This window comes from Dactylosporangium sp. NPDC000244, from assembly GCF_040300725.1.
GTDB lineage: Bacteria > Actinomycetota > Actinomycetes > Mycobacteriales > Micromonosporaceae > Dactylosporangium.
On the sequence record NZ_JBEPEH010000020.1, the window covers coordinates 171300 to 222316 of the forward strand.

General features: G+C 70.8%; 71 protein-coding genes and 1 tRNA gene (1 of these 72 only partly in view). 53 read left to right on the forward strand and 19 right to left on the reverse strand.

What is annotated here, in order from left to right; genetic code table 11:
* The 6 genes in view from ABT369_RS28055 to ABT369_RS28080 are tightly spaced (at most 1 nt apart) and all read right to left on the reverse strand, a layout consistent with a single transcriptional unit that may run on beyond the window.
* On the reverse strand, positions 1 to 90 hold the 5' portion of the coding sequence (locus tag ABT369_RS28055; RefSeq protein WP_350616318.1) for an urease accessory protein UreD. The gene continues 633 nt to the left of window position 1, outside the view; 90 of the gene's 723 nt are visible here — the first part of the coding sequence; it begins with the start codon at positions 88 to 90; the stop codon falls past the left edge of the window.
* On the reverse strand, positions 87 to 758 hold the full coding sequence (gene ureG, locus ABT369_RS28060; RefSeq protein ID WP_350616320.1) for an urease accessory protein UreG: 672 nt from the start codon (positions 756 to 758) through the stop codon (positions 87 to 89). The genes ABT369_RS28055 and ureG overlap by 4 nt, the downstream gene beginning before the upstream one ends.
* Positions 748 to 1401, reverse strand: a complete 654-nt coding sequence (locus tag ABT369_RS28065) for an urease accessory protein UreF (RefSeq protein WP_350616322.1) — start codon at positions 1399 to 1401, stop codon at positions 748 to 750. Before ABT369_RS28065 ends, ureG begins: the two co-directional genes overlap by 11 nt.
* A 1-nt stretch (position 1402) precedes the next feature.
* A complete protein-coding gene (locus tag ABT369_RS28070; RefSeq protein ID WP_350616323.1) occupies positions 1403 to 3109 on the reverse strand; it encodes an urease subunit alpha in 1707 nt (568 codons plus the stop codon).
* Complete coding sequence (locus ABT369_RS28075; RefSeq protein WP_350616324.1) at positions 3106 to 3402, reverse strand: urease subunit beta; 297 nt, start codon at positions 3400 to 3402, stop codon at positions 3106 to 3108. The genes ABT369_RS28070 and ABT369_RS28075 overlap by 4 nt, the downstream gene beginning before the upstream one ends.
* Positions 3399 to 3701 carry an urease subunit gamma gene (locus tag ABT369_RS28080; RefSeq protein ID WP_350616325.1) on the reverse strand — a complete coding sequence of 101 codons (303 nt, stop codon included), beginning with the start codon at positions 3699 to 3701 and terminating at the stop codon, positions 3399 to 3401. The genes ABT369_RS28075 and ABT369_RS28080 overlap by 4 nt, the downstream gene beginning before the upstream one ends.
* 186 nt (positions 3702 to 3887) lie before the next feature.
* Between ABT369_RS28080 and ABT369_RS28085 the strand changes: the two genes are divergently transcribed.
* Positions 3888 to 4838: an AAA family ATPase gene (locus tag ABT369_RS28085; RefSeq protein WP_350616326.1), complete on the forward strand. Its 951-nt coding sequence runs from the start codon at positions 3888 to 3890 to the stop codon at positions 4836 to 4838.
* 88 nt (positions 4839 to 4926) lie between these two features.
* Here the strand turns inward: ABT369_RS28085 and ABT369_RS28090 are convergent, their stop codons facing one another.
* The 3 genes from ABT369_RS28090 to ABT369_RS28100 are packed head-to-tail and all read right to left on the reverse strand — an operon-like array spanning position 4927 to position 8155.
* Positions 4927 to 5379 carry a response regulator gene (locus ABT369_RS28090; RefSeq protein ID WP_350616328.1) on the reverse strand — a complete coding sequence of 151 codons (453 nt, stop codon included), beginning with the start codon at positions 5377 to 5379 and terminating at the stop codon, positions 4927 to 4929.
* Entirely contained in the window at positions 5376 to 6938 is a 1563-nt protein-coding gene (locus tag ABT369_RS28095; RefSeq protein WP_350616330.1) for a sensor histidine kinase, read from the reverse strand. The genes ABT369_RS28090 and ABT369_RS28095 overlap by 4 nt, the downstream gene beginning before the upstream one ends.
* Positions 6935 to 8155, reverse strand: coding sequence for a PP2C family protein-serine/threonine phosphatase (locus tag ABT369_RS28100; protein ID WP_350616332.1), 1221 nt, complete (start codon positions 8153 to 8155; stop codon positions 6935 to 6937). The genes ABT369_RS28095 and ABT369_RS28100 overlap by 4 nt, the downstream gene beginning before the upstream one ends.
* 212 nt (positions 8156 to 8367) lie before the next feature.
* Between ABT369_RS28100 and ABT369_RS28105 the strand changes: the two genes are divergently transcribed.
* The 3 genes from ABT369_RS28105 (at position 8368) to ABT369_RS28115 (ending at position 11430) form a co-directional block, all read left to right on the forward strand.
* Entirely contained in the window at positions 8368 to 9939 is a 1572-nt protein-coding gene (locus ABT369_RS28105) for a Na+/H+ antiporter (RefSeq protein ID WP_350616334.1), read from the forward strand.
* Complete coding sequence (locus ABT369_RS28110) at positions 9936 to 10193, forward strand: UBP-type zinc finger domain-containing protein (protein ID WP_497978680.1); 258 nt, start codon at positions 9936 to 9938, stop codon at positions 10191 to 10193. The genes ABT369_RS28105 and ABT369_RS28110 overlap by 4 nt, the downstream gene beginning before the upstream one ends.
* A 205-nt stretch (positions 10194 to 10398) precedes the next feature.
* The gene (locus tag ABT369_RS28115; protein WP_350616337.1) at positions 10399 to 11430 is read left to right on the forward strand and encodes a DedA family protein; all 1032 of its coding nucleotides are present in this window, start codon (positions 10399 to 10401) and stop codon (positions 11428 to 11430) included.
* Positions 11431 to 11830: 400 nt separating this feature from the next.
* Here ABT369_RS28115 and ABT369_RS28120 read toward each other — a convergent pair whose 3' ends face one another.
* The 4 genes from ABT369_RS28120 to ABT369_RS28135 form a co-directional block, all read right to left on the reverse strand.
* Positions 11831 to 13186 (reverse strand): dipeptidase, encoded by a 1356-nt coding sequence (locus tag ABT369_RS28120; RefSeq protein ID WP_350616339.1) that lies wholly within the window; start codon positions 13184 to 13186, stop codon positions 11831 to 11833.
* Positions 13187 to 13636: 450 nt separating this feature from the next.
* Entirely contained in the window at positions 13637 to 14722 is a 1086-nt protein-coding gene (locus ABT369_RS28125; RefSeq protein WP_350616341.1) for a M48 family metallopeptidase, read from the reverse strand.
* Positions 14719 to 15495, reverse strand: a complete 777-nt coding sequence (locus ABT369_RS28130) for a uridine kinase family protein (protein ID WP_350616343.1) — start codon at positions 15493 to 15495, stop codon at positions 14719 to 14721. Before ABT369_RS28130 ends, ABT369_RS28125 begins: the two co-directional genes overlap by 4 nt.
* Positions 15492 to 17030 carry a cobyric acid synthase gene (locus ABT369_RS28135; RefSeq protein ID WP_350616345.1) on the reverse strand — a complete coding sequence of 513 codons (1539 nt, stop codon included), beginning with the start codon at positions 17028 to 17030 and terminating at the stop codon, positions 15492 to 15494. The genes ABT369_RS28130 and ABT369_RS28135 overlap by 4 nt, the downstream gene beginning before the upstream one ends.
* Positions 17031 to 17160: 130 nt before the next feature.
* Here ABT369_RS28135 and ABT369_RS28140 point away from each other — a divergent pair, with 130 nt between their 5' ends.
* From ABT369_RS28140 to ABT369_RS28155, 4 genes are all read left to right on the forward strand, one after another.
* Complete coding sequence (locus tag ABT369_RS28140; RefSeq protein ID WP_350616347.1) at positions 17161 to 18147, forward strand: cobalamin biosynthesis protein; 987 nt, start codon at positions 17161 to 17163, stop codon at positions 18145 to 18147.
* 289 nt (positions 18148 to 18436) lie between these two features.
* Complete coding sequence (locus ABT369_RS28145; protein ID WP_350616349.1) at positions 18437 to 19003, forward strand: DUF1444 domain-containing protein; 567 nt, start codon at positions 18437 to 18439, stop codon at positions 19001 to 19003.
* 245 nt (positions 19004 to 19248) lie between these two features.
* On the forward strand, positions 19249 to 20475 hold the full coding sequence (locus ABT369_RS28150) for a sensor histidine kinase (RefSeq protein WP_350616351.1): 1227 nt from the start codon (positions 19249 to 19251) through the stop codon (positions 20473 to 20475).
* The gene (locus ABT369_RS28155) at positions 20472 to 21125 is read left to right on the forward strand and encodes a response regulator transcription factor (RefSeq protein ID WP_350616353.1); all 654 of its coding nucleotides are present in this window, start codon (positions 20472 to 20474) and stop codon (positions 21123 to 21125) included. Before ABT369_RS28150 ends, ABT369_RS28155 begins: the two co-directional genes overlap by 4 nt.
* Before the next feature lie 107 nt (positions 21126 to 21232).
* Here ABT369_RS28155 and ABT369_RS28160 read toward each other — a convergent pair whose 3' ends face one another.
* On the reverse strand, positions 21233 to 21493 hold the full coding sequence (locus tag ABT369_RS28160) for a hypothetical protein (RefSeq protein WP_350616355.1): 261 nt from the start codon (positions 21491 to 21493) through the stop codon (positions 21233 to 21235).
* A 110-nt stretch (positions 21494 to 21603) separates the two neighbouring features.
* Here ABT369_RS28160 and ABT369_RS28165 point away from each other — a divergent pair, with 110 nt between their 5' ends.
* A complete protein-coding gene (locus ABT369_RS28165; protein ID WP_350616357.1) occupies positions 21604 to 21891 on the forward strand; it encodes a DUF4287 domain-containing protein in 288 nt (95 codons plus the stop codon).
* 187 nt (positions 21892 to 22078) lie between these two features.
* On the opposite strand, the gene ABT369_RS28170 is transcribed toward ABT369_RS28165, so the two are convergent.
* Positions 22079 to 24133: a cellulose binding domain-containing protein gene (locus tag ABT369_RS28170; protein WP_350616359.1), complete on the reverse strand. Its 2055-nt coding sequence runs from the start codon at positions 24131 to 24133 to the stop codon at positions 22079 to 22081.
* A 124-nt stretch (positions 24134 to 24257) separates the two neighbouring features.
* Here ABT369_RS28170 and ABT369_RS28175 point away from each other — a divergent pair, with 124 nt between their 5' ends.
* Both ABT369_RS28175 and ABT369_RS28180 read left to right on the forward strand, forming a co-directional pair.
* The gene (locus tag ABT369_RS28175; RefSeq protein WP_350616361.1) at positions 24258 to 24812 is read left to right on the forward strand and encodes a hypothetical protein; all 555 of its coding nucleotides are present in this window, start codon (positions 24258 to 24260) and stop codon (positions 24810 to 24812) included.
* Between the two features lie 75 nt (positions 24813 to 24887).
* Positions 24888 to 25775 (forward strand): hypothetical protein, encoded by an 888-nt coding sequence (locus ABT369_RS28180; RefSeq protein WP_350616362.1) that lies wholly within the window; start codon positions 24888 to 24890, stop codon positions 25773 to 25775.
* A 99-nt stretch (positions 25776 to 25874) separates the two neighbouring features.
* On the opposite strand, the gene ABT369_RS28185 is transcribed toward ABT369_RS28180, so the two are convergent.
* Positions 25875 to 26534, reverse strand: a complete 660-nt coding sequence (locus ABT369_RS28185; protein ID WP_350616363.1) for a DUF6882 domain-containing protein — start codon at positions 26532 to 26534, stop codon at positions 25875 to 25877.
* Positions 26535 to 26729: 195 nt separating this feature from the next.
* Between ABT369_RS28185 and ABT369_RS28190 the strand changes: the two genes are divergently transcribed.
* From ABT369_RS28190 to ABT369_RS28205, 4 genes are all read left to right on the forward strand, one after another.
* Positions 26730 to 28346 carry a methyl-accepting chemotaxis protein gene (locus tag ABT369_RS28190; protein ID WP_350616365.1) on the forward strand — a complete coding sequence of 539 codons (1617 nt, stop codon included), beginning with the start codon at positions 26730 to 26732 and terminating at the stop codon, positions 28344 to 28346.
* A 142-nt stretch (positions 28347 to 28488) separates the two neighbouring features.
* Positions 28489 to 29235, forward strand: coding sequence for a single-stranded DNA-binding protein (locus ABT369_RS28195; RefSeq protein ID WP_350616367.1), 747 nt, complete (start codon positions 28489 to 28491; stop codon positions 29233 to 29235).
* Positions 29236 to 29384: 149 nt separating this feature from the next.
* Positions 29385 to 29460 (forward strand) — tRNA-Arg (locus tag ABT369_RS28200).
* A 99-nt stretch (positions 29461 to 29559) separates the two neighbouring features.
* The gene (locus ABT369_RS28205; RefSeq protein WP_350616369.1) at positions 29560 to 30501 is read left to right on the forward strand and encodes a tyrosine-type recombinase/integrase; all 942 of its coding nucleotides are present in this window, start codon (positions 29560 to 29562) and stop codon (positions 30499 to 30501) included.
* 11 nt (positions 30502 to 30512) lie between these two features.
* On the opposite strand, the gene ABT369_RS28210 is transcribed toward ABT369_RS28205, so the two are convergent.
* Together ABT369_RS28210 and ABT369_RS28215 are read right to left on the reverse strand one after the other, a co-directional pair.
* On the reverse strand, positions 30513 to 30899 hold the full coding sequence (locus ABT369_RS28210; protein ID WP_350616371.1) for a hypothetical protein: 387 nt from the start codon (positions 30897 to 30899) through the stop codon (positions 30513 to 30515).
* Between the two features lie 171 nt (positions 30900 to 31070).
* Positions 31071 to 31469: a helix-turn-helix domain-containing protein gene (locus ABT369_RS28215; RefSeq protein WP_350616435.1), complete on the reverse strand. Its 399-nt coding sequence runs from the start codon at positions 31467 to 31469 to the stop codon at positions 31071 to 31073.
* A gap of 216 nt (positions 31470 to 31685) precedes the next feature.
* Here ABT369_RS28215 and ABT369_RS28220 point away from each other — a divergent pair, with 216 nt between their 5' ends.
* From ABT369_RS28220 to ABT369_RS28360, 29 genes are all read left to right on the forward strand, one after another.
* Entirely contained in the window at positions 31686 to 31979 is a 294-nt protein-coding gene (locus ABT369_RS28220; RefSeq protein WP_350616372.1) for a helix-turn-helix transcriptional regulator, read from the forward strand.
* A gap of 2 nt (positions 31980 to 31981) precedes the next feature.
* Positions 31982 to 32245 (forward strand): hypothetical protein, encoded by a 264-nt coding sequence (locus tag ABT369_RS28225; protein WP_350616374.1) that lies wholly within the window; start codon positions 31982 to 31984, stop codon positions 32243 to 32245.
* Positions 32245 to 32922 carry a hypothetical protein gene (locus ABT369_RS28230; RefSeq protein WP_350616375.1) on the forward strand — a complete coding sequence of 226 codons (678 nt, stop codon included), beginning with the start codon at positions 32245 to 32247 and terminating at the stop codon, positions 32920 to 32922. Before ABT369_RS28225 ends, ABT369_RS28230 begins: the two co-directional genes overlap by 1 nt.
* Positions 32922 to 33137 (forward strand): helix-turn-helix transcriptional regulator, encoded by a 216-nt coding sequence (locus ABT369_RS28235; protein WP_350616377.1) that lies wholly within the window; start codon positions 32922 to 32924, stop codon positions 33135 to 33137. Before ABT369_RS28230 ends, ABT369_RS28235 begins: the two co-directional genes overlap by 1 nt.
* Positions 33138 to 33212: 75 nt before the next feature.
* Positions 33213 to 33374 carry a hypothetical protein gene (locus ABT369_RS28240; protein ID WP_350616379.1) on the forward strand — a complete coding sequence of 54 codons (162 nt, stop codon included), beginning with the start codon at positions 33213 to 33215 and terminating at the stop codon, positions 33372 to 33374.
* Positions 33371 to 34159, forward strand: a complete 789-nt coding sequence (locus ABT369_RS28245) for a phage antirepressor N-terminal domain-containing protein (RefSeq protein WP_350616380.1) — start codon at positions 33371 to 33373, stop codon at positions 34157 to 34159. The genes ABT369_RS28240 and ABT369_RS28245 overlap by 4 nt, the downstream gene beginning before the upstream one ends.
* Positions 34156 to 34452 (forward strand): helix-turn-helix domain-containing protein, encoded by a 297-nt coding sequence (locus ABT369_RS28250; RefSeq protein ID WP_350616382.1) that lies wholly within the window; start codon positions 34156 to 34158, stop codon positions 34450 to 34452. The genes ABT369_RS28245 and ABT369_RS28250 overlap by 4 nt, the downstream gene beginning before the upstream one ends.
* On the forward strand, positions 34449 to 34799 hold the full coding sequence (locus ABT369_RS28255) for a hypothetical protein (RefSeq protein WP_350616384.1): 351 nt from the start codon (positions 34449 to 34451) through the stop codon (positions 34797 to 34799). The genes ABT369_RS28250 and ABT369_RS28255 overlap by 4 nt, the downstream gene beginning before the upstream one ends.
* Positions 34796 to 35164: an SsgA family sporulation/cell division regulator gene (locus ABT369_RS28260; protein ID WP_350616386.1), complete on the forward strand. Its 369-nt coding sequence runs from the start codon at positions 34796 to 34798 to the stop codon at positions 35162 to 35164. The genes ABT369_RS28255 and ABT369_RS28260 overlap by 4 nt, the downstream gene beginning before the upstream one ends.
* Positions 35161 to 35457: a hypothetical protein gene (locus ABT369_RS28265; RefSeq protein ID WP_350616387.1), complete on the forward strand. Its 297-nt coding sequence runs from the start codon at positions 35161 to 35163 to the stop codon at positions 35455 to 35457. Before ABT369_RS28260 ends, ABT369_RS28265 begins: the two co-directional genes overlap by 4 nt.
* A complete protein-coding gene (locus ABT369_RS28270; protein WP_350616388.1) occupies positions 35454 to 35840 on the forward strand; it encodes a hypothetical protein in 387 nt (128 codons plus the stop codon). Before ABT369_RS28265 ends, ABT369_RS28270 begins: the two co-directional genes overlap by 4 nt.
* Positions 35837 to 36142, forward strand: coding sequence for a hypothetical protein (locus tag ABT369_RS28275; RefSeq protein ID WP_350616389.1), 306 nt, complete (start codon positions 35837 to 35839; stop codon positions 36140 to 36142). Before ABT369_RS28270 ends, ABT369_RS28275 begins: the two co-directional genes overlap by 4 nt.
* Positions 36139 to 36405 carry a hypothetical protein gene (locus ABT369_RS28280; RefSeq protein WP_350616390.1) on the forward strand — a complete coding sequence of 89 codons (267 nt, stop codon included), beginning with the start codon at positions 36139 to 36141 and terminating at the stop codon, positions 36403 to 36405. Before ABT369_RS28275 ends, ABT369_RS28280 begins: the two co-directional genes overlap by 4 nt.
* Entirely contained in the window at positions 36405 to 36659 is a 255-nt protein-coding gene (locus tag ABT369_RS28285; RefSeq protein WP_350616391.1) for a hypothetical protein, read from the forward strand. The genes ABT369_RS28280 and ABT369_RS28285 overlap by 1 nt, the downstream gene beginning before the upstream one ends.
* The gene (locus tag ABT369_RS28290; protein WP_350616392.1) at positions 36656 to 36949 is read left to right on the forward strand and encodes a hypothetical protein; all 294 of its coding nucleotides are present in this window, start codon (positions 36656 to 36658) and stop codon (positions 36947 to 36949) included. Before ABT369_RS28285 ends, ABT369_RS28290 begins: the two co-directional genes overlap by 4 nt.
* A gap of 11 nt (positions 36950 to 36960) precedes the next feature.
* The gene (locus ABT369_RS28295; protein ID WP_350616394.1) at positions 36961 to 37266 is read left to right on the forward strand and encodes a hypothetical protein; all 306 of its coding nucleotides are present in this window, start codon (positions 36961 to 36963) and stop codon (positions 37264 to 37266) included.
* Positions 37263 to 37493, forward strand: a complete 231-nt coding sequence (locus ABT369_RS28300; protein ID WP_350616396.1) for a hypothetical protein — start codon at positions 37263 to 37265, stop codon at positions 37491 to 37493. Before ABT369_RS28295 ends, ABT369_RS28300 begins: the two co-directional genes overlap by 4 nt.
* The gene (locus ABT369_RS28305) at positions 37490 to 38359 is read left to right on the forward strand and encodes a PD-(D/E)XK nuclease-like domain-containing protein (RefSeq protein ID WP_350616398.1); all 870 of its coding nucleotides are present in this window, start codon (positions 37490 to 37492) and stop codon (positions 38357 to 38359) included. The genes ABT369_RS28300 and ABT369_RS28305 overlap by 4 nt, the downstream gene beginning before the upstream one ends.
* A 25-nt stretch (positions 38360 to 38384) precedes the next feature.
* Positions 38385 to 39362 (forward strand): hypothetical protein, encoded by a 978-nt coding sequence (locus ABT369_RS28310; RefSeq protein ID WP_350616400.1) that lies wholly within the window; start codon positions 38385 to 38387, stop codon positions 39360 to 39362.
* Entirely contained in the window at positions 39359 to 39805 is a 447-nt protein-coding gene (locus tag ABT369_RS28315; protein ID WP_350616401.1) for a hypothetical protein, read from the forward strand. The genes ABT369_RS28310 and ABT369_RS28315 overlap by 4 nt, the downstream gene beginning before the upstream one ends.
* The gene (locus ABT369_RS28320; RefSeq protein ID WP_350616402.1) at positions 39805 to 40326 is read left to right on the forward strand and encodes a hypothetical protein; all 522 of its coding nucleotides are present in this window, start codon (positions 39805 to 39807) and stop codon (positions 40324 to 40326) included. The genes ABT369_RS28315 and ABT369_RS28320 overlap by 1 nt, the downstream gene beginning before the upstream one ends.
* Positions 40323 to 41216 (forward strand): exonuclease domain-containing protein, encoded by an 894-nt coding sequence (locus tag ABT369_RS28325; protein ID WP_350616403.1) that lies wholly within the window; start codon positions 40323 to 40325, stop codon positions 41214 to 41216. Before ABT369_RS28320 ends, ABT369_RS28325 begins: the two co-directional genes overlap by 4 nt.
* A complete protein-coding gene (locus ABT369_RS28330) occupies positions 41213 to 41407 on the forward strand; it encodes a hypothetical protein (RefSeq protein WP_350616404.1) in 195 nt (64 codons plus the stop codon). The genes ABT369_RS28325 and ABT369_RS28330 overlap by 4 nt, the downstream gene beginning before the upstream one ends.
* A gap of 266 nt (positions 41408 to 41673) precedes the next feature.
* On the forward strand, positions 41674 to 42315 hold the full coding sequence (locus ABT369_RS28335) for an HNH endonuclease signature motif containing protein (protein ID WP_350616405.1): 642 nt from the start codon (positions 41674 to 41676) through the stop codon (positions 42313 to 42315).
* Complete coding sequence (locus ABT369_RS28340) at positions 42312 to 42518, forward strand: hypothetical protein (RefSeq protein WP_350616406.1); 207 nt, start codon at positions 42312 to 42314, stop codon at positions 42516 to 42518. The genes ABT369_RS28335 and ABT369_RS28340 overlap by 4 nt, the downstream gene beginning before the upstream one ends.
* Positions 42515 to 43132, forward strand: coding sequence for a hypothetical protein (locus tag ABT369_RS28345; RefSeq protein WP_350616407.1), 618 nt, complete (start codon positions 42515 to 42517; stop codon positions 43130 to 43132). The genes ABT369_RS28340 and ABT369_RS28345 overlap by 4 nt, the downstream gene beginning before the upstream one ends.
* Positions 43129 to 43611 carry a protein-tyrosine phosphatase family protein gene (locus tag ABT369_RS28350; RefSeq protein WP_350616409.1) on the forward strand — a complete coding sequence of 161 codons (483 nt, stop codon included), beginning with the start codon at positions 43129 to 43131 and terminating at the stop codon, positions 43609 to 43611. The genes ABT369_RS28345 and ABT369_RS28350 overlap by 4 nt, the downstream gene beginning before the upstream one ends.
* Positions 43608 to 43940 carry a helix-turn-helix domain-containing protein gene (locus ABT369_RS28355; RefSeq protein WP_350616411.1) on the forward strand — a complete coding sequence of 111 codons (333 nt, stop codon included), beginning with the start codon at positions 43608 to 43610 and terminating at the stop codon, positions 43938 to 43940. Before ABT369_RS28350 ends, ABT369_RS28355 begins: the two co-directional genes overlap by 4 nt.
* Complete coding sequence (locus ABT369_RS28360; protein WP_350616413.1) at positions 43937 to 44146, forward strand: BldC family transcriptional regulator; 210 nt, start codon at positions 43937 to 43939, stop codon at positions 44144 to 44146. Before ABT369_RS28355 ends, ABT369_RS28360 begins: the two co-directional genes overlap by 4 nt.
* Before the next feature lie 6 nt (positions 44147 to 44152).
* Here ABT369_RS28360 and ABT369_RS28365 read toward each other — a convergent pair whose 3' ends face one another.
* Positions 44153 to 44392, reverse strand: a complete 240-nt coding sequence (locus tag ABT369_RS28365) for a hypothetical protein (protein ID WP_350616415.1) — start codon at positions 44390 to 44392, stop codon at positions 44153 to 44155.
* Positions 44393 to 44535: 143 nt separating this feature from the next.
* Between ABT369_RS28365 and ABT369_RS28370 the strand changes: the two genes are divergently transcribed.
* The 9 genes from ABT369_RS28370 to ABT369_RS28410 form a co-directional block, all read left to right on the forward strand.
* Complete coding sequence (locus ABT369_RS28370) at positions 44536 to 46350, forward strand: DNA cytosine methyltransferase (protein ID WP_350616417.1); 1815 nt, start codon at positions 44536 to 44538, stop codon at positions 46348 to 46350.
* Positions 46350 to 46808, forward strand: a complete 459-nt coding sequence (locus ABT369_RS28375) for a hypothetical protein (RefSeq protein WP_350616419.1) — start codon at positions 46350 to 46352, stop codon at positions 46806 to 46808. The genes ABT369_RS28370 and ABT369_RS28375 overlap by 1 nt, the downstream gene beginning before the upstream one ends.
* Positions 46805 to 47443 (forward strand): hypothetical protein, encoded by a 639-nt coding sequence (locus tag ABT369_RS28380; protein ID WP_350616420.1) that lies wholly within the window; start codon positions 46805 to 46807, stop codon positions 47441 to 47443. Before ABT369_RS28375 ends, ABT369_RS28380 begins: the two co-directional genes overlap by 4 nt.
* Entirely contained in the window at positions 47440 to 48543 is a 1104-nt protein-coding gene (gene dnaN / locus ABT369_RS28385; RefSeq protein WP_350616422.1) for a DNA polymerase III subunit beta, read from the forward strand. The genes ABT369_RS28380 and dnaN overlap by 4 nt, the downstream gene beginning before the upstream one ends.
* The gene (locus tag ABT369_RS28390; protein ID WP_350616424.1) at positions 48540 to 48965 is read left to right on the forward strand and encodes a hypothetical protein; all 426 of its coding nucleotides are present in this window, start codon (positions 48540 to 48542) and stop codon (positions 48963 to 48965) included. Before dnaN ends, ABT369_RS28390 begins: the two co-directional genes overlap by 4 nt.
* Positions 48962 to 49450 (forward strand): single-stranded DNA-binding protein, encoded by a 489-nt coding sequence (ssb, locus tag ABT369_RS28395; RefSeq protein WP_350616425.1) that lies wholly within the window; start codon positions 48962 to 48964, stop codon positions 49448 to 49450. Before ABT369_RS28390 ends, ssb begins: the two co-directional genes overlap by 4 nt.
* Before the next feature lie 70 nt (positions 49451 to 49520).
* Entirely contained in the window at positions 49521 to 50072 is a 552-nt protein-coding gene (locus ABT369_RS28400; protein WP_350616426.1) for a WhiB family transcriptional regulator, read from the forward strand.
* A 92-nt stretch (positions 50073 to 50164) separates the two neighbouring features.
* Positions 50165 to 50851, forward strand: a complete 687-nt coding sequence (gene thyX / locus ABT369_RS28405; RefSeq protein ID WP_502891833.1) for an FAD-dependent thymidylate synthase — start codon at positions 50165 to 50167, stop codon at positions 50849 to 50851.
* Positions 50851 to 51017 (forward strand): dCTP deaminase (locus tag ABT369_RS28410; protein ID WP_502891834.1); only part of this gene is annotated, 167 nt, incomplete at its 3' end. The genes thyX and ABT369_RS28410, both read left to right, overlap by 1 nt.

Here is a 51017-nt window from a genome sequence, read left to right on the forward strand (position 1 = left end):
CCGGGGCAGCAGTGGCGCCTCGCCCTTGAGCACGCGCAGCACCGTGCGCTCGCCCTCGCGCTCGGCGACGATCCGGGCCGCGGCCCTCATACGGTCGCGATCAGGCCGCGGATCCACTCCTGCACCGGCCCGGCCGCCCGGTCCTGCACCAGCGACAGGAACACGGTCGGCAGCTCGCCGCGGCGGGCGGCCGCGTCGCGCTCCATCACGCCGAGGTCCGCGCCGACGAGCGGGGCCAGGTCCGTCTTGTTGATCACGAGCAGGTCGGCCGAGGTCACGCCCGGGCCGCCCTTGCGCGGCACCTTGTCGCCGCCGGCCACGTCGACGACGAAGATCTGCCGGTCGATGAGGCCCTTGCTGAACGTGGCGGTGAGGTTGTCGCCGCCGCTCTCGACCAGGATCACGTCGAGCGGGCCGAGGCTCTCCTCCAGTTCCTCGATCGCGTCGAGGTTGGCCGAGATGTCGTCGCGGATCGCGGTGTGCGGGCAGCAGCCGGTCTCGACCGCGCGGATGCGCTCGGCCGGCAACACGCCGTTGCGCAGCAGGAAGTCGGCGTCCTCGGTCGTGTAGATGTCGTTGGTCACCACCGCGACCTGCAGATCGCCCGACAGGCTGCGGCAGAGCGCGGCGACGAGGGCCGTCTTGCCGGAGCCGACCGGTCCCCCGATGCCGATGCGCACGGCGCGCTTCGTGTGTGGCAGCGGGTGATGCGGGTCGTCGTGCGGGTGCGGATGCGTGTGCTCGTGTTCAGCTGGCAAAGAGTCGAACCTCCCATGCGGCGTGGTCCTCGGCGGAGACGTCCAGCAGCGGCGCCGATGCCGCCGGCAGGTCCCCGATCGGGCCACGGGCGTGTGTCGCGGCCTCCCTGGCCACGTCGTCGCACGCGTCGCCGAGCTCGGCGAGCACGGCGTGGACGCGGTACGGGTCCAGCCCGAGCAGGCGCACCGCCGCGCTCGCCGGGCCGGAGATCGCGTGGTACGCGGCCATCAGCGCCGCCGCCTCGGGGCCGAGCCCGGCCGCGTGCGCGGCGACCCCGAGCGCGATCGGCTGCGCGACCCGCGCGGCCGCGGCCCGGGTCACGTGCTCGCCGGGCCAGACCACGAGCGCGGCCCGGCACAGCGAGCGGCCCTGCCGGCGCGCGGCCAGGCGCAGCGCCGGCGACGGGGTCCGCGCGGCCAGCTCGTCCTCGAGCTCCTCCATCGCCTCCGGGCGCGCGCACGCGGCCGCCGCGAAGGCCGCCGCGACCAGGCCCGCCGTGCGCAGCCGGCCGAGCAGGAACGCGCGGAGGTCGTCGAGGTCCGTCACGCGTCCGCGCGCCACCGCCGTCTCGAGGCCGCCGGAGTGCGCGTGGCCGCCCGAGGGGAAGCGCCCGTCGGCGAGCAGGAGCAGGTCGGTGTTCATGTCAGAACAGGAAGTACCGCTGCGCCATTGGCAGTTCCTCGACCGGGTCCGGGTCGACCACCTCGCCGTCGATGCGCACGGTGAAGGTGTCGGGCTCGACCTCGATGCGCGGCAGGGCGTTGTTGCGCGGAAGGTCCGCCTTGCCGACCGAGCGCGTGTCCGCGACCGGGGCGAGCCTTCTGCGCAGGCCCAGGCGCTCGGCCAGCCCGTCCTCGATCGCGGCCGGCGCGACGAACGCGAGGCTGGTCGCGGGCGCGGCGGCCCCGTAGGCGCCGAACATCGGGCGGGACAGGATCGGCTGCGGGGTCGGGATCGAGGCGTTCGCGTCGCCCATCGCGCCCCACGCGATCGCGCCGCCCTTGACCACCACGTGCGGGCGGACCCCGAAGAACGCCGGGTCCCACAGCACCAGGTCGGCGAGCTTGCCGACCTCCACGGAGCCGACCTCGTGGGCGATGCCGGAGGCGACGGCGGGGCAGATGGTGTACTTCGCGACGTACCGCTTCGCCCGCTCGTTGTCCGCCGCCCCGTCCCCCTCCAGGGCTCCCCGCCGCCGCTTCATCACGTGCGCGGTCTGCCAGGTGCGCAGGACCACCTCGCCGACCCGCCCCATCGCCTGGGAGTCCGAGCCGATGATCGAGATCGCGCCGAGGTCGTGCAGCAGGTCCTCGGCGGCCATCGTGGACGGCCGGATGCGGCTCTCCGCGAAGGCCAGGTCCTCGGGCACGCTCGGGTTCAGGTGGTGGCAGACGATGAGCATGTCGAGGTGCTCGCTGAGCGTGTTGCGGGTGTAGGGGCGGGTCGGGTTCGTCGAGGACGGCAGCACGTTCGGGTGCCCCGCGACGGTGATGATGTCGGGGGCGTGCCCGCCGCCGGCGCCTTCCGTGTGGTACGCGTGGATGCTCCGCCCGGCGATGGCGCGCAGGGTCTCCTCGACGAAACCGGCCTCGTTGAGCGTGTCCGTGTGGATGTTCACCTGCACGCCCGAGGCGTCGGCGACCCGCAGGCAGGCGTCGATCGCGGCCGGGGTGGTGCCCCAGTCCTCGTGCAGTTTGAAGCCCCCGGCGCCGCCCCGCAGCTGCTCCCACATCGCCTCCTCGGAGACGGTGTTGCCCTTGCCGAGCAGCAGGACGTTGATCGGCCACGGGTCGAGCGCCTCGAGCATCCGGGCGAGGTGCCAGGAGCCCGGCGTGACCGTCGTCGCCTTGCTGCCCTCGGCCGGCCCGGTGCCGCCGCCGACGATCGTGGTGATGCCGCTGGCCAGGGCCTCCTCCAGGATCAGCGGGGCGATGAGGTGCACGTGGCAGTCGATCGCGCCGGCGGTCAGGATGCGCCCGTTGCCGGCGATGATCTCCGTCGACGGGCCGATCACCAGCGCCGGGTCGACGCCGTCCATGATGTCGGGGTTGCCGGCCCGCCCGATGCCCACGATCCGCCCGTCGCGGAGGCCGACGTCGGCCTTCACGATCCCCCAGTGGTCGAGGATGATCGCGCCGGTGATCACCGTGTCCGGGGTGCCCTCGGCGCGGGTGGCCCGGGACTGGCCCATCGACTCGCGGATGACCTTGCCGCCGCCGAAGACGGCCTCGTCGCCGCCGGCGCAGTGGTCGGCCTCCACCTGGATGAACAGGCCGGTGTCGGCGAGGCGCACCCGGTCGCCCGTGGTGGGGCCGTAGAGGTTCTGGTACCTGGTCCGGTCGATTCTCATTGCGCCCTTTTCCTCAGCCCCGGCACGGCCTTGTGTCCCGCCAGCGGCACCAGCACCACCTCGCGGGCCACGCCCGGCTCGAAGCGCACCGAGGTGCCCGCCGGGACGCCGAGCCGGTGCCCCCGCGCCGCCTCCCGGTCGAACTCGAGGGCGTCGTTGGCCTCGGCGAAGTGGTAGTGGGAGCCGACCTGCACCGGCCGGTCCCCCGTGTTGCGCACGGTCAGCGCCAGCTCGGGTCGCCCGGCGTTGATCTCGATCGGCCCCTCGCCGGGGACGATCTCGCCGGGGATCACGGGATCGGGTGGTGAACGGTCACGAGCTTGGTGCCGTCCGGGAACGTCGCCTCCACCTGCACCTCCGCCAGCATCTCGGGGACGCCCTCGAGGACGTCGGCGCGGCCGAGCACGTGGCGCCCGGCCTCCATCAGGTCGACCACGGTCCGCCCGTCGCGCGCGCCCTCGAGCAGGAAGGCGGTGATGATCGCGACGGCCTCCGGGTGGTTCAGCTTGAGCCCGCGGTCCTTGCGTCGTTGCGCCACGTCGGCGGCGACGTGGATCAGCAGGCGTTCCTGCTCGTGGCGGGTCAGGAACAAAGTCGCGACCTCCGTCTCGCAGCGGTGGGGTGGCCGGATGCTGTCAGTCCGATGTTTCCTCCGGATTACCGACCAGCGCAGCCCGTTCGGGCGAATTCCTTCGGTACCGCCTGGGTAGCACGACGAAAAGGCCTGCACCAGGAGCGTGTTAGGCTCGCGACGCCTCACTACCTGGAGAGTTTGCGCATGAGCAATCACCGGTCGGTCGTCATCAACGGAGACCTCGGCAGCGGCAAGTCCACCGTCTCCGTCGAACTCGCGAGCCGGCTCGGTCTGCGCCGCATCAGCGTCGGCGACATGTACCGGGAGATGGCCCAGCGCCGCGGCATGACCGCGCTACAGCTCAACCTCCACGCCGAGCTGGACGACGCGATCGACAGCGCCGTGGACAGCCTGCAGACCGAGATCGCGCAGTCCGGCGAGCAGCTCATCGTCGACAGCCGGCTGGCCTGGTTCTTCTTCCACGAGGCGTTCAAGGTCCACCTCATCACCGAGCCGAACGAGGCCGCCCGGCGCGTGCTGGCCCGCCCGCACTCCGAGGTGGAGAACTACGCGTCGCTGGACGAGGCCAAGCGCAACCTGCACAGCCGCAGCGAGAGCGAGCGGATGCGGTTCCTGACGCGGTACGGCGCGGACAAGTACCGCCTGCGCAACTACGACCTCGTCGCCGACAGCACCCGCGCCACCCCCGACCAGGTCGTCTCGGCCGTGCAGGCCGCCTTCGAGGGCCGCCTGGGCACCGACATCCTGCGCGAGCGGCCGCCGCTGCTGCTGCTCGACCCCATGCGCATCTACCCCACGCGCGAGATCGACTTCGCGGACGAAACCCTCGCGCAGGAGCTGGCCGACGCCGCCCCCGAGGACCTCGAGCCGCTGACGATCGGCCACAGCGGCCAGGACTACTACGTGATCGACGGCCACCGGCGCCTGAGCGCCGCCGTGCAGAACGGCGTGCACCTCGTGACGGGCAGCCTGCTCGCGGAGAGCGAGGAGCCGGTGACGAACCGCCTCAGCGCGAACGACTACTTCCGCACGCATGTGACGTCCTCGGTGATCGAGGCTTGGGAGCGGGTGCATCGGATCGAGCTTCCGGTGCCGGCGCACAACCCGGCTGAGGTGCACGCGGCCAACCAGTAACGCTTTGGCTGAACGCGACGGCCCGGGTCCTTGGGGACACGGGCCGTTCGTCTTTGCTACCCGACATTTCGCGCCAAACGCCACGAACTCAGCTCCGCGGCGGCAGCTTGACCACGCTGACGAAGAACTCGTCGATCTGCCGGACCACCGCGATGAAACTGTCGAAGTCGACAGGCTTGGTGACGTACGCATTGGCGTGCAGTGAATAACTGCGCAGAATGTCCTCATCCGCCTGCGAGGTCGTCAGCACCACGACCGGGATGCGCCGCAGGTCCTGGTCCTCCTTGATGACCTGGAGCACCTCCCGCCCGTCCACGCGCGGCAGGTTCAGGTCGAGCAGGATGAGATCGGGCCGGGTCGCGTCGGCGAACTTGCCCTCGCGGCGGAGGTACGCCAGCGCCTCCTCCCCGTCCTGCACCACGTTGAGCTTGTTGCGGACCTTGTGCTCCTCGAACGCCTCCTGCGTCATGAGCACGTCGCCCGGGTCGTCCTCGACCAGCAGCACCTCGATCGGCAGGGACGCTTCCACGGGCGCGGTCATGCGGGAGACTCCTCAAGAGCGGGAACGGCTGCGGGCAGCGTGAACCGGAACAGCGTACCTTCGCGCGGCGAGGGATCGATCCAGATCCTTCCGCCGTGGTACTCGACGATCTTCTTGGCGATCGCCAGGCCGATGCCGGTGCCGGGGTACGTCTCCTTGGCGTGCAGCCGCTGGAAGATCACGAAGACCTTGTCGGCGAACTCGGGCTCGATGCCGATGCCGTTGTCCTCGACGCTGATCTCGAACTCCCCGTCGCCGGCAGTGGTGTCGATCACGATCCGCGGCGGCACGTCGGGGCGGCGGAACTTGATCGCGTTGCCGATGAGGTTGCTGAACAGCGCGCCGAGCAGCGGCTCCTCGCCGCGCACGACGGGCAGGTCGGTGAAGATGATCTCGGCGTTGGTCGCCTCGCGCTGCGCGTCGAACTGCGCGGCCGAGTCGAGCACCACCTTGTTCAGGTCGACCTCGGTGAACCCGCTGGTCAGCCGGCCGATGCGGGAGAACGCGAGCAGGTCGTTGATGAGCCGCTGCATGCGCTGGGCCCCGTCGACGGCGAATCCGATGTACTGGTCCGCGCGGTCGTCGAGCTGCCCGGAGTACCGCCGCTGCAGCAACTGGCAGAAGCTCGCCACCTTGCGGAGGGGCTCCTGGAGGTCGTGGCTGGCCACGTACGCGAACTGCTCGAGGTCCCGGTTGGACCGGGTGAGCTCGGCCGCCTGCTGCTCCAGCATGCGGTTGGCCTCCTCGACGAGCCGCCGCGCCTCCTGCACGTCCGTGAGGTCGGCGTTGATCCGCCGCCGCATGGTGTCAACGTCGTCGGCCAGCGCCGTCAGCTCCGGAGGACCAAAACTGCGGATTTGGTACTCGTAGTCGCCGCCCGCCACCCGCCGCACCTCGCCGGCCAGGTCGGTGACGGGGCGCGTCACGAGCCGGCGCAGGAGCAGCGCCAGCGCCACGCCGGCCAGGACGACCACGACGGCGGCGAAGATGAGCAGCAGCACGAGCACGTTGCCGGTGGTGCGCACCTGCCCGGCGACCTCGTCGCGCCGCGTGGCGATCTGCCCCGCGAGCGTGTTGATGCGTCCGGCGGCGTCGTTGTAGACGGCCCGCGACTGTTCGGTCGGGGCGGCCGTGTCCGGGTTCACGCCATTCGCCCGCGTCTGGGCGATCAACGGCTCCGTGATCTCGCGGCGGTACCGCGCCGTCGCCTCCGCGATCCCGTCCACGGTGTTCAGCAGCTGAGGCTCGTCCGCCACCAACTGCCGGGTGTCGGCGAGAATCGCGGCCTCCTGGCCCTGCGCGTCGCGGTAGTTGTCGAGATCGGAGTCCTTGCCGGTGAGCAGGAACGTGCGGACGGCGGACTGCTGGCGCAGCAACTGGGAGTACAACCGCTCGGCATTGACGAGAGCGGGCGTGAGGCGGTCCAACACCTGCTCGGTCTCGCTGCGGTTGGCCGCCGCCGTCACGGTGGCGCTGACCGCGATCACGACGAGGAGGCCGGCGACGACGGCGCACAGTGCGGTGATGCGCCGCCACAGCGACCAGCTGGAGGGGTTCATGAAGTCCTCGAGGGGGTCAGCACGAGCACGGCGATGTCATCCTGCACCGGCCCGCCGTTGTGGGCCTCGGCCTGCAGCGTGAGCCAGCCGGGCAGGTCACGGGGCTCGGCGCGCATCGGGCCGGCCAGCACGCGGCACAGCCCCTCGACGCCGAGACGGTCGCCGGGCGCCGCGTCCGGGCCGGCCGAGCCCTCGATCAGGCCGTCGGTGTACAGCAGCAGCGACCACTGCCCGTCCGTCCCCAGCGCAATCTCGGCGGGCGGCCTCGGCATTCCCGGGATGACGCCCAGGACCAGGCCCGGGTCGACCTCGCACGGGACCGCGCGGTCCCCGGAGATCAGGATCGGCGGCGGGTGGCCGGCCAGGCGGATGCGGGCGGTCCCGGCGCGCAGGTCGACGGTCGCGACCGCCACGGTCGCGAACAGCTCGTCGGTGCGGCGCTCGGCGACGAGAACCTGCTCCAGCGAGTCGAGGACCTGGTCCTCGGGCACGCCGGCCAGCACCAGGGCGCGCCAGGCGACCCGCAGCGCCACGCCGAGCGGCGCCTCGTCGACCCCGTGGCCGCAGACGTCGCCGATGAGCAGGTGCAGGCGGCTGCCGTCGTCGACCCCGATCGCGTCGAAGAAGTCGCCGCCGAGCAGGGCCCGGTCGCGGCCGGGACGGTAGATGCTGAACAGGTCGGCGGGCACGTCGCGCATCAGCGGCTGCGGGAGCAGGCCGCGCTCGAGCCGGGCCGACTCGGCCTGGCGCAGCTCGGACTCGCGCAGGAGCCGGGCCTGCTCGTCGGCGCGCTTGCGCTCGACCGCGTAGCGCACCGCGCGGGCCAGGCCGGCGCCGTCGACCGACCCCTTGACCAGGTAGTCCTGGGCGCCCTCGGCGACGGCGGCGGTGCCGAGGTGCTCGTCCTCCAGCCCGGTGAGCACGCAGACCGCGGCGCCCGACACGTGCTGCAGCACCTGGCGCAGCCCGTCCAGGCCGCTCGCGTCGGGCAGCCCGAGGTCGAGCAGGATGCAGTGCACGTCGCGGAAGCGGGGCCGCGCCTCGCGCATGGTCTGCGCGATCTCGACGTCGAACGGCGCGTCGGCCTCGGCGAGCAGCTCGCGGACCAGGAACGCGTCGCCGGGGTCGTCCTCGACCAGCAGCACGCGGATCCGCTCGCCGGCGATCGGTCCGATGCGCCGGTGACGAAGATCCACGGTCGTGCTGACGTCGGGCATGCTCACACCGGCCCGGAGGGCAGGAGTATTTGCCGTGTGGCACACATGAGGACGATCCTCCCCTAGGTCACGGCTTGCTGCATGTGCGGGTGCAGTGTCTCAGGCCCGGACGCGCTCGCGCACGCGCCGGTCACCCGTGCTGTTCGGCGACCCGCCGTGTGGCGCCCGTCACTCGTAACAGTGGCGGGCGGCGGCGTGGATAAGCTTCGCCCGTGCACGGGCTCGGGAACATCGTCGGACTCATCGCGGTCGTGGTCGCGACCTCCGTCCTCGCGCGCCGTATCGGCGTGCTGTCGCCGATCCTGCTGGTCGTCGTCGGCATCGTGATCTCGTTCGTCCCCGGGGTGCTCGAGATCGAGCTCGACCCCGAGGTCGTGCTGATCGGCATCCTCCCGCCGATCCTCTACGTGGCGGCGCTGGAGACCTCGGTGCCGGCGTTCAAGTTCAACCTGCGGCCGATCCTGCTGCTCGCGGTCGGGCTCGTGCTGTTCACCACGGCCGCCGTGGGGTTCACGCTCAAGATGCTGCTGCCGGGGGTACCGCTGGCCGCCTGCTTCGCCCTGGGCGCCGTCGTCGCGCCGCCCGACGCGGTCGCGGCCACGGCCGTGGCGAGGCGCATCGGGCTGCCCCGGCGCGTGGTCACCGTCCTGGAGGGCGAGAGCCTCATCAACGACGCGAGCGCCCTGGTCACGCTCCGGGTCGCGGTGGCCGCGGCGGTCGGCGAGGCGGTCGACGGCTGGTCGATCACCGAGCAGGCCTCCATCGCGGTCATCGGCGGCGTCGCGTTCGGCGTGGCCGGCGGGCTGCTCATCGGCATCGTGCACAAGCGGGTCAGCAACCCGCTCATCGACAACGCGGTCTCGCTGCTCACGCCCTGGGTGGTGTTCCTGCCGGCCGAGTCCGTGCACGCCTCCGGGGTCGTCGCGGTCGTGGTCTGCGGCCTGTCCCTGGGCCACCGCATGCCGACCCTGATGTCGGCGGCCTCCCGGCTGCAGATGGACGCCTTCTGGCGGATGGTGAAGTTCCTGCTCGAGGGGGCCGTGTTCCTCCTCGTGGGCCTCCAGCTGCGCGCCCTCATCGCCGACGTGGAGCGCTCGTTCGCGTTCACCGCCGGCGCCCTGGCCGCCGTGGTCGGCGTGGTGATCGTGGCGCGGATCGTGTGGCTCTTTCCGACGACGTACATCGCCCGCCTCATCCCCCGCGTCCGCCGCCGCGACCCGTCGCCCTCGCTGGCCGGCCCGGCCGTCATCTCCTGGGCGGGCATGCGCGGGGCGGTCACCCTCGCCGCGGCGCTCTCGCTGCCGACGACGCTTGCGGACGGGATGCCGTACCCTCGCGGCCTCTTCGTCATCCTGGCCTTCGGCGTCATCGTGGCCACGCTGGTCCTGCAGGGCGCGACCCTGCCGACGGTCGCGCGCTGGCTCAAGGTGCTCGGCGACGATCGGACCGAGGATGCCCTGGCCGAGGCATCGGTACAGCACGAGGCCACCCGAGCCGGCAAGACCCGCCTCGAGGAGATCGCGGGCGACGCGCCCGAGGGTGTCGTGGAGCGGCTGCGGCAGATGGCCCTGTCCCGCTCCAACATGGCCTGGGAGCGTCTGGGCCGCTCGGACCGGGAAACGCCGTCCGCCGCCTACGCCCGCCTGCGCCGCGAGATGCTGAGCGCGGAGCGGGAGGTTTTCCGCAAGGCCCGCGACTCGGGGAGAATCCCGGAGGAGACGTTGCGCCAGGCGCAGCGCGACATGGACCTGGAAGAGTCACTGCTCGAGCGGGGGGACCTGTGACCTGCGTGCATCTGGAAGCGGCCGAGAAGGTGGAGCCGCCGGTGGTGGACGGCTGCCCGGAGTGCAAGGAGGGCGGGTTCACCGACTGGGTGCACCTGCGCCAATGCCTCGCCTGCGGCCACGTGGCCTGCTGCGACTCCTCGCCGCGCCGCCACGCGACCCAGCACTTCCTCGTCAACCACCACCCGGTGATGCAGTCGATCGAGCCCGGCGAGTACTGGCGCTGGTGCTTCGTCCACGAAACCCTCGGATAGGGGGATCCCCCGGCCGGCTGACGGCTTTCGTGCGCACCTTCCCACCTGCGGGTATGCGTGTTCTCAGGCATTTCAAAGGAGATGCGGGACACAATCGTGGTCAGTTGGGCATGCAGTGGGGTGCAGCCGTGTTGCCATGGTCAACGGGGGATCTGTTACGCGGGGTAAAGGGGCGGGCCATGGCGAGTCCGGAATGGTAAGCGCGGTGCTGGACCTGGTGTCCGCACCGGGCGTGCTCTACGCCACGGTTCTCGTCCTGCTAACGATCGACGCCTTCGTTCCGGTCGTCCCCGCCCAGGCCCTCATGATCGGCGGCGGCATCCTCTCCGCCTCCGGCCACGTGCAACTGCTGCTCCTGGTCCTCTCCGGCGCCGCCGGAGTCATCGCCGGCGACCTGCTGGCCTTCGCCGTCGGCCGCCGCCTGGCTCGCCGCGGCGAGCGCCGCCGCCGCGAACTGCCCCGCCGCGCCGCCAAGCTCACCGCAAGGCTGAACGAGGCGATGCAGCGCCACATCTTCCTGGCCGTCCTCTTCTGCCGCTTCGTGCCCGCCGGCCGCATGGTCACCGCCCTCTACGCCGGCCGCAACGGCGTCTCGACCCGCCGCTTCGCGACATACGACGTGGTGGCCGCGACCCTCTGGGCGACGTACGGCGCCCTGCTGGGCCACTTCGGCGGCGAGGCCATGGCCGACTCGTCCTGGCTGCCACTGCTGCTGATCGCCGCCGCGGCACTGCTGTTCGTGGCCGGCGCCCCGCTCCTGGGCCTGGCCGGTCGCCTGAACAAGCGCAAGGCCACCACGGACCCCGCCGCCGCTGCTCTCACCACGCTTGGCGAGCCCACCACCGCTGCTCCCACGACGCTCACCCCGGCCACAGCCGCTGGCGCCACCCTCGACGAGCCCGCCGCTCTCACCGCCCTCGGCGCGTCCGCCACCGCGCGGGCCACGCTCGACGAGCCCGCCGTCGAGGTGCCCGCCCAGGTCACGCGGGGCACACGGCGCCCGGCCGGTCAGACGCTGGGCCTGGTGAACCGCCTACGCCGCCGCAACCCGTCCACCACCGAGCCCGACGCCGCGACTCCCCGCCGCCAGCGCGTCTGCCGCCGCCGTTCGGCGATGGAGACACTGGCCGCGGTCGAGCCCTTGGCCGCCATCGAGGTCATGGCAGCGGCCGAGGCCGTGGCCGCCGCCGAGTCGGTGGTGGTCCAGGTCAACGGCCTGGAGTCAGCGGCCCAGTAGCACGCCGCTCCGACTCCTGGCTCACCCGCTTTTGGACAGCGCGCCCTTGGTCAGCGACTCCTGGCTCCGGCTGAGAAGAGCGCCAGTTCGCGCGGACCCACGAGGCGAATCCGGAGGGGCACCTCGGCAACCCGCCTCCGAAACAAGCACCAACTCGAGCGACGCCTCAGCCACGAACACCCCGCACCCACGCAACTCATGCGGACGCCTTGAGACGAATCCCGCCCCACAGCCCGCCCTCGGCACTCCGCCGCACCCGAGCCCTTTGCACTCCCACCGCCCCGCGAAAAGTCCGACACTTCGTGATCGGACTTTTCGGATTTATACCCTGACGGGGTACATGCGCTATTGAAACAAAATGCCCGACTCGATGCCGAGCCGGGCATTTCGCAACGCAGGTTTAGGCGGCCAGCCGGGCAACCTTCGACAGCAGCAGCGCCTCGGCGATGCACACGCGCTCGAACTCGGCGAGGTGCAGGCTCTCGTTCGGCCCGTGCGCGGTCGTGTCCGGGTCCTCGACGCCGGTCACGAGGATCGCGGCCTTCGGGAACAGCTCCTGGAACGTGGCGATGAAGGGAATCGAGCCGCCGATCCCCATGTCGACCGGCTCCGCCCCGTCCCACGCGGCCGCGAACGCCTCGCGCGCCGCGTCGTACGCGGGCCCGGTCGCATCGATCGAGCACGGCTCGCCGAGCTGCTCGAGCTCGATGGTCACGCGGGCACCCCAGGGCGCGTGCCGGCGGAGGTGGTCGGTGACGGCGTCGTACACCCGCTGCGCCGAATCCCCGGGCGCGATCCGCACGCTGAACTTCGCCTTCGCCCGCGGGATCAACGCGTTCGGCGCGCCCGACGTGGCCGGCGCGTCGATGCCGAGAATCGAGATCGCCGGGCGCGTCCAGAGCCGTTCGACGAGGCGGCCGGTACCGATGAACTGCACCCCTTCAAGCAGGCCCGCCTCCTCGCGGAAGCGCTCCTCGGGGTAGTCGAGCGGCGCGGAGGGCGTGCGCAGCAGTCCTTCGACGGCCACGTCCCCGGCGTCGTCGTGCAGGCTGGCGATGAGGCGCGACAGCGAGATCAGCGCGTCGGGCACCGCACCGCCGAACATCCCACTGTGCACAGCATTTTCCAGCACTTGTACTTCCACGAAGCCGTTGACGATCCCGCGCAACCCCGTCGTGAGTGCCGGCTGGCCGACGGCCCAGTTGCCGGAGTCCGCGATCACGATGACGTCGGCGGCGATATCGTCGCGATACTCGCGGAGCAGGTCCTCGAGCGACTCGGACCCGTACTCCTCCTCGCCCTCGATGAACACCACCACCCCGACGGGCAGGTCGTCCCCGAACGCGCGCAGCGCCGCGACGTGCGCCATGACCCCGGCCTTGTCGTCGGCGACCCCCCGCGCGTAGAGCCGTCCGTCCCGCTCCACCGGCTCGAACGGGTCGCTCTTCCACTGCCCGAGATCCCCGACGGGCTGCACGTCGTGGTGCGCGTACAACAGCACGGTAGGCGCCCCGGCCGGCGCCGGCTTGCGCCCGATGACCGCCGGCTGCCCACCCTTGCGCACGATCCGCACATCGGGCAGCCCGACCCCACGCAGCAACTCCGCAACGGCCTCGGCCGAGCGCTCGACGTGGCTGTGGTCGAATCCGGCAAACGCAATGCCGGGAATCCGGACGAGCGCCTCCAGATCGGCGCGCACACCCGGCATCTCCCGCCGGATCGCGGCGCGAAGCTCTTCCTCGGTTCGCACTGTCATACGGAGAACTTACTGCCCACCGCCTGCGCCCGCCCTCGCCGCCCTGCTTCCCGACCCCCTCGCTGCCACCCACGAACCGGCGCCCAAAGACCCGAGACTCACCCCAGCAACCACCCACACCCGGGAGCCCCCATCAGAAGCTCCGCGCCGGGTCCGACTTACCAGTGAGCCCGCACCCCAACGCCGTTCTCCGCGCGCGAGGCCCGACCGTTGTGCTCGTGCACCGGAGACGCCCCGCCGGGCGCCGTTCTCCGCGCGAGACCGACAGGCGCCACCATCGGCAGGCGAAGGCCCGCTGGCGCGCCCACGGCCACCTGGCGCGTCACAGCACCGCTGAACCCACGGCACCGATCCCGCCAGCGCGAAGCACGGGCCACTCGGCGCATCACGGCATCGCGGAACCTACGGCCCGATCCCGCCGGATGCGCCCGACCGACGCCTCGGAGACGCCTACGACTCGGCCGTCCTGGTGTCCCCTCCGTCCGAACCGTCGCCCCGCATCCAGCCCCGCATCCGCCCGGCCCCGGCGCCGACCCACCCGCCGACGTCCGCCGCCCCGTCCCCGAGCTTGCGCAGCAGCGACACGAGCGGGTCCTGCGACCGGCTGAACGCCTGCCGATACGAGGCCGCCGCCGCCTTGATCTCCTCGCTCACCGACGCGTTCCCGTCGTCCTCGCGCCGCGGGTAGTCGCCGGACAGAATCCGCTGGTACTCCCCGCTGTCGATCCAGGCCCGCACCTCGGCCGCCCGCGCGACGGGCATCGGGTGCGACCGCGCGGTCACCATCCGGATCTTGATCAGGCTGTCGCGCAGGTCCCCGGCCCGGTCGAACTCGGCCGCCTGCTCCAGGAACGCCGTCGTGTCGACCTCGGACAGGTCCCCGCCGCCGGCGAGCTTCATCGCCAGCCGCAACGAGGCGGCCGGGTCCTGGCATGCGAGCAGCCCCGCGCGGTCGGCGGAGAGCTCGGCCTTGCGCCACCACTCCATCAGCGCCGCGACGATCGCCCGCAGCACCATCGACCCGACCGGCAGCCAGGCCAGCCGGACCGCCCAGTCCGTCAGGATCATGACCATCGTCCGGTACACCGCGTGCCCGCTCACCAGATGCCCGAGCTCGTGCCCGAGCATGCAGCGCAGCTCGTCGTCGTCGAGCAGCTCCACGGAGCCCGAGTTCACCACGATGAACGGCTTCGACATGCCGATACACATGCCGTTGATGGACCGGTCCTGCTGCACGAACAGCTCCGGCAGCTCGGCCAGGTCCAGCGAGGCCGCCGCCTCGGCGAGCAGCCGATGGACCCGCGGATACTGCCGGTGGTCGACCCGGATCGCGTTGCCGAGGAACTGCAGCCGCCACGCCCGCTCGTTCCACAGTGCGTGCAGCGACTTGAGCACGTCGTCGAATCCGCGCAGCTCACGCAGTGCCACCAACGCGCCTCGGTCCGCCGGATGCTCCCAGGCCCGGGAGCTGATTCCGGTCAGCACCACCCGTCGCCGCGCCGGAGGATTCCCGCTCTGCGCCTCGTCAGTGCTCATTCGCTCCACTCCTCCCCGTCCGGCCTGCTCTCCGGATCGTCCTCCAGTGTTGCGCGGGCCGTCCACCCGCTCGGGACAGCGATGTACTCATTTTCGGGATCGTGCCCCTCCCCCGACGCCCCGTCGACCAGCACATCCATGGCCATTTCGGTCGGATCCGCGGCGAAGTGCTCGTCCTCGGCGGCCATCCAGCGCTCCCATTCGGCCCGCAACGCCTCACCGTCGCGCTCCAGCCCGCGCTGCAGCCGAAGCCCCCGCGGCGCCGTGACCAGCACTCCCAGCGTCAGATACGGCCGCATCGCCATCGACCCGCTGCCGACCCCCTCGACCACGAGCACATCCGGCGGCTCGACCGGCGTCCATTCGTCCACGAGCCGTTCCAGCCCCCAGTCGTACCGCCGATAAGCCCCCGCCTCCCCCCGCCCCAGCGGTTCGAGGACCCATTCCCGCATCCGCGGCTGCCAGGCGAGCAGCTTCGCCCACCCGTCCAGGAAGTCGTCGGTGTGCAGCACCGTCACCCGCCGCGCCGTGCGCTCGATCCCGTCGCCCGTCCCGCGGCCCTGTCCGAGCGCCCGAGCCAGCCGCCCGGCGAACGTGGTCTTCCCGGACCCTGCCCGCCCGTCCACCCCCACGACGCGGACGGCACCCAGCTGAGCCGGCCGGCTCAGCACCGAATCGGCCAACGCCCGATACGTCCTCGGCATCACTCCCCCGTCCTCGACCACGTCGCCCACCACCAACGCCGGAAACCGCTGTTCCACCGCTCGGCTCATCGCAGCCCCACCGAGATCGTCGGCAGCCCCTTGGGCGCCCCGCCCTCGATCAACCGCCACAGCGCATCGGTGTCGAGATGCTCCTCCACGAGATCCCCCAGCACGTCCACGGTCCGCTCCCGCAGCGCCGCGAACGACGTGTCCGGCGCCGCCTCGAACCCATGCCGCCCGGCCAGCCGAGCCGCCTCCGCCAGAAACGCCCGCCGGAACCCGTCCGACTCGAACGCCCCGTGCCAGTGCGTCCCGAACACGTTCCCGGCCACGCCCCCTTCCCCGGTCCCGTCCGGCAGCCGGATCAGCGGCGGCCCGTCGTTGCGGGTGACCTGCCCGTGATGGATCTCGTACCCCCGCACCGGCACCCCCTCGAACGCCGTCCCGCTCGGCAGCGCCAGGGTCTTGCGCTCGGCGAACGCGATGTCGACCGGCAGCAGCCCGAGCCCCGCGACACTGCCCCGCCGGCTCTCCACCTCGTCGTCGATGCGCTCGGCCAGCATCTGGAACCCGCCGCAGATCCCCAGCACAGGCCGCCCCGCCTTGGCGTGCCGGACGATCGCGTCGGCCAGCCCCCGCTCCCGCAGCCAGTCCAGATCGTCCACAGTGGACTTGCTGCCGGGCACGACCACCAGGTCGACATCGGCCAGATCGGCCGCCTCCACCGTCAGCCGCACCTGCACCCCGGGCTCGCAGGCCAGCGCCTCGGCATCCGTCGCGTTCGACAGGCGCGGCAGCCGTATCACCGCCACCCGTAACCACTGCGTCCCGCGCGCCGGGGCGGGCCGGCCCAGCACCCGCCCGTCGTACGCCAGCGAGTCCTCGGCATCCAGCCACAGGTCGTAGGACCACGGCACCACCCCGAGCGTCGGCCGTCCGGTGAGCTCGGTCAGCGACTCCACACCCGGCCGCAGGAGCCCCGCGTCGCCCCGGAACTTGTTGATGACGAACCCGCTCACCAGCGCCTGGTCTTCGGCGTCGAGCAGCGCGACCGTCCCGAACAGCGCCGCGAACACCCCGCCCCGATCGATGTCCCCGACGACGATCACCGGCAGGTCCGCGGCCCTCGCGAGCCCCATGTTCGCCAGGTCCATCGCCCGCAGGTTGATCTCCGCCGGGCTGCCCGCCCCCTCGCAGATCACCACGTCGTGACGCCGGCGCAGGTCGTCGAGCGTCTCCAGCACCGTCGAGCGGAGCCGGTCCTTGATCTCCGCGTAGTTCGCGGCGCCGATGTGCCCGACCGCCTGCCCCAGCACGATGACCTGACTGCGCCGGTCCGAGCCGGGCTTGAGCAGCACCGGGTTGAACCGCACGCTCGGCGCCAGCCCGCACGCGACCGCTTGTAATGCCTGCGCGCGCCCGATCTCACCGCCGGTGCCGTCCGGCTCGATCGCCACCGCCGAGTTGTTCGACATGTTCTGCGCCTTGAACGGCGCGACGTTGACCCCTTGCCGATGCAGCCACCGACAGATCCCGGCCGTCAGCAGACTCTTGCCCGCATCCGACGTCGTTCCCGCGACGAGCAGACCACCCTTGCCTTCCACGTCGCCCATTCTCACCCGCGGGTACGACACAAAAATCGGCCGACCACATTCAGTAGTCGAGAAACTTCGCCGTGCAACCTTCGCGTGGCCACTCCGAAAATGTGTCAGAGCCCCCCGGTACGGTCGCGGCATGAAACTGTTGGCAGGCGCAAGGGCCGACGCGGCCGGGATCGCGCTCGGCGCCGCACTCGACGCGGCCTTCGGCGACCCACGCCGCTGGCACCCGGTGGCCGGCTTCGGCCGCTTCGCCGGCGCCCTCGAGCGGCGGCTCTACGCCCGCGACCGCTGGGCGGGCGCACGGTTCACGGCCGTCGCGGTCGGCGTGCCGGTCCTGGCCGCGGCCGCCGCCGCCCGCCTGACCCGGAACCGCCCGCTGGCCCGCACCGCCCTCGTCGCCGCCGCCACCTGGTCCGCGCTCGGCGGCACCAGTCTCGCCCGCGAGGGCCGGGTCATGGCCGCCAAGCTGGCCACCGGCGACCTGCCCGCGGCCCGGGACCAACTGCCCAACCTGTGCGGCCGCGACCCCGCCGGCCTCGGCGCGCCGGAACTGGCCCGGGCCACCGTCGAGTCCCTGGCCGAGAACACGTCCGACGCCGTCGTCGCCCCGCTCTTCTGGGCCGCGATCGCCGGAGTGCCCGGCATCGTCGGATACCGGGCCGTGAACACGCTCGACGCCATGGTGGGTCACCGTTCAGCGCGATACGCCAGATTCGGTACGGCCAGTGCCCGCCTCGACGACGCCGCGAACCTCCTTCCCTCTCGCCTGACCGCCGCTCTCACGGTCGCGGCCGCCCCCCTCGTCGGCGGCAGCCCGTCCCGCGCCCTGCGCACCTGGCTGCGCGACGGCTCCCACCACCCGAGCCCCAACTCGGGCCAGTGCGAGTCGGCCGCGGCCGGCGCCCTGGGCGTGCGGCTGGGCGGCCGCAACGTCTACGGCTCGCGCGTCGAGGAGCGGCCCCACCTGGGCGACGGCGAGCCCCCGACCTCGTCCGACGTACGCCGGGCCACAACCCTCACCGTCGCCGTCGGCACCGCCGCGGTCGCCCTGGCCGCGGTCACGCGCCTGGCCCTCGCCCGCCGCCACCGCCGAAAACCCGCCCGCCACCCGGCGCCCTGATCCCAGCCCAGCGCCGCACCTCCTAATCGCCCCGCGCCGCAACACGGCAACACGGCGCAGTCCGACCGGCGCCGCGCCTCGCCGGGGAGCGGCACGTCGCGGCAACTCGAGCCTGAGCGTGAGCCGGCGATCCCGAACCGTTATCGAACTCGACAGCAGCTACGGAGGTAAATATTGACACATATGAGTGGGACTGCCTGGGAGTCGGTGCTGGCGGCGCGCAGCTAGCAAGCAGATGGCGCAAAAACAAGAGCTTGTCTCACTTCCGTCACGGTCTTACCTTGCACTCGTGCAGCTCGCGCTCCTCCCCGTACTCGCACCGCTTCGTGACTTCCGTCGCGACGATGTGCATGCGCCTGTGCTCGATGAGTTCATGGGCGGTCTGGGAGTCGGCTACAGCTACGGCCCACCATTCGGCCAGCGTCTCGTCACGTGGGCCGATCTGCAACGCATGGAGCTTCCCCGCCGCATGCTGCGCCGCCAGGCCGCCCACAACCTCGACGCACGACTCGGTGCCGTTGGCGTCCACGGACAGCCACCGGCGCTCATGCTCACCTTCGAGGGCATCGCCTCCAGCCTCCTGCTCGCCGAGGGGTTGTGGGCGAGTCTCGAGCGCTCGGTGCCCGGCGAGCTGGTCGTCGGCGTACCCGCGCGGGACGTGGTCATCGTGACCGGCTCCCACTCGCCACCCGGCCTCGCCAAGGTCCAGCGGGCCGTCGACCGCATCTTCTTCGCCGGCGATCGCCACCTGCTCTCGCGCAAGATGCTGGTCCGGCGGCGAGGGATCTGGGAGCCGTTCGTGCCCAATCAGACGCGCGCGCCCGAGGCCGCATTCTCCGAGACCGCCGGATTCTAGGGACCACCGCGAAGGTCCCGGGGGCGGCGGCGAACGCTGCCGGGCGCGACCGTGGTGCTCCGGCCGGGCGGATTCGGCGACCGGCGTGACAGTGCTGCGGCCGAGGTGCGGTGGGCGCGCTCGGAGACGACAGGCGTTGACGTTCTCCGCTGGCCGGTTGGTGATCGATACGACGGGTCCGCGGTGAGAGTCGCGGTGGATGTGACGAGCGGGGGTGGGTGCTCAACAGCGACTAGGATTTCCGCGTGCGGCGGGATTGGCTGCTCGCGGCCCTCTTCGCGGCCGTGGTCGCGGTCGGGGGGTGGCGCGCGGGGCTCGGGCAGGACGCGCCGCGGGCGCTGGACGCTGCCGGGTTCGGGCTCATCCTCGTGGCCGCGCTCTCGTTGGGGTTCCGGCGTAGCCAGCCGCTGGTGCCGCTGGGAGTCGCGGTCGGCGTCAGCTCCGTCTACCTCCTGATCGGATATCCCTTCGGGCCGATTCTGCTGACCGTTGTGTGGGCGATGTTCGAGTGCGCGCGGCGGCGGCCGTTGCGGGAATCGTCCATCGCGTTGGCGGTGGCGGCCCTCGTCTCCGTGCTCGCCGTTCTGCCGCGGATGGCCCACCATCTCGATCTGCTCGCCGTCGGGCTGGTGCTCTGGGGGGCCTGCTGGCTGGCGGTTCCGTGGTCGCTCGGGGCGATCGTGCACATGCGGCGGCTGGTAGTCGAGCGGGAGCGGGCCGAGCTCGTGCGGCGGGTGGTGCTCGAGGAGCGGGTACGGGTCTCGCGGGAGGTGCACGACGTGGCGGGGCACGGGTTCGCCGTCGTCGCGATGCAGGCCGGTGTCGCGCTCGTGGTGCTCGACGAGGAGCCGGGGCAGGTCCGGGAGGCGCTGCGGGCGATTCGGGACACCAGCCGGGGCGCCCTGGAGGAGCTTCGGGCGGTGATCGAGAACATCGACTCGCCGGCCGATGTCGCGGGGCTGGTAGAGCAGGTTCGGGCCGGTGGGGTTCGGGTGGAGCTCGAGTACGACGGGCTTGCCGGGGTCAGTGAGCGGCAGCGGCGGATCGCGTATGAGGTGGTTCGGGAGTCGCTCACGAATGTGGTCAAGCATTCGCCGCGGGTGGGGGCCGCGGTGTCGGTGCGGGTGGAGAGGGACGCGGTGGCGGTCGTTGTCAGCAATCCGGGAGCAGCCCGGGACGGTGGGTGTGGCGGGCCGGAGCAGGGCCGGAGCGCGGTGGCGGTCGTCCAGAAGCCGGCCGGCGGCGGCACCCCGAGCCCGATCGTCGTCAGCGGAGCGGCCGGGGACAGCGGGGTCGGGCCGGGGGTCGGGCCTGAAGTCGGGCCGGGGGTCGAGGCGGGGGTCGAGGCGGGGGTCGAGGCGGGGGTCGGGCGCGGCATCGGCGGTATGCGGGAGCGAGTCGAGGGCGTTGGTGGGACGTTCGAGGTGCTGGTGGGTGACGGGTTCGCCGTGCGGGCTTGGATTCCGCGATGAGTGCGCGCATCCGGGTCGTCGTGGTCGACGACGAGGCGCTCATCCGTGGTGGGCTTCGGCTGCTCATCGACCGTGAGGACGACCTCGAGCTGGTCGGGGAGGCCGGCGACGGGGCCGCGGGTGTCGAGCTGATCCGGCGGTGCCGGCCCGATGTGGCGTTGCTCGACATCCGGATGCCGGGGGTCGACGGGCTGGCGGCGCTCCGGGCGATTGCCGGGGATCCCGAGCTGAGGCGCACGCGGGTCGTTGTGGTCACCACGTTCGAGAGCGATGAGAACGTGTTCGCGGCGCTGGCGGCGGGGGCTGCCGGATTTCTGCTCAAGGATGCCGAGCCGGCCGAGCTCGTGCGGGCGATCCGGGTGGTGGCCGGTGGGGAGGCGCTGCTGTCGCCGTCGGTCACGCGGCGGGTCATCGCCCGGTTCGGAGGGATGGGCGGGCCGCCGGTGGCGCTCGATCAGCTCACCGAGCGGGAGCGGGAGGTGGCGGCCTGGGTTGCCACCGGGCGGTCCAACGACGAGATCGCGGCCGAGCTGGCGGTCAGCCCGGCCACCGTCCGGACGCACGTGGGGCGGGCCATGGTCAAGGTGAACGCGCGGGATCGGGCGCAGCTCGCGGTCATGGCGATCCGCGCCGGGCTCGCCGTCAGGTAGGAGCCGGATCCGCGCGGCTCGCCGTCAGGTAGGAGCCGGATCCGCGCGGCTCGCCCCAGAAAAGGAGCCGGACAGATAAGAGCCGGACAGGTAGGAGCCGGATCCGGTCAGGTGGCGGCCAGGTCTGTGGCGATGCGGCGCAGGACGTCGGTCGCCGGCTCGCCGGTTCGGCGCGCGTGGTCCAGCAGGATCAGGGCGGCCAGGTTGGTCATCCCGGTGAAGGCCCGGCCCACGTCCGCGACCGCGTCCTCGTCGCCGATCATCTGCTGCAGGTAGCCGCTTCTCGTCTGGCTGTCCTGTGGGGCCTGGAAGAGCAGGGTCAGGACACCGATCGCGTTGCGGGTGTCGTCCAGGCGGCGCTCGTCCATGCGGACACAGTACGGGCGCGTCGGAAAGAAGTTCGGCGCGGCTGTCGAAAGGGGCCGGGTGAGTTCGACGCGTGGTTGAAGGCAGGAGCCAACGCTAGGGAGCAGAGATCATGTCGTTCCAGGCCTACATCGACGCGCTGGAGACCAAGACCGGGATGACGCCGCGGGAACTGCTCGCCGTCGCCGCTGGGAAGGGGTTCGACGGGCCGCAGGTCAAGGCGGGGGCCGTCATCGAGTGGCTCAAGGAGGACTACGGGGTCGGGCGGGGGCACGCGATGGCGCTCGTGCACGTGATCAAGCATGGGGCGGGGATCTCGGACAAGCACGTGGGGACCGGCGGCTCGCACGGCGACGCCTCCAACATGCTGCTGCTGGACGGTGTGGCCGCCCGGCGCTAGAGACGATCAACCGGCACTCGGTCCGGCGGTCGCCCAACTGGTGGCGGCGACCGCCGGACCGAACGCTTCAACGAATCGTGAACGCGCCGCCAGGTTGACCGCTATCACCCGCGGAGGGTGAGGCCACGGGAGTAACGGTCAGGGGCCCGGCGGACATCGCGGTAGCTCTGAATTGCTTGAAAAAACGCTATCCGACCGAGCAGACGTTGCCGTTCAGCGTGAACGCCGCCGGTGGGATGTTCGGGCCGCTGTAGGCGCCGACGAAGCCCACGCTCGTCGATGCGCCGGGGGCGAGGTCCTTGTTGAAGTCGGCCGGGGTCACGCGGACCGTCGCGCCGGTCTGGGTCCAGGTGCCGTTCCAGCCGCTGCTCAGGCTCTGCCAGCCGGTCGGCCACGTGAAGGTCAGCGTCCAGTTGTTGATCGCGGCGGTACCGGTGTTGGTGATGTCGATGTTCCCGACGTACCCGTTGCCCCAGTCGTTGGTGTCCGCGAACCGGATGCCGCAGGTGCTCGTCGCCGGGGCGCCCGTCAGGAACGTCAGCGGCGGCGAGGACCAGCTCGCGCGGCCCGAGCCGTCGCGGGCCACGATGTTCACGGTGTACCGCGTGCCCGGCGTCAGGTTGCCCGCGGTGAACGTCGTCGAGGTCGTCTCGCCGAGCTGCTCGGAGCGCGCGCCGACCTGGCGGTACACCTCGTACTTCACGCCCGCCTGCGAGGCCGGCCAGGTGAGCGTCGCCGTGCGGTCGGTGATCGCGCTCGCCGACGGGCGGGCCGGCGCCTTCGGGGCGTTGGCCTGGGACGTCGCCGGGTGCAGGGTGAGCACGGTCAGCGAGTACGGCGCCAGGGTCTGCGCGGCCGCGGTGCCGGACTGCGCGCTGGCGATGCCGCCGGCGCCGTTGAGCAGCGACTCGACCGTCGGCGCCGCCGAGGAGGGGGTGTACCCGTCGTAGGCGATCTTCACCGCGTGGCTGTTCGCCGGGTCCATGTTCACCAGCAGCACCGTGAGGTCGCCGTTGGCCCGGCGCGCGGCGTGCGCGGCGACGAGCGGGTTGTCGGTGCCGGCCCGGATGAGCTGGTCGCCGGGGTGCGCGAAGGAGTGCATGAGCTTCAGCGCGTGGTACGGCGCGAACGGGGTGTTCTTCGCGGGCTCGCACACGGTGTTGTCGGCGTTGCAGTTGCCGCTCGACAGCATGCCGAAGTCGCCGTAGTCGGTCTGGCCGGCGACGGTCGAGACGGTGCCGATGCCGTTGTGCACGTCCCACCAGTCGACGGTGAAGACGCCGTTCTCGAGCATGCCGCTGTAGGTCTGGGCCAGGAACAGCGCGCCGGGCTGGGTGTTCTGGCCGACGCCGACGTTGGTCTCGGTGAGGCTGATCCCGATCCGGCCCGGGTTCGCGCCCGCGTACCGGGTGAGCTGGTCGCGCACCATGTACATGATGTCGTCGATCTGGCCCGGCTTGGTCAGTGCGTCGGCCTCGCCGTTGCCGCCCGGGTACCAGTGCAGGTCCACGAAGTCGATGGACGGGCCCGCGATCGACAGCACCACCTGGTTCCACGAGCCCGCGTCGCCCGCGCCCACGAGCGCGTCGGGCCAGTTGGCCGGGGTCGTGAGCACCGCGCCGACCTTGATGCCGGGGTCGACGGCCTTCATCGCCTTCGAGTACGCCACGACCTCCTCGGCGTACTGCTTCGGGCTCTTGTCCGCGTGGTCGTCGGCCTCCCAGGCGGTGCCGTAGTGGCCGTTGCCGTAGTTCTCGTTGCCGATCGTCCAGTAGTTCGCGTGGTAGCCCTTGGTGATGTTCGCGTACCGCACCCAGTCCGCCGCCTCCTGCGCGGTGCCGGTGCCGTAGTTCGCGATGATCATGGGCTGGGCGCCGGTGCGCCGGGCGCCGGCCATGAACGTGTCGAAGTCCGTGTTCGGGGCGACGTACCCGCCCGGCGCGGTGTGGGTCTGCCAGTGGTAGATGTCGGCGTACGAGCCGCCGGGGTAGCGCACCATGCCCACGCCGGCCGCGCCGAGCAGGTCGGACACGGCGGTCGTGCCGAGCTCCGAGTCCCAGATCGCGTGGTTGACGCCGAGCGCGGTGTCGGCGACGGTGGCCAGCCCGGCGCGAGTGTTGACGGTGACGTTGGTGGGGACGGGATCGGCATAGGCGCTGGCCAGTGGCAGGCTGGACAACGCGCCGGCCGCGACGAGCAGTGCGAACGCACCGGCGGCGCGGCGCACTGAACTCTGGGGCATGGCGGCGGACCTCTCGCTCGGAGTGTGAAACGCTTCGATCCGGAAGCTGCGTCCCGCCCGGTCCGGTGGGCAAGCGCCCGCCCGGTTTGTCAGCATTTGTCAGCGCGATCGCGGAGAACCTTTCATGGATGCGCTTCGCTTCCTCGCCGCTCACCACGTGGAGGGCATCGCCCGCCTGCGCGAGCACCTGGCGCGCAACCCGAGCCGCGACGAGCAGCGCCACGGCCGCCTGCAGGCCCACCTCGCGGCGCAGGCCCTGCTGGCCGGGGTCCGCCCGGTGCTCGAGCCCCCGGTCGGCGACCTCCTCCTCGGCGACGTGCGGCTGGAGCTGCGCGGATTCAACAAAGGCGGCAGTGGCACCGGTACTGCCCGACGCCTCGTCCGCGCGATCGAGCTCAAGGCGAAACAGACCCGCACGGCCCCGTCGGTCTGGGTCTGGATCGAGGACGACGGCGCCTTCCCGGACCTGGACGACACGGCGGTCCCCGGCCTGGAGCGCGTCTTCGCCTCCTGGCCGCACCTGGAGGGCGTGGTGCTCTCGGGCCCCTTGCCGATCGCCTTCCCGCGCTCCCACGGTTTCGGCCCGCTGACGGTGGTGCACCGGCCGGGGCTGCCGCCCGAGCGGTACGCGCTCATCCACCGCCTGTGCTCGTCCGGCGGCCGCCCCTCCTGCGCCTAGGGCCTCTTGACGCTAATGGCTACATGAGTAGAGTTAAGGCCGCGCAGCCGCTCCCATCGCCTGAGTGAGGCGTCGATGCCATTGTTCGTCGTGTTCCTGGTGACCTCGATCGTCGTGGCGATCGTCCTGTACCGCCGATTCCGGGACGGCCCGGCCGAGGACGCGCCGCTTCGGCTGCTGCGCTGGGCGGTCGGTCTGCTCTCGGCGCAGCGGGCGGAGTGGGGCCGGGCCATGCTCGGTGAGCTCGGCGCGCTGGAGGGCCGCTGGTCGCGGCTGCGGTTCGCGCTCGGCTGCACCGGTGCCGCCGTGGTCATGCCGCCCTGGGGCCGGGCCGCCGCCGCACTGTGGGCCGCGATCGGGATCATCGCGGCCAGCCTCGCCATCCACGCGGTCGTGCTCGTCGACTACGGGCTGGGAACCGGAGACTGGGTCGCCCTCGCGGTCGTCGGCCTCGTCTGCGCCGGCTACCTGCTCGGCGCCAGCGCCCTGCTGCGCCGCCCCGGCGTCGCCCTGCCCGGCGTGCTGGGCGGCGTGCTCGCGACCCTGGCGGTGTTGGTCATGTCCGGGTTCACCGCCGCCGACCAGGTCACCTTCGTCCCGATCGGCTGGAAGCGGGGGGTGATCGTGTTCGCCGTGCCCGCCGTCATCGGCGTCGCCGGCACCCTGTGGCGCCGCGACCCGGCCGCCGGGCGCCGCGTCGCCCGGCTGGCCGCCCTGAGCGCCGGGCTGCTGCAACTGCTCTTCGCCACCGTCGCGGTCGCCGTCCTCGGCGGCGGCGGACCGCCGGATGCCGGCGGCGGCTCCACGATCCGCGGCACGGTCTCCGACCGCCTCGGCAACAACATCGTCCACCTCGCGGTGACGACGCTGACGATCGCGATGGTCGGCTGGGCGGCCGCCGCGCTCGCCGGCTACGTGATGCGCCGCGTCTCCCCACCGGCCGTCCCGGCACAAGAGGTGTGAGTCCCGTGGCGGGTAGCTGCCGGGGCAACTATCATGGGTCGTGAGACCGGCGTCTTCCCCCGTGGATGCCGGTCTCTTCACGTTCAGCGCTCTTCTTGTTCAGCTCAGGGTGCCCTCGATCTTGCTGATGCGGCCCAGGTCGTCGAAGGAGATGCGGATCGTGGTGCCCTCCGGGTGCTGGACGATCATCGAGTCCGCGGCCTCGTCGACTCCCCAGGTCTGCTGTTCGAAGAAGGATCTCGCCGTCGTGCGGTGGTCCAGGGGGAAGGCCGAGATCACCTGCTGCAGGACGGTCAGGGCCCGCTCCGGGCGCACCGGGGCCGACAGCTGCGCTGGGGTGCCCTCCAGATGGAAGAAGACGGCGCCGCCGTCGTAGGGGCCCCGGTAGTACGGGCGGCCGGTCAGGCTTCCGGCCACGAGGGCCAGGCGGTGGCCGTCGGCCTGGGCGAGGGAGAAGCCGGGGGTCACGAACTCGGTTACCTGCTCCTCGGCGCCGTACTCCCGCAGCCACGCGCTCAGCCGCAGCAGGTCCGGCGGGAGGTTGCTCGCCTCGTTCGCCCAGGCCCACAGCCAGGTCTCGTCGTTGTGGCTCTCCGTGCCCAGCAGCTGGATGTCGTAGCGCAGGTCGGTGCCGAAGGTCGCCTGGCCCGTGGACAGGTCCAGCTGCCAGTCGCGTTCGCCGATGAGGTCGGCCAGGGCCAGCTGGCGGGCCATTCCGGTCGCGACGTGCTGGGCGAAGAGCTGCTCGAAGGTCGGCATCCGGCCAGTCTGCCAGCCGGCCGCCGGCCCCGCCCGGCGAGCAGGGGTGCGCGCCGCCAGGTCGGCCGCGCCTCCACGCGGAGGGTGAGGCCACGGGAGTTACGGTCCGGACCACGGCGGACATCGCGGTAGCTCGCCGCTTTTGGATCTTTGGTTTTTGCTTCGGTGCGGTTCGGTGGCGCCGATAGGTCGGGCATGGACGCGCTCCGGCGGACGCGGGTCGTCACGCGGCTGGTGGTCGGGTTCCTTGTCGTGTCGCTGTGTGTCGTGGCCATCTGGCTCTCGGCGATCTCGGCGGCGCGCGGGACCCGGGACACGGCCGTCCGGCTGTCGGCCTCGCAGGCCCAGCTCGACGCCGCGCAGCAGCTCAAGTTCCGGATCACCGACATCTCGGGGTGGCAGGTCGGGTACGCGTTCGACGTCGTGCGCGGGCTGCCCGGGGCCACGGACGACACGGCCGAGACGCGGGCCGCGTATCTGCAGGCGATGCGCGACTTCAGCACCGAGCTCGACGCGATGGCGAAGCTGCCGCTCTCGGCGGTCGACCGGGGCTCGGTGGAGGCCATTCGCACCGCGTACGCCGACTTCGTCGCCATGGACGACCGCGTGGTCGCCGACTACCGGGCCGGCACGCCCGCGCAGGTCAGCGCGGCCAATGAGCTGGTGGTCGGCGAGGGGCTCCAGGTGTACGCGCGGATCGCCGACGGCGTCGACGCGCTCCTGGCCTCGGCCAGGAAGCTCGAGGCGGCCGCGCACGTGGCCGCCGCCGCGCGCGCGAACCGGACGCAGCGCCTGGCCAACACGGTCGGCGTCATCGCCCTCGCGCTGTCGATCCTGCTCGCCGTCGCGCTCTCGCTGTCCGTCATCCGGCCGTTGCGCGCGTTGCACGACCGGCTCGCGGACATCGCCGAGGGCGACGGGGACCTCACCAGAAGGCTCACGGTCAGCGGGCATGACGAGTTCTCGGCCGTGAGCCGGGAGTTCAACACGTTCGTGGACAAGATCGCGGCAACGGTACGGGCCATCAGTGGTTCTGCCGCGACCGTCGCGGTCGCCAGCGAGCGGCTCACCGACACCTCCCGGCGCATCATGGCCAGCGCGCAGGAGACCTCGGCGCAGTCCGGGCTGATCGTCGCCGCCGCCGACGAGGTCTCCGGCAACGTGCACACCGTGGCCACCGGCGCCGAGCAGATGAGCGCGTCGATTCAGCAGATCGCCGGTACGGCCGCCGAGGCCGCCCGCGTCGGCGGGCAGACGACGGAACTCACGCAGTCCGCGTTCGACCTCATCGGGCGGCTCTCGGGCTCGAGCGCGCAGATCGGCGACGTGGTCAAGGTGATCACCGACATCGCCGGGCAGACGAACCTGCTCGCGCTCAACGCGACCATCGAGGCGGCCCGCGCGGGCGAGGCCGGCAAGGGGTTCGCCGTCGTGGCCAACGAGGTCAAGGAGCTGGCCCAGGAGACCGGCCGCGCCACCGGGGACATCGCCGCCAAGATCGCCAGCATCCAGGCCGACACGACCGCCGCGACGGAGGCGATCAACCGGATCGTCGAGGTCACCGGGCGGCTCGGGGACTACCAGACGACGATCGCGGCCGCCGTCGAGGAGCAGACCGCGACCACCGACGAGATGAGCCGCAACATCGCGCAGGCGGCCGCCGGCTCGGCCGACATCGCCGCGAACATCGCCGGCATCTCCGACGCGGCGCGGGTGACGACCGACGGGGTGGAGGACACCCGCACGGCCGTCGAGGAGCTCTCGGGCATGAGCCGTGAGCTGCACGTCCTCGTGGGCCAGTTCCGGGTCTGATAGCACGGTTCGGCCCGGCCCGCGACCCCGTCCACAAGTACCCCGCCGTCCACAGATCCGGCCCTCACGCCCAGCGGGACGACCCCCGTTTCGCGCACGCTCTCTCCCGACACCGCAAGGGAAACGTGGAGGGAGCAAGACCGTGTTCGAGACCATGGTCACCGTCGTCGGCAACGTGCTCAACGCGCCGGACTGCCGCCGGCTCGTGGACAACCAGACGCTGGTCACGAGCTTCAAGGTGGCGTCGACATCGCGGCGCCTCGACCGGGCCGACGGCCGCTGGATCGACGGGGACAGCCTGCGGGTGCGGGTGAACTGCTGGCGGCAGCTCGCCGAGAACGTGGCGCGCAGCGTGCAGGTGGGCGATCCGGTGATCGTGACCGGCCGGCTCTACAGCCGCGACTGGGAGACCGAGGACCACGTGCGCCGGGTGAGCTACGAGCTCGACGCGCAGACGGTGGGCCACGACCTCTCGCGCGGGCGCGCCAAGTTCGCCCGCATCAGGCCGCAGACCGCGACCAGCACGATCGACGACGAGCTCGGCGACGCGCGCATCGGCGAGGCCCCGACGGTTCCGGCCGACGAGATCAACGGCCTGCCGCGGCGCCAGGCCTTCGACCCCGACCTCGGCGGCGTGGTGACGCTGGTCGAGGACGGCGACCCGTTCGCCGAGGAGATCCTGGCCTCGCTGGCCGCGACCGACGACCTCGCCGCGGCCTTCGAGACCCCGGCCCCGGGCTCCGCCGCCGAGCCCGACGACGAGCCGGACGACGAATCCGGCGACGAACCCGACGTTGAGCTCGACGACGAGGAGGGGACGGCCGTCGGGCCCGAGCCTGGCCCGCGGCCGCGGCGCAAGCCGCGCACCCGGGTGCCCGTGGGCGTCTGAGGACCGGGCGGCGGGCCGGCGCCGAGGGTTTCCCCGCCCGCGGCGCCGGCCCGCCGTCTACCCGGTTGCTCCCGGAACCGGCGGCGTGCTGTTCTTAGGCAGGTCTTCAGCACGGCCACGGGGGATGACGGTAGCCTGTGCGACGACATGCGCTCGTAGCTCAGTGGATAGAGCAGGGGACTTCTAATCCCAAGGTCGTAGGTTCGAGTCCTACCGGGCGCACCACACACCATCTACCAGGCAAAACGCTGGCCATACAGAAGGACACAATCTAGTACGGCGCTGATACAGCAGAAGAGTGCCATTTGGGGCTACAGTGCCTCCATGCGTGCCGAACGCGTCGCCATCCCCAAAGAGCACCTCGAGAGCGACCCCAACGAGCTGTACTGGCTCGGATTCCGGCGCCACCTCCGCGCCGCCCGCCGCTCCGAGAACACCATCGTCGCCTACCATCGCGACCTCGCCGACCTCGCCTGGTTCCACGCCGGCAAAGATCTCGCCGTGCTCACCAAGGACGACATCGCCAGCTACTACGAGACCCGCCTGCAGCGGCTGTCCGCGACGACCATGGCCATCCGGTTCCGCAGCCAGCGGGCATTCTTCAACTGGATGGTCACCGAGGAGATCATCCTGGCGTCGCCGATGCGGAACCTGCGGGAGCCGAAGGTCGACGACGTTCCGCCGCCGATCGTCGATGACGACGATCTGAAAGCCCTGCTGAAAGCCTGCTCGGGGACGACGTTCGAGGAACGCCGGGACATGGCGATCATCCGGATGTTCTGCGAGGCCGGGTCGCCGCGCGTGTCTGAGATGGCCGGCATCACCCTGGAACGACTGGACCTGCGCAAAGATGAGGTGACGGTTCACGGCAAGGGCGCCAAGACGCGGGCCATCCCGTTCGGGGCCAAGACAGGCCAGGCGCTGGAACGGTACGTCCGGGCCCGGTCGAAGCGCAAGAACGCGGCGTCGCCTTGGCTGTGGCTCAGCACGCTCCGTCAGGAGGTCGACGACCACCTGACGGTTTCGGGTATCACGCAGATGCTCGAACGCCGATGCCGTCAGGCCGGGATCGCGAAGATCCATCCGCATCAGCTTCGGCACACGGCGGCGCACGTCTGGTTCGACGGCAACCAGTCCGAGGGCAACGCCATGGCATTGTTCGGGTGGTCGTCGGATGCGATGCCGAAACGGTATGGGCGTAGCGCCCGTACGGAACGCGCGAAACGCGCGGCCCGCCGGGCGTCCATCGCCGACCGGCTCGGCTGAGCCTGCTGGCGTTACGCGCCTTCGCGGTTGCGTGGCACCGAGTGCAGCCGGCGTGGCCGGGGCGGTTCGCCCTCACGACGTTCGAGGCTGCGCCGCAGCGCCCCGTCGTAGACGCCGAGCTCGACAGCGTGCCGTAGCGCGGTGGTGACGTCCTCGCCGAGTTCGTCGCGCAGTTGGGCGAACCGCTCGTCGAGGCGTTTGTTGAGCTGTTCGCGCAGGACGGCGCCAATTGCGCGCGGCAGGAATCCGAAGATCGCCGCGAGTGTGCCGACGGCGATGACCACGGTGATGGCGTCGTCGGTGTCGAAGCGATGGGTGAGCGCGGCGAAGGCGCCGGTGCCGCATAGATAGGCCAGACCGCGGGCGAGCTTGCCGATGCGTTCGTGGTTTCGGCTCATGACGTACCCCCGGGCACTGGTTTCAGGGCACGGGGGTACGACTGTCCCCGTCCGTGCCGTGAACGGGGTAGCAGTTGCCCGTCCGGTCGTTGTGGACAGGGGAAACGTTACTGATCTGTTCGGGCCCTCACGATCTTTGAGCCCAGATACGGGACAAAGAGTCCGCCGAATTTACCCGTGGGTACGACGCTCTTCGCGTAGCCGCATCCACATCTCAGCCCACTCGTTTACCCAGCCCACGCGTTGCAGCAGGATCGTGCGGTCGGATACGTCGAGGGCCATGTAGTGGTCGACGAGCCGGGCGATTTCGAGCGGTAGCGGTGGTGGCGGCGGGACTTGTTCGGCGCCGGGAACGAGTGTCGCGACGGCGTCCGAGGGGCGGATGCCGAGGGCTGTGCAGATCTCGATGAGTATCGCGAGGTCGACGCGCTTGGTCTCGCCCGACTCGATGCGCATCAGGGTTTTTCGATCGACGCCGACGCGATCGGCGAGTTCGTCCTGGTTGATGCCTTGACGTTGACGTTCGGTACGGACGTACGTCCCCCAGATGGTACTTACGGCGCTGTCCATGTCCGACACCTGGACAACGTATGCCGCCGCGGTGGGATCCACATGTGGCGATGCTGGTACGTCCCAATTTTGGGACACGTGATTGCGTCGGCCGATTTGCTTATCGACAAGGGGTAATGGGAGTCCCATGACTGGGACTATGTCACGCCCGGGCGCCGCAAGAAAGATGTGCCGACACGCTTGCGGGTCCCAACTTTGGGACTGTACGGTAGGCCCATGCCAAGTACCAAAGCTGGTACACGAGGCCAGGCGTCAAGTACCGAACCTGTCCCCGGCCCGTGCTACTTCGACAACGACCTGTTCATGGCCCGCACCACGACCATCCTCGGCGCCGACGCCACCGACACCCAGCGCGCCAGTCACGTCGGCATCGCCCGCAGCGCCCTCAACCGCCTCCGCGCCGGCGACATCGGCCTGTCCGTCCGCCGCGCCAAAGCCATCTGCGGAATCCTCGGCGTCACCGTCGACGACCTGTTCCCCGAACGCGGCCACGTGAAGACGGCGGCCTGAACATGGCCGACGAGATGACCCCCGCCCAGCGCAAGATGCGCGCCTCCCTCGCCGCCCACACCCGCTGGGCACGGGAGGCGGACCGCAAAGAAGCGATGCGGCCCGCGCTGGAAGGCATGCTCGCCCGGTTCGAGCGCGAGGTCGACCCCGACGGCGTCCTCGAACCACACGTGCGGGCCGAGCGTGCCGAGTCGGCGAAGAAGGCCTACTTCAAGTCACTGCAGCTCAAGTCGAGCCGCAGCAGGGGCAAGAAGAAGGCCGCCTGATGCCGATCGCCGTTTCCGTTGACGACTTCGCCATCCCGGCCGCGTTCTGGCTCACCGTCGAACCAGCCCGCGAGGGCGAGCGCTACCTGTACGCCATCCAGTTCGACACCGGCGTGCTGAAGGTCGGCGTTGCACGAGACGCCACGGCCAGGATCGGCCGGCACGTGTTCAGCTCGGCGATCCACCAGCGGCGCGTCAACTACCTGTGGGTCTCCACGCCGCACCTCAACGCGGCAGTCAACGAGACCGCGCTGATCGCCTACTGCAAGCAGCGAGGCAAGGCGATTCCAATCGGCAACGAGTACTTCACCGGTCTGGCCGCTGAGCGCGCCGCGCGCTATGCGGTGCGGCTTCCGTTGCAGCGCGCCCCCAAGCCGCAGGCAGCCCTCCCACGTCCGTCTCTTCCTCGTCCGTACGACGGAGAAGCCCCGCGGCGCATCCCGACCCAGGCGGCCGGTGCCGCACGGTTGTACCCACTGCCGGAGATTGCCGGCCTCACCGGCTTGTCGCTGGCGTGGCTCAACGCCGCAGACGTGGACGGCTCCATCTCAACAATCAACCTGAGCAATGCCCAGCCGCCGAACCCGCGGATGCGACGAATGACCGCCGAGATGGCCGCCCAGGCTATCGAGGTCGCGGTCGCTCAAGCCGCTGCGCTCGACCGGCGGGCCGCCTGATGTCCGCCCCCGACCCGCTGCAGCTCCTGACGACCGCCGAGGTCGCGGGCCTGATGCGCATGTCGGGGAGCTGGGTCGCGCAGCAGCGCAAGGCCGGCCGGATCACACCCCAGCCGGGGTTGGGCCGGTCAGTCCGGTACACGCGGGCCGCCGTCGCCGCACTCCAAGCGTCGCTGCACCAGCCGCGGCAGCGTCACCTGCGCGCCGTCGCCTGAAACAGCAGGACCCCGACGCAGCCACGCCGAGGTCCAGCAGCACCAACCAGTCCACTCAGCGAAAGGGGTCAGCGCATGCACCCGCATCGTACGACCACTCCCCCGCCGGCCGCCACCGTCCCGATGCTCACACCGTGCCCGTGGTGCGCGACGTACTGCACCGGCGCGCTCCGGGCCGCGCACCTCGAGTTCGACCGGCAGTCCGAGACGAGCATCCGCAGGCGGTGGGCCGCGTGAACACCATCGTCCGCATCCCGTTCCACGGCTCCGAAGTCCTCGCCGTCGACGTCGACGGAAAGCCGAACGTCGTCCTCAAGCCCGCGTTCGAGGCGATCGGCCTCGACGCTGACCAGCAGATCCGCAAGCTCAAGCGCCAAACGTGGGCAGGTACCGGTGTTACGACGGTACCTACGGCCGGTGGCGTTCAGCAGATGGTGACCGCGGACCTGCGTACGTTCCTGATGGCGCTCGCAACGATCCCCGCGTCACGGGTCAACGAAGCTGCCCGCCCCCTACTGGTCGCCTACCAGTCCGAGGTTGCCGACGCCATCGAGGCGTACTGGACCCAGGGCGGCGCGATCAACCCGCGCGCCACCGACGCCCAGATCGAGCAGGTCCAGGAGACGCTCGACGAGATCGCCAAGCGACGCCTCGCCGAGCGCATGGACTACAAGGCGATCCTCAACTACCTGAAGCTCGGCGGCGCCGTCGACGACGAGTACGCCCACGTCCAGAACACGCTATACCTGCTGCTGTTCGGCCGGACCGCAGCGACGATCCGGGCGACGCAGCCGCAGCGGACCGGAGTCGTCCGCAGGCGCGGCGAGGGTTTCCGGAAGTCGACGGTCGCGAAGGACTACCTGACCGAGGACCAGCTGGCACTGCTCAACGCCACGGTGCTGGCGACGGTCGCCCAGATCTCGCTGCACTTCCCGCACGGCGCGTCGGCCGGGCAGATGCTCGAGGCGATCGGCCGCGCGGTCGGCATCCTCGCCCCGGCCCAGCTGGCGGTGACCCGATGAACGGCCGCGAGGCGTGGACCGCCGACCCGCTGCGCACCCGCCTGCGGGAGCTGCGCACCCAGCACAACCTGTCCCTGGAAGGCGCCGCGCGCAAGTCTGGTCTCGCGGCCGTCGTGATCGGCTCGTACGAGCGCGGCGACCGCCGGCCGACGCCGGACGCCCTGCGGAAGCTTCTCCGCGTCTACGGCTACAAGCTGGCGTTCGTGCCGGTCGACGCGCCCGTCGAGACGGGTGTCGCCGACACGCTGCGCTCTCTCGCCGACCGGATCGACCGCGGGCGGGTGGCCGCATGACTGCCGTCCTCGCCAGCACGCTCACGGTCAACACCGGCTACGTCCACGTTTCCCCCGGCCTCGTTCAGGCGACCCGGCTCCCGGGCGGCTTCTGGTCGGTGAAGGTCCGCGACCTCGACGGCCTGACGCTGGCGTTCGCGGTCCCGCGGGGCGTCACGCCCGGCGGCGCGTTCGCGCTCGCCACAGGCGGCGACCCCGGTGAGGTGTGGTCGCTGGCGGTCCGCTGGGCTGACTCCGCCTGCACGCTCTCGGGTCGCATGGACCGGGTCGTGTTCGCCGGCCACGGCGATGCTCTCGGTGAGCAGCCGCACGACGTGCACGAGCTGGCCGGGGCGGTGGCAGCGTGACCACCGTCGAGCGCAAGGTCCACTTCCGTGTCGGTGACGGCTACAACGTCGGCACGTTCCACTTCGACGACGCCGAGCCGTTCACGGTCCGGCTGACGTTCGAGCCGGACAGCACGTGGATGTTCGACCGCCAACTGCTCGCCGAGGCGCTGCACGATGTGGCAGGACTCGGCGACGTGTGCTGCTGGGCCAACAGTGGCCGCTTCTTCATCCGCCTGTCCTCGCCGGAGGGCCGGGCGATGCTCGACTGCCGGGCGACGGACGTGCGGATGTTCCTCGCCGAGATGAGCCAGCTCGTGCCGCCCGGCTTCGAGTTCCTCGACATCGACCGGTGCCTGGCGCAGTTGCTGGACGGTGCGGCGTGAGCCCCCGCACCCGCGCCGAGATCGCTGACGCGCCCGTGCACGTCCGGCAGCTGTGGGCGGTCGACCCGGCCGCCGCGCGGCAGTACGCCGCCGACCGGCGCATGTTCGCCGCGACCCTCGCCGACGCCGCCGCAACCGCCGAGGACGAGCGGGTCGCCGCGGCGATGCACCTGGCCGCCGACGCCGCCGAGACGGAGCTGCACCGGCTCGCAGACGCCATGGGCGAGGTCACGGCCGACCTCAACGCCGTGTTCGACCTTGTCGGCCCGCCGCCGGAATGGAGCCCGCGATGAGCATCGTGAAAACCCCGCTGCGGGTGTACGCATCCCAGCACGACCGCGACATCCGCCTCGACCGGTGGCGCGGGACAGCCGAGGACTGGGCAACGCTGATTTCGGCACCGAACTGCCGGGGCAAGGTGTCGATCGTCGTCGACGGGGTGCCCGAGATCGAGGTGACGGTCGAGGCGATGACGGACGCGTTCGACAGCGTTTCCGTCGACCCGTTCGGATTCGCCACGATGCGCGTCGCCCATGGCTGGTTCGCCGTCGATGTCGACGCTGGTCCGGCTTCGAGTCTGCTGCTGCAGCTCAGCGCGGATGAGGTCGCCGCCTTCCTTGCCGATGTGGCGCTGGAAGCGTGCAAGGAGATCGTCTCCGCAGGTGGTTGCGCGTGACCACCGTCGACCTGTCGATCCTTGCCGACCTGCTCACCGACGAGCTCGGCCGGCACTGCGCGGACCCGTCGCCGGTGAGGGACTCCACCGAGCTTGACGTCGTGGACCAGAACGCGGCGGTCAGCATGCCGTTCGCGGAACGCTATGTGGCCCGCCGTATGACGCACGCACTGCAGCGGCTCCGGACTGGGCTCGGGCCTGGCGAGGAGGCGTGGAAGTCGGGTGACGCGGTCCACGACGGGCTGATCGTTCTCGGCGCGTACGCGCACCTGCAGGGGTTGAAGGCGCAGGTGGCGCCGTGAGTCTCGCAGACGCCACCACCGACGAATTTGCCCCGTGGCCGATCCGATTACGTCGCCGTACCGCGGTCCAGCCCGTCCGCCGCTCCCACTTCCCGTGGGGTCTTCTGCCCCGTCTCGCCACACACGTCGCGATCGCCGGGTCGGAGACCGGGGCCCTGGTCGCGATCGTCGGCCCGTTCGACGACGGGCTCGTCTCCTGGCCGACCTCGGCCGTCCTGTTCACCGCCCTGCTCGGGCTCATGACCTTCCGGAGGTGCCGCTGATGCACGCATTTCTGACCGGTGGCGTGGTCGCCGCCCTGCTCCTGGTCGAGGCCAAGGTCGTCGGGTCGGTGACCAGCGAGACGCTGCTGTGGGCGTCGGCCGGCGCCGCGCTCACCGGCCTCGCGGTGCACCTGTGGCGGGCCGAGGGCCGCAAGGTCGACCGGCTCATCGCTGACGCGCTGCACCCCAACCGGCAGGCCGACCGGGATGACCGGATCATCCGGGTCGCGAACGCTGCGCAGGTGGAACTGTGAAGCGGGCGTGGCAGGCGGCCGTGGCCACAGTCCGCGGCTGGTGGGCCGGACAGGACACCGACCCGTGGGAGCACGGCCGCGAGACGCTGCACCAGCCTCACATCCCGCAGGCGCTCCAGGACATGCTGAGCGACGCCGACGAAACGGTGGTCCTCGACGGCCCCGTACTGCTGGCCCGGCAGCCCGGCAAGCGGCGGCTGAAGCGGACCCTGCACAGCTCCGACCTGTTCCGGTCCTACACCTACCGAGGTGTGCGCCGCGCCGGCCGCGACAAGGCAGGTGTGCGGTGATCCCCGCGGCGGTGGCAGCCACGGCTGTCGGTCTCGTCCTGGGCGCCGCCTACCTGGGTGGCCGGTCACGCCGGCCGGAGACGCTGCCGGTCGCGGCGACGTTCCGCGCGGTCGGTGTCGCCGCCGTCCCCACCCGCCGACGCCTCGACGTGGTGTCGCACCGCCGGGTCGGCGGCGGGCACCGCGGCGTCGGTCGCGCCAGCCGCAGCGACGCGCGCGCCCGGCTCGTCCCGAACGGCATCCACCGCAGCGGCCGGCGCTGGCTCGAGCTGGACCGGCAACGGTTCGCCCACCTCGTCCGAGGAGGTGCCCGATGACCGTCGACCTGCACCCCGGCCGCGACTACGCCGCCGACATGCAGCGGGTCGCCGCCGACGCCCGGCGCAACACGCACCTCCTCGTCGCCCGCGGGCCGCACGGCGACATCCTCACCGAACACGCCCGGCCCTACCTGGACGCGCAGCTGCGCGCCGGCGAATGGCGGGCCGAGCTCGGCTCCGGCTGGAAGGTCACCGTCGAGGCCGTCAGCGGGTGGATGCGGTGACCGCAGTCCTGCCCGAGCGGCTCGTCATCGACCAGCCCGGCGTGTACGACCTCGATGAGGTGACGTACTTCGCCGACCCTGTTCCTACCGGCTCACTGTCCGCGTCCGGGGCGAAGCTGCTCCTGCCTCCGTCGTGCCCGGCCCTGTTCCGGTACGCCGCCGACAACCCGCCGAAGACGAAGCGTGTCTTCGACCTCGGCCACGCCGCGCACAAGCTCGTCCTCGGTGTCGGAGCCGAACTCGTCGCGGTCGACGCCGACAACTGGCTGACGAAGAAGGCCAAGGAGGCAGCGGCCGAAGCCCGCGCGGAGGGCAAGATCCCGCTCCTGGCCCGCGAGGTCGCCCAGGTCAAGGCGATGGCGGCGGCGATCCGCCGCAACCCGCTCGCGTCGAAACTCCTCGACCCCGCGCACGGCAAACCCGAACAGTCGATCTTCTGGCACGACAGGCAAGCCGGCATCTGGCGGCGGGCGCGCCTCGACTGGCTCCCCGAGCCGGGCCGCGGCCGATTCGTCATCCCCGACTACAAGACCGCCCAGTCGGCGAACCCGGCCGACTTCGCGAAAGCCGTCCACACCTACCGCTACCACCTGCAAGACCGCTGGTACCGAGACGCCGCCCAGGCCGTCGACCTCGCCGACGACCCGCTGTTCGTGTTCATCGTCCAGATGAAAGAACCGCCTTACCTGGTGACGACCGTCCAGCTCGACGCCGAAACGCAGCGCGTCGGCCGTGAGCTCGCCGAGCAGGCGATGGCCACGTTCCGCGACTGCTCCGAAGTCGGCTACTGGCCCGGATTCGCTGACGACGACATCCCCGAGATCAGCCTGCCCTCGTGGGCGATCCGGCAGCACGACAACTCCTAACCCCCGAACGAAAGAAGACACGACCGTGACCATTGCCATGCGCGCCGAAACCCCCGCGTCGGACCTCGTCCCCGTCCAGAACTCGGCCGTCGAACGGATCATCGACTGGGCCGGGGCCGCGGACGCCGCCTACCAGATGGCGCAGAAGCTCGCGAACACGTCGTTCGTCCCGGCGAAGTACCGGGGGAAGCCCGCCGAGATGGCCGCCGCGTTCCTCGCCGGCGCCGAGCTGGGCTTGGACCCGATGGCGTCGATGCGCGCCTTCCACGACATTCAGGGCACGCCCCGCCCGGCGGCGGAGACGCTGCGGGCGGTGGTGCAGAGCCACGGCCACGACATCCGGCTCGTCGAGGCGAGCGACACGCGGGTGGTGATGAAGGGCCGCCGGAAGGAGCACGTGGGCGACGAGTCGGCGTGGCAGTTCTCCGAGTGGGACATGCCGCGGGCGGTGAAGGCGGGGTTCCCGAAGAAGAACCCGAACTGGGGGACGCAGCCGAAGGCGATGCTGATCGCTCGGGCGACGTCGGAGGTCTGCAAGCTCGTCGCCAACGACGCGATCATGGGTATGGCGTCGGCGGAAGAGGCGCAGGACATGGGCGCAGAGCCCGGGTACATGCCCGCCCCGTCGCGGGTGACGGGCGCCGAGATCCTCGGCGGTGGCGTGCCCGACGTGGACGAGCCGGTGCGGGCGACGGCGGAGGTCGGCGATGCGCTCCCCAAGTCAGCTCCGCCTGCCGACGCGGAGCCGATGACGAAGGCGCAGCAGGGGAAGATGTTCGCCCTGTTCGCCGAGAGGGGGCTGAATTCCCCGGCGCAGCAGCGGGACTTCGTCGCCGAGAAGATTGGCCGGCAGATCGCGTCTCGCAACGACCTGACGAAGGACGAGGCGAAGGTCGTCATCGACGCGCTGGAGGCGCTGCCGATGCCCGCGGCCGAGGCGACGCCCGACGTCGACATGGGCGGGGCGGAGCTCGAAGACCCGATCGAGGGTGAGCTCCAGTGAGCGGCGCCGACCGGTACGGCGATGCGCAGATCATGCTGCGCGACATCCACAAGCAGCACCCCGACGACACCCTGACCGTCGATCAGAAGATCGCCCTCGCGCAGGTGTACGCGACGCTCGCCGTGGCGGGCGCGACGGCGCTGAACATGCTCCTGCCGATCGTCGGCGACGGTGACGATGTCACCGACTGGGCCCGGCTCATTGCGACGGGAACGCCCCGCGGGCACCGCTACACCCCGCCGGAAGACCCGGCGGGGTGGCCGCCGCAGGTCGGCGACGTGTGGCAGGACGACCACGACGACCACTGGCTGTTCGAGTCCAGCGGCGTGCTCGTCCGCATCACCGGCGGGCCGGCGGACGACGAGCCGAACGAGATCAACCGGGTGTACGGGCCGCTGATCCTCAGCAGCCGACCGGCCGATTCGAAACGGTGCCTCCACTGATGAACGCATTCGACGAGAAGACGGTGGCCGCAGCTCTTGACGCTGCGGCCACCCCACCGGGCGTTCTGCGTCACAAGGTCGGCGAGCTGCATGTGATTGAGCGGCCCGGCGGCCGTTGGGCGGTCCGTGACCTGTCCGGCAAGCGCGGCATGTACCTCGCCGCCGACGGGATGTGGTCGAAGGACGGTCGCAGCGGTCCCGAGTGGGAGGCGCAGTACTGGCACGACCTGGACACCGCAACCCGGCTCGCACGCGAGGCGCAGACGCAGAGCCGGGCCGACGTCCAGATCCCTGACTACCTGCAGCTCGTCGGCGACGAGAATTCCGGCGTCGAGCTGAACTGCGGCGAATGCGCGGCCAACGCGCCGGGTCAGGCGGCGACGTACTTCCCGATCGCCTACTACGGCGGTCACGGCGATGAGCACGCGAACGGCCTGCCGTATTTCGAGTTCAACGACCTCGACGGACTCATCCGTTTCGCGATCCGGCACACCGCCGCACACATTGAGGAGCGGTCATGACCGGCTGGCACGCGCAGCGCCTGTGCACGTTCGACCTTGAGTCGACAGCGCCCGACCCGGAAGAGGCCCGGATCGTCACCGCCTGCATCGCCATGGTCGGCGGCGGCCGGTCGACGGAGGTGTCGTCGTGGGTCGCCGATCCGGGCGTTGAGGTGCCCGCCGGGGCCGCGGAGGTGCACGGGTACACGACGGAACGCGTCCGGGCGGAGGGGAAGCCCCTCGCCGACGTACTGCCGGAGATCGTCGGCACGTTGGCTACCGCGATCGCCGCCCACCTGCCCGTGGTGATCTACAACGCGCCGTACGACACGACCCTCCTCGACCGCGAGACCCGCCGCTTCGACCTCCCACCGTTCGGGGACCTCCTCGCCGGCGCGCAGATCATCGACCCGCTGTGTATCGACCGCGCCCTGGACCGCTACCGCAAGGGCAAGCGGACCCTGACCGCGGCGTGCGAGCACTACGGTGTCCGGCTCGACGGGGCCCACGACTCGACGTTCGACGCGCTCGCCGCCGCCAGGATCGCCTGGACGATCGGCCAGCGTTCGCACATGACGGCCGTCGAGCTCCGGCAGCTGTACGCGGACCGGCGCCGCCCCGACGAGATCGTCCGCGCGTTCCATGCGTTCAGCGGACTCAGCCTGGATGCGCTGCAAGGGTGGCAGGCGGAGCGATACCGCGAGTCGTCGCTGTCCCTGGCGGACTACTGGCGCGACGAGGCGTTGAAGCTGTCCGCGCAGGCCGACCGGGACGAGCCGCCGGCGCTGCCCGAGATTACGGACGCGTCACCGGATGAGCGGCGTCAGCTCCTGCGCGAGCAGGCCGCCGAGCTGGTCCAGCGCGCCGACAGTGTGCGGACCGAGTGGCCGTTCGCGGCGGTGGCGCCGTGACGATGCTCGAGCATCTGCGCCGCGAACACCAGCAGCTGCAGCACCTGGCCAAGCAGGACCGTGACAACGCCGACTGGGAGCTCGCCATCTGGCACGAGCACGAGGCGGCCGAGGTCGAGGCGCGGATCGCGACCCTCGAGCATGCGGACGGCCAGCCTCCGTTCTCCGCCACATCATGTAGGTGCAGCTGATGAGTCTGCGAATGAAGCGCATCAGCGCCGGCTCGCGCTATGGACGCCTTACGGTCACGCGAGATCGAGCTCCGGGCGACCGGTTCATCGAGTGCATCTGCGACTGCGGAAACAGCAAGCAGGTCAAGCCTGGTCATCTAGGCGTGACGACAACGTCCTGTGGATGCCTTCGCCGAGAGAAGGCCGCCAGCCTGAACCCTGACGCTTTGCCGCTAGTCGACCGGCTTCGCGCAAGCGTTACGGCACACGCAAATGGATGCTGGCTGATGAAGGTCGGCGTAAAAGCGTCCGGCTATGCCCGGATCAAGGTACGGGGACGTTGGCGCCAGGCGCATCGCGCGGCATACGAACTGTGGCGCGGCCAGATTCCGGCTGGCATGCACGTCGATCACGAGTGCCACAACCGGGACGAACAGTGCCCGGGAGGGCCGACTTGCCTGCATAGGCGCTGCATTAACCCTGATCATCTGCGTGTTGCAACCCCCCTGGACAACATGCGGAACTGTTCCCGTACCACGTACTCGATCAACCGCGCCAAAACCCATTGCCCGGCCGGCCACAAGTACGACTCGGGCAATGTTCGCATCTCCCGAGATGGCAAGAGAAGCTGCGACGCATGCGCAAGTCGCTGCAAGCGCGACATCCGCCGCCGCTCTTGGGATGTAGGCGCCGGACTCCTTCCCAGCGGCGCCGACGCTCTGATGCCAGTCGATCAGCTCGACCCCCTACTCCACGAGATTCAATGGCGAGGCTGGCGGCGGATTGAACGCGTGGTGGCCGACCCGGCTGGCCCCTCCGCGTTTCTGGTGTTTCTCGCAAAACTGCAATGTCCGATCAGGCGAGACCACGACGAGACCGTCCTTATTCGGTACCGGCGGTCTCCAGCTGTCATCGGAAGTGCGGCGTGAGTCTCGCGCTCGTCGTCATGTGCGACGACCCGTCCGGCTGCGGCATCACCGCCGCCGCCCATCCGCCGCCGTGGCCGGAGTACGCCGAGTTCCTGCGCCGCGAGGGCTGGACCGTCGGCGACCGCCGCGGCGACCGAGACCGGCAGATCACCCGCGACCTCTGCCCCGACTGCACGAACCGCCGCGAGGAGGCGAAGCAGTGAGTTCTGTAGTTCAGCAGGCCCTGCCCGGCCTGCTCCCGCCCGTCCTCACCCTGCCGGCGAAGAGAGCGGCGCCGCGCAAGAAGCGACGGCCGAAGCCGACCGTCGCCGCGACCGCGCCCGTCGAATACCTGGCCGACCTGGACGAGCACGGGCGTCGCCGGTGGACGCTACGGTTCCCGGCACCGGACAAGATGCTGTCCGGCAACGGCAACGTCTACTGGCGCACCCGGCACGGGCTCACCACGTCGTGGCGTGAGGCGACGTTCGTGCATGCCAAGGCGGCGAAACTCCCGACCGGGCTCACCAAGGTCCGCCTCGACTTCGAGCTGCGGTTCACGTCGAACCGCAGTGACCGCGACGAGGCGAACTATCACCCGCTGGTCGTCAAGCCGGCAACCGATGGCCTCGGCGCCCCGTTCCGGCAGGAGATCAAGCGCGGGAAACGGGCCGGGCAGGTGTCGACCGCACCCGGCTATGGGCTGATCGAGCGGGACACGCCGGAGTTTCTGGAGGGGCCGTACATCCGGTTCGGGGAGAAGGTCGCCAACCCGAAGCTGTGCCCGTTCGGCGAGGTCGTCCTGACCATCACGGAGTTGGGCGAGGTGGCAGCGTGATCGGCGTCCCGTACTGCGATCGCCCCTGGTCGGAGATCCGGCCGGGCCTGTTCATGGGCGGCCACGACTACTTCTCTACGGAGGGCCGCGTCGAGAACGTGGTCGTCGCCGACGAGTTCGACCTGGTCCTCAGCCTGTACGAGCGGTACGGGTGCGGCCCGGCCGTCGGGGTGCAGCGCCGGTATGCGCGGGTGCCGGACGGCATCCTCAACGCCGACGACATGGCGGCGGTGCTGCGGTTCGCGGACCTCGGCGCCGAGGCGATCCGGGACGGCCGTCGCGTGCTCTCGAGGTGTCAGGCGGGCTATAACCGCTCCGGCTTGCTGACCGCGTTCATCCTGCTGCGGCTCGGCATGGGCGCAGGTGAGGCCATCACGCTGATCCGGGAGCGGCGGTCGCCGTACGCGCTGTGCAACCAGCACTTCGTGGAGCTGATCCACGAGGAGGCTGAGCGGCTGGCGAAGGACGGTGCCGCGTGACGATCGACCTGGTCACCAAGGGCATCAGGGCCGGCATGTCGCCAGCGGCGGCAGCGATCCAGGACCAGATCGACGAGCACCTGCGCGCCCTCGCGGACCTGTTCAGGATCGTTGACTGGCGGCGGCAGTCCGGCGAATCACTCACCGACCAGCAGCTGCACGTGTGCACGCTGGCCGCGGCGGGGCTGTCGAACCGGGAGATCGCGGCGCGGATGTTCCTGTCCGAGGACACGGTCAAGACCCATCTGCGCCTCTCGTACTCGGTGCTGGGGATTCGCCGGCGCAGCCAGCTCGTGTGGGCTCTCGCCGGCAAGGGCGGTGCGGTGTGAAGCGGAAGCCGCTGCAGGTAGATGCGCTTCTCACCCCGGCCGAGGTTGCCGCGCTCTTCCATGTCGCTCCGAAGACGGTGACCCGCTGGGCGAAGGCCGGGAGGCTGACGTCGATCCGGACCCTGGGCGGGCACCGCCGGTATCGGGCGCTCGAGGTGCGGGCACTGCTGTCCGCCAGCGCTGAGCCGCCGCTGGGGATGCAGTGACGGGGGCTACTCGGCGGGCGGTGGGGCGGTCTTTCGGGGTCGGCCCGCCGCGGTCCGGGCCGCTTCGTATGCCTCGGCACCGGGGTCCTCGTCTCGGTGGCGCCGAGCGTAGGCGGCGATTGCTTTCTCGACCACGTCGGTCAGCGATTCGCCGCGCGCCCAGGCGATGCGGACGGCGGGGTCGTAGTGCTCGGCTTTGACGCGGAAGTTGCGGATCGGCGTCTTGCCGGTGGCGGGGCGTGGCACGCGCGTCAGTGTACCCACAGAAATCTTCGCTCTCTTGGGTCGATGGTTTGTGTACCCACACTAACATGGGTTACTGTACCTACAGAAACAGTTGAGGTGCATCCCTCCATTCCGCAGATTCCCGCAGCTCAAGGAGCACATACGTGCTGACTGTCCTCGACGGCTACTGCGGCGCCGGTGGCTCATCCTCCGGCGCCGAAATGGTCCCCGGCGTGCGCGTCAAATACGCCCTCAACCACTGGGACAAGGCCATCGCCACGCACAACCACAACATGCCCCACGTCGACCACGACCGGATCGACATGACCGACGATGCCGACGGCGACCCCCGCAAGTACGCAGCCACCGACATCGGCTGGTTCTCCCCCGAATGCACCACGTGGTCCGTGGCGCGTGGGGAGAAGCGCGACTACGACGCCAAGGCGCTGCAGGGCGACCTGTTCGCCGACGACGAGCCCGAAGCTGACGAGGCGAAGCAGCGGTCCCGGTTTGGCATGTGGACCGTCCCGAAGTTCGCCGCGTTCCACAACTACAAGGCCGTCATCGTCGAGAACGTCACCGACATCCTCGCCTGGTGGGACCTCGACACGTGGCTCGCCCAGATGGCCACCCTCGGCTACCAGCACCGGATCGTCGTGCTCAACTCGGCGTTCGCCCACCACCTGGGCGCGCCCGCTCCGCAGCTGCGCGACCGCGTCTACTTCGTGTTCTGGAAGACCTGCTACCGCACCCCCGACTTTGCGAAGTGGACCCGCCCCAACGCCTGGTGCCCCACCTGCGAGCGGGTTGTGCGGGCCATCTACGTCGACAAGCAGCCCGGCCGGCGCCGCGCGATGCGGTACGGCCAGCAGTACGTGTACCGCTGCCCTACCACCAGCTGCCGCGGCGCCCTTGTCCACCCGTACGTCCTGGCCGCGGCGTCCGCCATCGACTGGACGCTGCCCGCCGAGCGGATCGGTGACCGGGTCAAGCCGCTGCAGCCGAAGACGATCGCCCGGATCGAGGCGGGGCTGCGCCGCTACGCTCGCCCGATCACGCTCGAAGCGGCCGGGAACACGTTCGAGCGGCGCCCCGGGGTACGCACCTGGTCAGCGCAGGACTGGCCGCTGACCGCCCAGACGACGACCGCAACGAAGGCTCTGGCGTGCCCGCCGATGCTCGTTCCGGCAGGCGGCACCTGGAACGACGGTGCGTCATCGGCAGACGAGCCGATGCGAGCTCGGACGACCCGCGAGACCGAGGGTGTGGTGGTGCCGCCGTTCCTGGCGCCGCTGCGTTCGGACCGGCCGCGCACGTCGCCAGTGTCGGAGCCGCTGGCGACGGTGGTGGCGAACGGCTCGAACCACGCGCTGATCGACCCGCTGCTGGTGTCGACGACCGGCCGCGACGGGCTGAAGGTGAAGCCTGTGTCGGAGCCCGCGGTGACGCAGACAGCCCGGCACGAGATGGCCCTGGTGGTGCCGCTGCGCAACAACGGTGTCGCCCGGCCCGCGGTGGAGTGGCCGACGCAGACGTTCGCGGCGAACGGCACCCATCACGCCCTGGTGATGCGCAACAACGAGGGCGGCGCCGAAATGTCAACTCCGGTCACCGAGCCGATCCGCACGCTGACGACGAAGGGTCACCAGTCGCTGGTCCAGTGGGGTAACCACGCGATCTACGGCTACGACACGGGACATCTGCGCCCGCTCGGCCTGCCGCTGCCAACACAGACGACCGTGCAGGGCGATGCGCTGCTGGGTCGCGCCGTCGAGGTCGACCAGTGCACGTTCAGGATGCTCGACGTTCACGAGATCAAGGCCGGGATGGCGTTCGCCGCCCGCTTCGAGATGCCCATCGGGGCGAAGCGCGACAAGGTCAAGATGCTCGGCAACGCGGTCACCCCGCCGGCCGCCCGGGACCTGATCGCCGCCGTCGTCGAGGCGATCACCGGTGACGAGATCCGGCTGACCGCCTGATGCGGATCTTCTACGCCCAGATCGCCACCATCCGCCGCACCTCCGACGGTTTGCCCGGCACCCGCTGGGGTCTGCGAGACAGCGATGGCCGGCCCGTCTACCTCGACCAGCCCGGCCCGTGGACCTGGACCGACTGCAACGGCGGTCAATGGACACACATCGGCCGCAACGTCGACAACCAGCTCGCGCTTCACCTCTTCGACCTGCTCACCGACGCCGAAAATTGGGCCACCCAGCACGGTGGCGTCGTCCACACGAAAGGACCCGACCGTATGACCGCCTTCGACCAGTCCGACCCGATCGCCCTCACCGAGGCCGAGCAGCGCCTGGGCCGCGTGGCGCGCGACTACACCGCCCGCTACGAGCGGTACACCAACAAGGCTGGCGTGCCCGTGCGCCGCCTCGTCCTCGTCGGCCCTGAAGAGGTCGACAACGCCGCCGTCCAGGCCGCCGCGTGAACCCCAAGTCGCTGGAGATCGCCGAAGCCCAGTGCCGCCTGCGGCTGGGTCCGCGCCACAAGACCCCAATCTCCGACGACGCCGTGCTGACTATCGGCTACCACAGCGGCAGCGACAAGTCGGTCCTGCTCACCCGTGCCCGCGCCACCAAGCTGCGGGACTGGCTGAACGTTTGGCTGGAGCACGGCTGGGAGGGCGTACCGCAGGAGGACGGCCAGTCGACCGCAGACGTCATCGACCACTTCCGCGACATCGCCATCCGCTACCAGATCGAACGGGACCGCGCCCGTACCAACGCCGCACGCGAGATCGATGCAGCTCTGGCGCTGATCCCGGCCGAGCTGCGCACCGTCGACCTGGTCAAGGTCGCCGAAGAGCAGTCACGGCACTGGGCACAGCTACAGGCCGAGGTTGACGCGCTGGAGAGCTTCCGGCTGGCCTGCGTGTCGCTCATTTTCGAGATCGACCAGGCGGGCGACATCGGCGCAGATGTCATCCGCAAGGCGCTGCACAAGTTCCTGGACCGCCACAACCACCCGAAGGCCAAGATGCTCGCCGTCGTACCGGACGCCCCGATCTACGACCACGAGCAGCTGCGCCTCGACTTCGACACGGCAGAGGAGATCGCCGCATGACCGCCGTCCTCACCCAGTTGGCCTGCGCTGTCGACCAGGCCGTGCTCAAGGCCGCCGTCGCCGCCGTCGCCAAACGGCTGCCGTCCCGGCCCGCCCTTCCAACCCTCGCCTGCGTCAAGCTGACCGTCGACGGGGACCGGCTGAGCATCGCCGCGTTCGACTACGACACGTCGGCGACCGCCGCCGTCAGCGTCGACGGGCGCGGCGACGGGCAGGTGCTCGTCTCCGGCAGGCTCCTGTCGGCGCTCACCGACACCCTGCCCGCCAAACCGGTCGCCCTCACCGTCGACAACGGGCGGCTCAAGCTCACCTGCGGCACCGTCAAGCTCGGCTTCCCCACCCTGCCCGTCGACGAATACCCGCAACTGCCCGACCTGCCGCCAGCCGTCGGCACCGTCGACGCCGCCGAATTCGCCCGGGCCGTCAAGCGGGTCGCCGCGGCCACCGGACCCGACGCCGAGCCCAAGAACCTGATCGGCCTGTGGTTCAGCTTCGACGCCGTCCTCACCATGCTGGCCAGCGACCGCTACCGGGCCGCCGCCGGCGTCGTTTCGTGGCAGGCGTCGGGCGAGGCCGGCCACGCTTGCCCGCCCGCACACCTCGTCGCCGATACCGCCCACCTGCTGTCCGGCCGGGTGACGCTGTACGCCGACGACGCCCTGTTCGGCATGTCCGACGGCAACCTGACCGTCGTCACCGCGCAGCTCACCGACCACCCGGGCGAGCGGCTGCGTTCCTTCTTCGACGGCCAGACCAACAGGACCGTCGAGTTGGACGCCGAGGAGTTCGCCGGGCACGTCGGCCGGGCCGCGAAGGTCCACGAGAAGGCGACCCCGATCATCCTCGACTTCGCCGACGGCGGTGTGGCGATCCGCGCGACGGGCGAGGACTCCACCGACGCCGACGCCGCCATGGACTGCGACATCGACGGCGGGCCGATCGAGATCCGGATCAACCCCGACTACCTGACGGCCGCGATCAAAGCGGCGGGCACGGGCCGGATCGCGCTGCGCATGGGCGCGGTGACCAAGCCGGTGCAGGTACTGCCGGTCGGCGACGACAGCTACCGGCACCTGATCGTGCCGATCCGCAAGCAGTGATCCGACGCCTCTGCGCCTGCGGGACGCCGATCGTCCGTGCCGACCTCGACGGCTACGACATCTGGCTCGACCAGGGCCGCGACGGCTGGATCAGCATCGACCAGCACGGCCGGGCCGAAATCGGCACCGGACCCTGGCGGCGACACACCTGCGCCCACGACCCACGGCCACTCGACCTTGACGCGCCACCCACCCGCGACGCCGTCGGCCGGGATGTCGCTGCCGCACGGGCCGTCCTGAACGCTGGGCGTGCCCTTACCGGAATCCAAGAGAAGGCCGCCCGACACCGAGTCGCCAACCCCCACCTCAGCGGGCGGCAGGTCGCCAGGAACGCGGGACTCAGCAACTACGTATTCCATGTCGCGTTCCAGCGCATCCGGGAATACGCCAAACAGATCACAACCCAAGGAGACGCAGCATGAGCCTTCCCACCCTGTCCGGCGTCGCCCGCCTCACCGACGACCCGGCCCTCCGCTTCGCCCCCAGCGGCACCGCCGTGTGCAAGGTCCGCCTCGCGTTCAACAGCCGCAAGCGCGACGACGCAGGCAACTGGTCCGACGGCGACAGCTTCTACGTCGACGGCGTCCTGTTCAAGCAGGCCGCAGAGCACGCCGCCGAGAGCCTTTCGCGTGGAACAGAGGTGGTCGTCACCGGCCGGCTGAAGACCGAGCAGTGGGAGGACAAGAACGGCGGCGGGAAGCGTTCCGCGCCGAGTCTCCTCATCGATTCGATCGGCCCGAGCCTCGCGTTCGCTACGGCGAAGGTCGAGAAGATGCAGCGTTCCGGCGCCCAGTCGTCGGGCAAGGGCGGCGGTTCGGGCTTCGGCGGCGGCAACGACGACCCGTGGGCGAACTCGGCGCCCGCCGGCGGCAAGCAGTCCAGCTTCGACGACGAGCCGCCGTTCTAGACGTAAAGCGGGTGCCGCATGACGCTGCGGCACCCGCCCAGATCCACCTTCGACTATCGCGGAGTATGCCATGGCTGACCAACAGTTTCGTCCCCGTTGCAGGACGGCGGGCGTCGACATGTTCCCCGACCACGACGACCCGGACGGCATCGCCGAAGCTCAGGCCGTCTGCGAGTTCTGCCCGATCAGGCAGGCGTGCGCCGACGGAGCCCTGGCCCGCCGCGAGGCCTTCGGGGTGTGGGGCGGGCTCACCGAAGCCGACCGGCGCGCCATCTACAACCAGGCGCCGCCGTCCACCACCACCCGCAGTGCCCGCGTCGCCCAGCGCCGCCGTGACGTCGACGCCCTCGTCGCACAAGGTCTCGGCAACAAGGCCATCGCCGCCCGGCTCGGCGTGCCCGTCGACCTGGTGCAGAAGGCCCGACGCGCCAGCGGCTCAACCAAGCGGCCCTCCACTCGGGCTGTCCGGACCGCCGAACGCGACGTACGGATCGACGCGATGCTCGACGCCGGCGTCTCGGTCAAGCAGATCCGTTTGCAGCTGCACGTCGGCTACAAGGCCGTACAGCGTCGTTGTGACCTGCGCTCTACCACCAACACAGTTGAGGAAGTTGCCGCGTGACCGAACAGTCGGCGCCCGTCGCCAACCAGCACCCGCCGATCGCCCTGCGCGCCCACGCCATCGCCTGGACGCACTTCGAGCCTCCCTCCGAGGTGCCCTGGGAAACCGACGCCGAAGGCGGGGAGGCGCTCGCCGAGTTCGCCGGCCGCGCGTGCTACCAGTCGTGGAGCAAGCCGAACCCTGCGACCGCCACGAACGCCGGGTATCTCAAGCACATCCTCGAGGTCGGCCACCTGAGCGTGCTCGAGCACGGCACCGTGACGTTCTACCTGACCGGCGTCTCGCGGTCGTTCACGCACGAGGTCGTACGGCATCGGCACTTCTCCTACTCGCAGCTGTCCCAGCGGTACGTGGCCGACGGTGGTGAAGTCGTGGTCCCGCCGCTGTTCGCGGGCGACCAGGAGGCGGGCGACATCCTCGACTCGATCAACGTCGAGATCACGGCGGCGTACGACGCGCTCATGGCACGCGCCAACCGGCTGCTGGAGGGTCGCGGGCTGGTGAAGACGGACCGGCACAAGCAGGCGCGCCAGGCTGCCCGGGCGGTCTTGCCCAACATGGCAGAGACGCGCATCGTCGTGACCGGCAACTACCGGGCCTGGCGGCACTTCGTCACGATGCGCGCCACGGAGGCCGCCGACATCGAGATCCGCGAGGTCGCCGTCGCCTGCCTGCGGGAACTGCAGCGGGTCGCGCCCAGCGTGTTCGGGGATTTCACGATCAGCGAGCTCGCCGACGGCACCGAGGTGGCGTCCAGCCCGTACGCGGAGCGGTCCTGATGCTCCTGTCCGACCGCGACCTAGACAAGGAGCTCGACACCGGCAGACTGCGCCTCGAGCCCTTCGACCAGGCGCTGGTGCAGCCGTCCAGCATCGACGTGCGGCTCGACCGTTGGTTCCGGGTGTTCAACAACCACCTCTACACCCACATCGACCCCGCGATGCA

Coding starts and splice junctions, on each gene's coding strand:
- ABT369_RS28065 (WP_350616322.1), bottom strand. CDS start 1,401: ATGAACACCGACCTGCTCCTGCTCGCCGACGGGCGCTTCCCCTCGGGC.
- ABT369_RS28070 (WP_350616323.1), bottom strand. CDS start 3,109: ATGAGAATCGACCGGACCAGGTACCAGAACCTCTACGGCCCCACCACG.
- ABT369_RS28085 (WP_350616326.1), top strand. CDS start 3,888: ATGAGCAATCACCGGTCGGTCGTCATCAACGGAGACCTCGGCAGCGGC.
- ABT369_RS28090 (WP_350616328.1), bottom strand. CDS start 5,379: ATGACCGCGCCCGTGGAAGCGTCCCTGCCGATCGAGGTGCTGCTGGTC.
- ABT369_RS28095 (WP_350616330.1), bottom strand. CDS start 6,938: ATGAACCCCTCCAGCTGGTCGCTGTGGCGGCGCATCACCGCACTGTGC.
- ABT369_RS28100 (WP_350616332.1), bottom strand. CDS start 8,155: ATGCCCGACGTCAGCACGACCGTGGATCTTCGTCACCGGCGCATCGGA.
- ABT369_RS28120 (WP_350616339.1), bottom strand. CDS start 13,186: ATGACAGTGCGAACCGAGGAAGAGCTTCGCGCCGCGATCCGGCGGGAG.
- ABT369_RS28125 (WP_350616341.1), bottom strand. CDS start 14,722: ATGAGCACTGACGAGGCGCAGAGCGGGAATCCTCCGGCGCGGCGACGG.
- ABT369_RS28130 (WP_350616343.1), bottom strand. CDS start 15,495: ATGAGCCGAGCGGTGGAACAGCGGTTTCCGGCGTTGGTGGTGGGCGAC.
- ABT369_RS28140 (WP_350616347.1), top strand. CDS start 17,161: ATGAAACTGTTGGCAGGCGCAAGGGCCGACGCGGCCGGGATCGCGCTC.
- ABT369_RS28155 (WP_350616353.1), top strand. CDS start 20,472: ATGAGTGCGCGCATCCGGGTCGTCGTGGTCGACGACGAGGCGCTCATC.
- ABT369_RS28160 (WP_350616355.1), bottom strand. CDS start 21,493: ATGGACGAGCGCCGCCTGGACGACACCCGCAACGCGATCGGTGTCCTG.
- ABT369_RS28165 (WP_350616357.1), top strand. CDS start 21,604: ATGTCGTTCCAGGCCTACATCGACGCGCTGGAGACCAAGACCGGGATG.
- ABT369_RS28170 (WP_350616359.1), bottom strand. CDS start 24,133: ATGCCCCAGAGTTCAGTGCGCCGCGCCGCCGGTGCGTTCGCACTGCTC.
- ABT369_RS28175 (WP_350616361.1), top strand. CDS start 24,258: ATGGATGCGCTTCGCTTCCTCGCCGCTCACCACGTGGAGGGCATCGCC.
- ABT369_RS28180 (WP_350616362.1), top strand. CDS start 24,888: ATGCCATTGTTCGTCGTGTTCCTGGTGACCTCGATCGTCGTGGCGATC.
- ABT369_RS28185 (WP_350616363.1), bottom strand. CDS start 26,534: ATGCCGACCTTCGAGCAGCTCTTCGCCCAGCACGTCGCGACCGGAATG.
- ABT369_RS28190 (WP_350616365.1), top strand. CDS start 26,730: ATGGACGCGCTCCGGCGGACGCGGGTCGTCACGCGGCTGGTGGTCGGG.
- ABT369_RS28205 (WP_350616369.1), top strand. CDS start 29,560: ATGCGTGCCGAACGCGTCGCCATCCCCAAAGAGCACCTCGAGAGCGAC.
- ABT369_RS28210 (WP_350616371.1), bottom strand. CDS start 30,899: ATGAGCCGAAACCACGAACGCATCGGCAAGCTCGCCCGCGGTCTGGCC.
- ABT369_RS28215 (WP_350616435.1), bottom strand. CDS start 31,469: ATGGACAGCGCCGTAAGTACCATCTGGGGGACGTACGTCCGTACCGAA.
- ABT369_RS28220 (WP_350616372.1), top strand. CDS start 31,686: ATGCCAAGTACCAAAGCTGGTACACGAGGCCAGGCGTCAAGTACCGAA.
- ABT369_RS28225 (WP_350616374.1), top strand. CDS start 31,982: ATGGCCGACGAGATGACCCCCGCCCAGCGCAAGATGCGCGCCTCCCTC.
- ABT369_RS28230 (WP_350616375.1), top strand. CDS start 32,245: ATGCCGATCGCCGTTTCCGTTGACGACTTCGCCATCCCGGCCGCGTTC.
- ABT369_RS28235 (WP_350616377.1), top strand. CDS start 32,922: ATGTCCGCCCCCGACCCGCTGCAGCTCCTGACGACCGCCGAGGTCGCG.
- ABT369_RS28240 (WP_350616379.1), top strand. CDS start 33,213: ATGCACCCGCATCGTACGACCACTCCCCCGCCGGCCGCCACCGTCCCG.
- ABT369_RS28250 (WP_350616382.1), top strand. CDS start 34,156: ATGAACGGCCGCGAGGCGTGGACCGCCGACCCGCTGCGCACCCGCCTG.
- ABT369_RS28255 (WP_350616384.1), top strand. CDS start 34,449: ATGACTGCCGTCCTCGCCAGCACGCTCACGGTCAACACCGGCTACGTC.
- ABT369_RS28270 (WP_350616388.1), top strand. CDS start 35,454: ATGAGCATCGTGAAAACCCCGCTGCGGGTGTACGCATCCCAGCACGAC.
- ABT369_RS28285 (WP_350616391.1), top strand. CDS start 36,405: ATGCACGCATTTCTGACCGGTGGCGTGGTCGCCGCCCTGCTCCTGGTC.
- ABT369_RS28300 (WP_350616396.1), top strand. CDS start 37,263: ATGACCGTCGACCTGCACCCCGGCCGCGACTACGCCGCCGACATGCAG.
- ABT369_RS28320 (WP_350616402.1), top strand. CDS start 39,805: ATGAACGCATTCGACGAGAAGACGGTGGCCGCAGCTCTTGACGCTGCG.
- ABT369_RS28325 (WP_350616403.1), top strand. CDS start 40,323: ATGACCGGCTGGCACGCGCAGCGCCTGTGCACGTTCGACCTTGAGTCG.
- ABT369_RS28335 (WP_350616405.1), top strand. CDS start 41,674: ATGAAGGTCGGCGTAAAAGCGTCCGGCTATGCCCGGATCAAGGTACGG.
- ABT369_RS28375 (WP_350616419.1), top strand. CDS start 46,350: ATGCGGATCTTCTACGCCCAGATCGCCACCATCCGCCGCACCTCCGAC.
- dnaN (WP_350616422.1), top strand. CDS start 47,440: ATGACCGCCGTCCTCACCCAGTTGGCCTGCGCTGTCGACCAGGCCGTG.
- ssb (WP_350616425.1), top strand. CDS start 48,962: ATGAGCCTTCCCACCCTGTCCGGCGTCGCCCGCCTCACCGACGACCCG.
- ABT369_RS28400 (WP_350616426.1), top strand. CDS start 49,521: ATGGCTGACCAACAGTTTCGTCCCCGTTGCAGGACGGCGGGCGTCGAC.